The following is a 56,098-nucleotide window of genomic DNA, read 5'->3' on the forward strand; positions in this document are numbered from 1 at the left end:
CGCGCATCGGCCTACCGCAGCCTCCTTGACGACGACGCGCCCGGCTACGACGAGCTCAGCCCCCTCGACCAGGTGATGGCGCAGATGCTGTTCTTCTCGCTCTGGCCGGGCGGAGGTGGTCACCCTTCGGTCGAAGCCGGGCTCACCGAGCTGCGGCGAGAGGCAGCGGTGCGCGACGAGCTGCAATCCGTCGTCGACTTGGCCTTCGACCGTGCGCCGCACGTGACCGTCCCTGTCCGGGGTGCGCTCCACGACGTCCCGCTTCAGGTGCACGCCACTTATCAGCGCGAGGAGGTCCTTGCGGCGTTGGGCTACGCAAGCATCGATCGCAAGCCGAACTCGTTCCGCGAAGGCGTGCTCTACGTGCCCGAGATCGATACTGATGCCTTCTTTGTCACGCTGCAGAAGTCCGAGGCCGACTACTCACCGACAACTCTCTACCGGGACTACCCGATCAGCCCCACCCTCTTCCACTGGGAGTCGCAGTCGACGACGTCTGTCACCTCGACGACGGGCCAGCGGTATTTGCATGGTTCGAGCACCAAGTTGCTCTTCGTCCGCCAGCACAAGTCGGATGAGTTTGGGACAAGCGCGTACTTCTTCGCGGGTCCCGTGCACTACCTGGAGCACCGGGGCGAACGGCCGATCGCCATCACGTGGCGACTCGACCACAGCTTGCCAAGCGACTTCTACCAGCGCGCTTCAGTCGCGGCCGTCTGAGGGCTGATCGCCATTCACCGCGGCTTCCGCAGCGTCGAGGACGGTGGAGCCTAGGGGACTCGAACCCCTAACCCCCTGCTTGCAAAGCAGGTGCGCTACCAATTGCGCCAAGGCCCCGGGCCGGCTGGGCCGGACGGTCGATCGTACGTCGTAGAGGGCCTCGGCAGCGAGCGAGTGCGGTGTAGATGGCTCTGTGAGCGAGGTGGCTTCCGTTGGGTGCGGGCCCTTCGACAGGCTCAGGGATCGTGGCTGGCCTCGCGGTGAGGTGCGGCAACGTCGCCGAACCTGTACCTGAAGGTTGGAGCAAGGACGCGCTCTGCGCCCCGTGAAACTTAGAAACCCACATCCGCACGACCTACCATCGAGCCCATGTGGTCGCAGCGGGAGGTCATCGACTATGCGCTGCAGCGACGCCGCACGCTGGAGGGTCTGAAGCGGCCCGGCAAGCGGCTGGCCAAGCTCGACGCGTGCGACGCGGACCCCATGCTGCTGCGGGCGGCGAAGTACCACGGGGAGCAGGCCAAGGTGCCGTGCCCGGTGTGCGAGTCACCCGAGATGTACAACCTCAGCTACACGTTCGGCGACCAGCTCGGCCAGTTCTCCGGCCGAATCAAGCCGCCGGGCGAGCTCGAGGAGATGGCCCACCAGTACGGCGAGTTCAAGGTCGTCGTTGTGGAGGTGTGCCTGCGCTGCAGCTGGAACCACATGATCGTCTCCTACCTTCTCGGCGACGGGGTGAAGCGCAAGCCCCCGCGTCGCCAGCAGACCGTCGAGGACATCTATGGCTGACCCCAACTGGGGCCCCGTCGCCAAGCAACCGGCCGGTGCCCCTAAGCGGGGCAGCGCCCGCTGGTTCAAGCGTCTTGCCGGCGCGGTGGCGATCCTGGTCGCCCTGTGCGTCGTGGCGGGCGGGGGAGCGGTCGCGTACGGCTACGCGACGACCTCGCTGCCCAACCCCAACAAGGACTTCGAGACGGCGACGACCTTCGTCTACTGGGGCGACGGCAAGACCGAGCTCGGCAACTTCGCCATCCAGAACCGGCAGCCGCTCGACTTGGACAAGATGCCCGACTCCATCAAGGAGGCGGTCGTCGCGGCGGAGAACCGCACCTTCTGGACCGACAAGGGCGTCTCGCTGCGCGGACTGGCCCGCTCGGCCTGGGTCATCGCGCGTGGTGGCAGCCTGCAGGGCGGCTCGACGATCACCCAGCAGTACATCAAGATCCTCTACCTCAACAGCGAGCAGACGGTCAGCCGCAAGTACCGCGAGCTGTTCCTGGCGTACAAGCTGAGCCAGCAGAAGAGCAAGCAGGACATCCTGCAGGGCTACCTGAACACCATCTACTTCGGCCACGGCGCGTACGGGATCCAGGCGGCGAGCCAGGCGTACTTCGACGTCGACGCCAAGAAGCTGACGGTGCCGCAGGCGGCGGTGCTGGCCTCGGTGATCAACAACCCGACGGCCTTCGACCCCGACGACAAGGACAACCGGCCGCGGCTGCTCGACCGCTACCGCTACGTCATCTCCTCGATGGCCGAGACCGGCGACATCACCGCCGAGCAGGCGGCGAAGTACAGCAAGGCCCTGCCCAAGTTCCCCAAGATCAAGAGCTCCGAGCGCTACGGCGGGCCGAACGGCTTCCTGCTCAAGATGGTCGAGGCCGAGCTGTCCGACGCCGGCTTCAGCTCCTCCGAGATCCAGGGCGGTGGCCTGAGGATCACGACGACCTTCGACCAGGACGACCAGAAGGCCGCGATCAAGGCCGCCCAGGACACCAGCGAGCAGGCGGCGCGGGCGTCGGGCCAGAAGGAGTCGAACCTGCACGCGGCGGTGGCCTCGGTCGACGTCGACTCGGGCAACGTCCTGGCCCTCTACGGCGGCCCGGACTTCGTCGACAACTCGCGCAACTGGGCGACGACGGCGCGACCGACGGCCTCGACGTTCAAGACGTACACGCTGGCCGCGGGGCTGGAGAACGGCTTCAGCCTGCGCTCGCAGTTCCACGGCAACACCTGGAGGATCCCGGGCGACCCGATCCCGGTGCGCAACGAGTACGGCGAGAACTACGGCTACGGCGTCGACCTGGTCAAGGCCACGGCCCTGTCGATCAACACGGCCTTCGTCGACCTCATCCGGCAGCTGCCCGAGGGCAAGGACAAGACCCTCGAGGTCGCGGAGAAGGCCGGCGCGCCGAAGTCGCGCGGCTGGGACGCCGCCGAGCGCAACATCCCCATCGGCACGCCGGAGGTCAGCCCGCTCAACCAGGCCAGCGCCTACGCGACGTTCGCCAACGGGGGCGTGCACGTCGCGCCGCACGTGGTGAAGGAGGTCAAGGACCTCGACGGCAAGGTGCTCTACAAGGCCGACCCCGCCAAGGAGCGCGCGGTCAGCAGCGACGTGGCCGACGACGTCACGTACGCGCTGTCGAGCGTGGTCGAGCAGGGCACCGGCCGTGCGGCCGCCGCGCTGGGCCGACCGGTGGCGGGCAAGACCGGCACCAACGGCGTCGAGGACGGCGAGGGCCAGAACATCGTCAACTCGTCGTGGTTCGTCGGCTACACCAAGCAGGTCTCGACGGCGGTCATGTACGTGGCGGGCAAGTCGGGCAGCGCGAGCCTCGACCCCTACCGCCGGCCGGGGGACAGCACGTTCTTCGGCGCGACCTACCCGCTGCAGACGTGGTCGTCCTACATGCAGACCGCGACGAAGGGGCAGGACGTCGAGCCGTTCGACGACCCGGCGTACGTGAACTCCTACCAGCAGCCGACGTACACGCCGCCGGCCCCGCCGCAGCCGCCGACGCCGGGCAACCCGCCGAAGCCGCCGCAGCCGCCGACCCCGGCGCAGCCGCAGCAGCCGAGCGCCACCGCACCCACGCCCTCGTCGTCCTCGCGCCCGACGCCGGGCACCAGCGCCACCCCGCGGCGCTGACCGGGTGAGCGTCCAGCCGGCGCGGGAGGACCCGTTCGTCGGGGCGATGAGCCAGCGGCTCGGCGGTCCGCTCGGGCGCTACGCGGCGCTGGTCCGCGACTTCTGGAACCCGACCCGGGTCGTCCTGGTCGTCGCGACGCTGACCTACCTGGCCGGGATGGTCTTCCGGCTGCCGTGCCGGATCACCGTCGCGGGGCAGTCGCCGGACACGTTCCGTCGGCTCTGCTACTCCGACATCGGCCTGCTCTACGCCGACCGCGGGCTGCTGCAGGGCAACACCCCCTACCTCGACTCCGGCTCCTACCCGGTGCTCGAGTACCCGGTGCTGACCGGCTGGTTCCTCGAGCTCGAGCGTCGCATCACCGTGCTCACGGGCGCGCCGAGCGGGACCGGGCTGAGCGCCCAGCAGGCGGTCGACGCGACGCTCCGCTTCGTCGACGTCAACCAGGTGCTCCTCGGAGCGCTGTTCCTCGTGGCCGTGTGGGCGCAGGTCCGGACGGTCGTCGACCGGCCCTGGGACGCGATGATGCTCGCCGCGGCCCCGACGGTCGCGGCGGCCGCGCTCGTGAACTGGGACCTGCTCCCCGTCGCCCTCGCCGCCGCGGGGGTGCTGGCCTGGAGCCGGAAGCGCCCCGGGCTCGCCGGCGTCCTGCTCGGGCTGGGCATGGCGGCGAAGCTCTACCCGGCGCTGCTGCTCGGGCCGCTGCTGCTGCTCTGCCTGCGCTCCCGGCGCATGCGGGCCTACGGGCGGCTGCTCGTCGGGTTCGCGGTCAGCTGGCTCGTGGTCAACCTGCCCGCGCTCGTCCTGGCGCCGGACGCGTGGCTCGACTTCTGGACGTTCAACGCCGACCGCACGGGCGACTTCGGCTCGATCTGGTACGTGTTCTCGCTCGCCGGGCACCCGGTCCCGCACCTCAACACGGTGAGCGCCGGTCTCTTCGCGCTCGGCTGCCTGCTGATCGGGCTGCTGATCGTCCTCGCGCCCCGGCGACCGCGGTTCGGGACGGTCGCGTTCCTCGTGGTCGCGGCGTTCCTGATGACCAACAAGGTCTACTCCCCTCAGTACGTGCTGTGGCTGCTGCCGTTCGTGGTGCTCGCCCGGCCGCGCTGGCGGGACTGGTGGGTCTTCACCGTCGGCGAGCTCGTCTACTTCGTGGCGATCTGGTGGCACCTCGGCGGCGACCTCAGCCCCGGCGACGGCGGCGAGGACCGCGTCTACTGGCTGGCCGTCGTGCTGCGCCTGGCCACGCAGGCCTGGGTCGTCGCGGTGGTCGTGCGGGACGTCCTGCACCCGGAGCGCGACCGCGTGCGGCGCCCTTCGACAGGCTCAGGGAGCGTGGGCGACGACCCGACCGGCGGCGTGCTCGACGGGGCGCCCGACGCGGCGTGGCGTACGCGGCTCCTCGCCCGGCCGGCGGTGCGGACGTGACGGTGCGCGAGGCTCCGGAGACGCAGCCGACGGCGGCGGTCGACCGCACCGACAGCGGCGCCCGCCTCGTCGTCCAGGCCTGGCTGGCGAGCCGGGCGCTCATCGCCCTGGTGGCGCTGGTGCTCGCCGTGACGACGGGCCGCACGGTCACCGACATGGTGAGCAACTGGGACGTGCAGCACTTCTCGCGCCTGGCCGCGGGCGGCTACTGGGCGGACGCGGACGGGACGCTGATGGCGTTCTTCCCCGGCCTGCCGGGCCTGCTGGCGCTCGGCCTGGCCGTGGGCGTCCCGGTCGCGGTCACCGGGGTCGTGGTGTCCCTGGTCTGCTCGGCGGTCGCCGCCGGGGCCCTCTACCGCCTCGGCGGCCCGGCCGCCGCGGTCGCGTGGCTCTTCGCCCCGACGGCGGTCTTCACCGTCGTGCCGTACACCGAGTCGTTGTTCTGCGCGGCGGCCTTCTGGGCCTGGGAGCGGGCGCGCTCCGACCGGTGGGTGGCCGCCGTCCTGCTCGCCGCGGTCGCCTGCTCCGTGCGGGTGTCCGGGCTGTTCCTCATCGGCGCGCTGGTGGTGATGGTCCTGACGACGCCCAGGGTCTCCGCGGTCCCTGTCTCGGAGGGGGGACGACCCCCCACACCCCCCGCTGAGCTTCACTCGCTGGCGCTCGCGAAGCTCCGGCTGCGCCGCCTCGCCCTGCTGCTCGTCCCGTCGGCCGTCATCGCCGTGTTCGCGACCTACCTGCACGCGATCAGCGGCAGCTGGACCGCCTGGTACCGCGCGCAGTCGACCGGCTGGGTGCGCGAGCTGACCTGGCCGTGGCAGTCCTTCGCGAACACGATCCCGGCGATCGTCCCCGGCGCGTACGCCGACCACCCCTGGTGGGCCGCGGTGTTCCGCGGGGAGATGGTCTCGATGCTCGTGGGGGTGCTCGTCGTGGTCTGGGCGCTCGTCCGCAGCGTCCGGCTGCTGCGCGCGGGCGAGCGGCCGATCCTCGGGGAGGCCGCGTGGGTCGGCGTGCAGGTGCTCGCCTTCTCGCTGTCCTACTGGTTCTTCTCGGTCAACCGCGCGACGCTGCTGTGGTTCCCGCTGTGGATCATGCTCGCCGAGTGGGCCCGGCGGCGGCCGCGTACGCCGGGAAGGGTCGTCACGCACCGCACGCTCGTCGGGTTCGCGCTCGGCCTCGAGGTCGTGCTGATGATCTGGTGGTGCTGGCTCTTCTTCACCGGCCACTGGGCGAGCTGAGCGTCCGAATGCTGCCCTGCGGGCACCTGGAGGATCTTCGATCCCGTCCTTAGCGCCCTGCGCGGCCGACCACTGTGCCCAGGTTCCTGGCACTCAGCCCAGGCTGCATCCTGCGCTCAGTGAGGGAAACCTGTGCGCGCATAGGTTTCCGTCCCCTGAAGCGAGGGTGGGCGGCGAGGCCGCGTTCGGAGGGCCCGTACGCCGTCGCCAGGGCGTCGGCCGACAGGGGCGAGACCGGCGACCACCCGGGAGCACGGGCGCTGCCCTCGGTAGGTTGTCCGGTCATGGACTACCGCCAGCTGGGGGCCTCCGGGCTCCGCGTCTCCACCATCACCCTGGGCACCATGGGCTTCGCCGGGACCGGCTGGGCCAAGCCCGTCGGCAACCTCGACGTCGACGGCGCCCGCCGCCAGATCACCATGGCCCGCGACGCCGGGGTCAACCTCTTCGACACCGCGGACGTCTACTCCGCCGGCCAGTCGGAGGAGATCCTCGGGGCCGCGCTCGGCTCCGACCGCGACGAGGTGCTCATCGCCACCAAGGTGCGGATGCAGGTCGGCGACGCCGACGGGCCCAACCAGCTCGGCCTGTCGCGCTTCCACATCATCAACTCGGTGGAGGCGAGCCTGCGCCGCCTCGGCACCGACCACATCGACCTCTACCAGGTCCACGAGTGGGACGGCCAGACCCCGCTCGAGGAGACCATGGCGGCGCTCGACACGCTGGTCCGCTCGGGCAAGGTCCGCTACGTCGGCGCGTCCAACTACACCGGCTGGCAGCTGATGAAGGCGCTGTGGGCGGCCGACAAGACCGCGACGGAGAAGTTCGTCAGCCAGCAGATCTACTACTCCCTCCAGGCGCGCGACGCGGAGTTCGAGCTCGTGCCGGTCTCGATCGACCAGGGCCTCGGCATCCTCGTGTGGAGCCCGCTCGCCGGCGGCCTGCTGTCCGGCAAGTACCGCCGCGGCCAGGACGCCCCCGAGGGCAGCCGCCGCTTCCAGGGCTGGACCGAGCCGCCCGTCCGCGACGAGGACCAGCTCTACTCGATCATCGACACCCTCGTCGAGATCGGCGAGGGCCACGGCGTCTCCGCCGCGCAGGTCGCGCTCGCCTGGACGCTGGCCAAGCCCGCCGTCACCTCGCTGATCGTCGGCGCGCGTACCGAGGAGCAGCTGGCCGACAACCTCGCGGCCGCGAACCTGCAGCTGGGCGCCGAGGAGATCAGCCGCCTCGACGACGTCAGCCGGGTCGGCATGCCCTACCCGCACTGGCACCAGGCCAACACCGGCTCCGACCGCTGGGGCCCGAGCACGGCCACGCTGATGACGTCGCACGACCCGGAGTGACGTCCGGTCCCTCCACGGATGGCCCCGCCCGACCCGGCATCGGGCGGGGCCTCACCTTCCTCTTCGCCGTGGCGGCCGGCGCCGCCGTCGGCAACCTCTACTGGGCGCAGCCGCTGCTCGACGTGGTCGCGACGGACCTGCATACGTCGACGGCGTCGGCCGGCTGGCTGGTCACGACCACCCAGCTCGGCTACGCGCTCGGGATCCTGCTCGTCGTCCCGCTGGGCGACGTCACGAACCGGCGCCGCCTGGTCCCCGCGGCGCTCGTGGCCGCGGCCGTCGCGCTGGGCCTCTGCGCGGTCGCGCCGTCCTTCGGGTTCCTCGTCGCCGCGCTCTTCGTCCTCGGGCTGACCACCGTGGGCGGACAGCTGCTGACGCCCCTGGCCGGCGACCTCGCCTCCGACGCCGACCGCGGCGCGGTGGTGGGGACCGTCGTCTCGGGCATCCTCACCGGCATCCTGCTGTCGCGGACGGTCAGCGGCGTCGTCGCCGACGCGTTCGGCTGGCGCTCGATCTACGTCGGCGCGGCGGTGCTGGACCTGGTGCTGGCCGTGCTCCTGTGGCGGGCGATCCCCGACCTCGAGCCCAAGGCGCGGGTGACGTACGGGCGCCTGATCGCGTCGGTCTTCGCCGTCGTGCGCCGCGAGCGGGTGGTGCGCTGGACGCTGCTGCTGGCGGGAATCAGCTTCGCGCTGTTCACGATGTTCTGGACCTCGCTGACCTTCCTGCTCAGCGGGCCGCCCTTCGACTTCTCGGTGTCGGTCATCGGCCTGTTCGGGCTCGTGGGCCTCGTCGGGGCGATCGCCGCGCAGCGGGCCGGGCGGCTGCACGACCGCGGCTGGTCGGTGCCGGCCAGCGGGGTCGGCTGGGCGCTGGTCGTCGTCGCCTTCGTGATCGGCGCGCTCGGTGGCGGTTCGGTGGTCGGGGTCGTCGTCGCGATCCTGCTGCTCGACGTCGCCATCCAGGGCATCGGCATCCTCAACCAGACGCGGATGTTCGCGGTCTCGGCGGAGGAGCGGAGCCGGCTCAACACCGCCTTCGTCACCAACAACTTCCTCTGGGGCGCGGGCGGCTCGGTGCTGGCCACCGTGCTCTGGGCCGCCGGCGGCTGGTACGCGGTCACGCTCGTCGGCGCCGGCCTCGCCGCTGTCGCTCTCGTCGTCTGGGCGTTCGGCCGCCGCGGGCCGCTCGTGGTGCCGGTTCGCTGAGGCCGCCCCGAACTGCCCTCGCCCCGCCCTCGGCCGACCACTGGTCACTTGCGGGCGTTCCGCAGGCTCTCCACCGCCCAGAACCGACCAGTGGTCACCGGACCGGGACCAGCGCAGGCGGCAGCCGAGGGCCCGACCGCGGTGCTCGCAGCCGCCGAGACGGTCCGGCGGCCCACCTACGATGACCGCGTGCCCCGGTGGATCGACATGGACCAGCTCGTCAACCTGCGCGACGTCGGAGGGACCCCGACCACGGACGGCGGCGAGATCGTCCCCGGCCGGCTGCTGCGCTCCGACAACCTCCAGGACCTGACGCCGGCCGATGTCGACGCCCTGCTGCAGCTCGGCGTGACCGACGTCGTCGACCTCCGCAGCGACTACGAGGTCGAGATGGAGGGTCCCGGCCCGCTCTCGAGGACCGACGTCGTCCACCACCAGCACTCGTTCTTCCGCGAGTGGCGCGAGGGCGTCGGCGAGGACAAGACGAGCGAGAGCCCGGAGGCGGCGCAGGCCGTCGAGGAGCGCCCCGAGGCCGTGCCCGACGAGGCGCTGCCCTGGGTCGACCTGGAGCCGTCGGTCGAGGCGGAGAACAGGGTCACCAGCGTCTACCTCTCCTACCTCCACGACCGCCCCGACTCGGTCCTCGCCGGCCTGCGCGCCGTCGCCGACGCCGACGGGGCCGCGCTCGTGCACTGCGCGGCGGGCAAGGACCGTACGGGGACGCTGGTCGCCCTGGCCCTGACGCTGGCCGGTGCGGAACGCGAGGCGGTCGTCGCCGACTACGCCGCGAGCTCCGAGCGGGCCCAGCAGATCCTCGACCGGCTGCTCGCCTCCGACACCTACAACGCCAACCTGCGCGACCGCCCGCTCTCCTCGCACCTGTCACACCCGGAGACGATGCGGGCCTTCCTCGAGCACGTCGAGGACGCGTACGGGGGCGTCGAGCCGATGCTCGCGCGCATCGGCTGGACCCCGGAGGACACCGCACGGCTGCGGGCCAAGCTGCGCGGCTGAGCGACGCACGGCGCCCGGCTGCAACTGCGCCGCCGGGCCGGGTCGAACCCCCGGGTGCGAGCGGGACTGACGCCGCACCGATGATCTCCGAGGAGATCGTCAGCGAGCCGTCACTCCCGACGAGACGACCAGGCCGAGACCGCCGGCCGTACGACCACGAGGAGCCCCATGCCCGACGACGCCCCCGACCTCACCGCGGGAGTCTCCCTCTCCGACTTCACGAGCGACGGCCTGCTGGCCGGCAAGGTCGGCGACGCCGACGTGCTGCTGGCCACCTGGACCGACGGGCTCGGGATCCCGCAGGTCAGCGCCCTCGACGCCGCCTGCACCCACCGCGGCGCCCCGCTGGCCAACGGCCGACGGGTCGGCGACAGCGTCGTCTGCCCCTTCCACCACGCGTGCTTCGACCTGCGCACGGGCGAGGCGACGCACGCCCCGGCCATCGAGCCGCTCAAGAAGTGGGCCGTCACGGTCGACGGCGACCGGGTCACCGTGGCCGCCGAGCCGGCCCCCGAGCCGGGGACCCCGCTGCGCGTCGACGACGACCGCGGCGTCTCCCGCGTCGTGGTCGTCGGGGGCGGGGCCGCGGGGTTCGCCGCGGTCGAGCGGCTGCGGCGCATCGGCTACGCCGGCGCGATCACCGTCGTCTCCGCCGAGCCCGGCCTGCCGCTCGACCGCACCGAGCTGAGCAAGAACTACCTCTCGGGCGGCAAGCAGGCCGAGGACCTCCTGATGGAGCCGGAGTCCTGGTACGCCGAGCACGACGTCCAGACCCGCCTGGGCACGAGCGTCGCGTCCCTCGACGTGGCCGAGCGGGTCGTCGCGCTGGCCGACGGCGAGGAGCTGCCGTACGACGCCCTCGTGCTGGCGACCGGCTCCGCGCCGGTGCGACCGAACCTGCCGGGCTTCGACCGCGACGACGTCTTCGTCCTGCGCGACAAGGGGGACGCCGACGCGCTCCTCGCGGCCGCCCAGGCCGCGGAGGGGGACGTCCGCGTGGTCGTGGTCGGCAACGGCTTCATCGGGCTCGAGGTGGCCCAGTCGCTGCGGCAGCGCGAGGTCGACGTCACCGTCGTCGCCCCGGGTGCGGTGCCGATGCGCAACCAGCTCGGCGAGGACCTCGGGCGGGTGCTGCGCGACCTCCACGAGGAGAACGGGACGCGGTTCGTCGAGGGCCGCGCCACCGGCTGGGACGGCTCGGCGCTGCAGCTCGAGGAGGGCGACCCGGTGCCGGGCGACCTGCTGGTCGTCGGCGTGGGCGTCGAGCCGCGTACGGGGCTGGCCGAGGCCGCCGGGCTGGAGGTCGACGACGGCGTCCTGGTCGACGCGACCTTCGAGACGGCCGTGCGCGGGGTCTTCGCGGTCGGCGACATCGCCCGCTTCCCCGACCCGGTGACCGGGAAGCCCACGCGGGTGGAGCACTGGGCCCACGCGCAGCGCTCGGGCGCCCTGGCGGCGATGAACCTGCTCGGGGCCCAGGAGCCGTTGAGCGAGCCGTCCTTCTACTGGACGATGCACTACGGGAAAAGCTTCCGGCTCAGCGGCCACGCAGAGTCGCTCGAGGACGCCCGGGCGGACGGCTCGGCGGCCGAGAAGAGCCTGCTCGTCACCTTCCGTGAGGACGGGCAGGTCGTGGCCGCCGCGGGGATCGGGCGCGACGCCGACCTGCTGCGTGTCGAGGACGAGGAGCTCCGCCAGGCCGTCTGACCCGTCCAGGGGTGCGGGCCCGGTCGTCCCCGGACGACCGGGTCAGACCTCGGGGTCGAGCAGGTACTGGCGCATGGCCTCGTCGGCCCACACCGGGCACCAGCCGTCGCTGGTGGTGCTCAGCCGGCGGGTCGGGCGGAGCAGACCGAGGAGGCGGAGCGGTCCCTCGGGCTCCAGGGGCGGGACGAGGTGGCCGTGCAGCGAGCCGTCCTTGGCCCAGTGCAGGAGGTCCTCCTCCCACGGCCGTGCCTGCAGCCGGCGACGCTCCCTCAGCGCCCTGCGCAACGGCCTCGGCAGCCGCCGCTCGCTCCACCACTCCCTCATGCCGCCTACATCGCTGCGGCAGCAGGAGTGTTGCGGTCCGGAGCCAAAGATCAGCAGAGTCTCACCTCAAGATCAGCCTCGGGTGGGCCCCATGATCACCGCGTCCGGGGTGGCGATCGTCAGCCGCAGCTCGACGGGGACCTCGTCGCCGACCGCGGGTGGCGTGGCCCCGGCCGGGAGGAAGACCTGGCTCGACTGCATGTGCGGCGGCTCGAGGAACCAGCGCTTCCTGCCGTCCAGGGTGAAGGGGCTGAGCGCCCGCCCCGCAGCCCCCAGCGAGCCGGTGGCCAGCGCCGTCGCCCGCTGGCGCCAGGTCGAGGCCGAGGTCGGTGCCTCCAGCCCGACGCCGTGGGAGGTGCCGCCGGCGACCACGACGACCCAGCCGGCCCCGGGCACGACCCGGCCGCGGTAGCCGGCGCGTTCGCCCTTGCGCACGGGGTGGACGTCGAGGACGGTCGCGGTCACCGCGCGACCCTTCGCGTCACCGAGCCAGAGCCGGGTCCCGACGCGCGCGCGCACCGGCACCCCGAGCTCCTCGCCGAGCCGGCGGACGTGGTCGGCGGGCAGGTGGGAGAGCCAGAGCGTCCCCGGCCGGGCCCCGACGGCGGCGCGGGCCAGCCGGCCGGCCTCCTCGTCGCGGCTCTCCTGCCGCAGCGGGAGGTGGATGCTCCAGCCCTCGAACGTGACGTCGTCGAGGAGCGCGGCCGCCTGCCCCAGCTCCTCGGGCAGCAGCCCGTGGCGGCGCATGGACGTCTGCACCTCGACCAGCACCCGCGGGCGGTGGCCCTGCGCGGCGAGGCCGCGGAGGTCGTCCAGCCGGGAGACCGTGGTGAGGACGTGCGGGTCCTTCGTGAGCGTGCGGGCCAGGTTGTCGGCGGGCTCGTACGGCTGCAGGACCACGACGTCCCCGCTGAAGGGGCCGGAGACGACACCGACCTCGGAGGCCATGCCGACGGCGATCGTGTCGACCCCGATCCGGCGCGACTCGGCCGCGAGCCGGACGAGCCCGAAGCCGTACCCGTGGCCCTTGACCACCGGGACGAGCGCCGGGGTGTCGGCGAGGACCGTGGCCAGGTGCTCCTGCCACCGCGCCTCGTCGAGGTGGATGGTCACGCCGGTCATCAGCGCCGCCTCATGTAGACGTCGAAGGCCCGGTAGAGCAGCGGGTTGAGCGGGAGGTCCCACTCGCCGAGCAGCTCGACGGCCTGCCCGCCCGTGCCGACCTTGAACTGGATCAGCCCCAGGTGCGGGTCGTCGGCCTCGAGGCCCTCGGTGATGCCGCGGAGGTCGTAGACGCTCGCGCCGGCCTCGAGCGCGTCTCGCACCATCCGCCACTGGACCGCGTTGCTGCCGCGGACGTCGCGCTTGGCCGTGCTGCTCGCCCCGTAGGAGTACCAGGCGTGCTGCCCGACCCGCACCCACGTCGTCGCCGCGACGAGGTCGCCCTCGTGGTGGGCGAGGTAGAGCCGGATGCGGTCGTCGTCCTCGGCGCGCAGCGCGTCCCACATGGTCTCGAAGTACGCCAGCGGCCGCGGCGTGAACCGGTCGCGCTCGGCTGTCTCGACGTAGAGCGGGTGGAAGGCGGCCAGGTCGCCGCGGCCGCCCTCGGTGACGACCACGCCGGCCTTGTCGGCCTTCTTGATGTTGCGCCGCCACAGCTGGTTCATGCCGGCCAGCAGCGACTCGGGCGTCTCGCCGTCGAGCGGCAGCTGGAACACGAAGCGCGGCTGCCCGGCCGCGAAGCCCTCGTCCTCGCTCGGCGGGTGCCAGCCGAGGTCGCGGAGCGCCTGGCGCAGGGCGCTCGCCCGGTGCTGCACCTCGTCGGGCACGGCCTCGCTCAGCCGCGTGATCCGCTCGTCGGCGATGGCCCGCTTGACCGTGTCGGCGCCCCAGCGGCGCGAGACCACGGGCGGGCCGATGCGGATGCCGAAGGCGCCTGCCTTCTTGAGGTGGCCGGCGAGCGGAACCAGCCACGAGTGGACGTTGCCGCCCAGCCAGTCGATGTTCGGGCCCTCGGGGAGGTAGGCCAGGTACTTCTTCAGCCGCGGCAGCTGGCGGTAGAGCACGAGCCCCGCGCCGACCGGCGGGCCCTCGGGGTCGAGGTCGTCGAACCAGCCGACCGACTCGGCCTTCCACTCGCTCTTGACCTCACCCCAGGCCGGCGTCTGCAGGAAGGAGACCGAGGGCTGCGCGGCGTTGAACCGCCGGTGCTCCTCCGCCGTGATGGTCCGTACCTCCAGTGCCACCCTGCGAGGTTAGTGGTTCGTCGCCTCTGTCCAGCCACGCAGCACCGGTCACCTCGGGTGCCGGTCGGGCCGCGGACCACGCCGCCGCGCAACCATCCGCACGGGCGCGTGGTTTCCTGCTCGGGCTGTACGCGGTCGCGCCCGTGCTCCCGCCAGACCCATCCACGTTCGGCGGCGTGGTCCGCAGCCCGACCTTCGAGCTGACGGTCCTGCGCGGCAGGGGGTTGCGACGGCCCCTTTAAGGTGAGCGCACGGCTTCGGGTGAGTGACGTACGGAGGTTCGATGGGCACGCAGCTGGCGGGAGTGACGGACGCGCAGCTCCGCGAGGGGTTGATCGCCTGCCTGCACGTGCGGCGCTGGGCCGACGACGTCGTGGCGGCGGGGCCGTACGGCTCGGTCGACGCGCTCGTGGAGGCCGCGCGGGAGGCGGCGACGCCGCTGAGCGCGGCCGAGGTCGACGAGGCGATGGCGCAGCACCCGCGGATCGGGGAGCGGCCGACCGGCACAGGCCAGTCGGCGTCGTTCTCGCGGGCGGAGCAGGCGTCGAGCGCGTCCGGCGACGAGGAGCTCGCCGCCCGGCTGGCGGCCGGCAACGCGGCGTACGAGGCGCGCTTCGGCCGGGTGTTCCTGATCCGGGCGGCGGGGCGGAGCCGCGAGGAGATCCTCGGCGAGCTCGAGCGTCGGCTGGGGCTGGACCCGGAGGAGGAGATCGGCATCGTGGGCCGCGAGCTGCGCGACATCGCGCTGCTGCGGATCCCGCAGGTCTTCACCTACCTGGATGCCGTGGCGCTGGACCACTCGGCGGGACTCGACGACGCGGACGCGGCGCGCTAGGAGGTCGACCCGACCGAGGGCTTGGGGGGCACACCGGCAGGCGCGACCGAGGTCGCGCCTGATCACGGGGATCGCCGGGCCCCCGAGTCCAACCCGACGACGTCCCATCGGATGACCCGGGATAGGGGATGCGCAGGGGATGGGCCTACCCGCGCGGGGAACACGACGCAGGCCGGACGCATCGCGACCTATCCCGGGCGTCCGATGGAGTGAACTCCCGCTGACAAACGTAGCCCACTCCAGGCGGGTTTGTGGGCCGTAACCGGAGAAGTTCTGCCTGCGGACGCGTGCGCTACCTCACCCCGCTGTCGGGGCGTGTCCTGCGGACCCGTGAGGCGGTCCGGATGTCCACGTTGTCATGTCGCGATGGGGTCTCGTCGGGCGGGGTCGGAGGTGCCGGTCCTCCGGCCCCAGAGGCGCTCCGGGCGCCGGTGCGGGAGCCGTGGAGCACGCCGCAAGCACCAGCACGGGCGCGAGGTGGCGGTCGCGGGGCGGCACGCGGCCAGCGTCGGCCGCGCAGGTAGCGCGGGGCGGTGCCGAGGGGTGGCGATGGGTCCGCCACCCCTCGTTCACGCTCAGCTGCGGGTGATCTTGCCCGGGTTGAGGTGGCGCCCGGCGTCGACGGTGTCGATGACGCCCTGGACCATCACGACGCCCTGCTCGGAGATGTCGTCGGCCAGCCAGCGGCTGTGCTCGGTGCCCACCGCGTGGTGGTGCGAGAGCGTGCCGCCCTGGTCGATGAACGTCTGCTGCAGCGCCTCCTTGACCCGGTCGTACTGCGCGATCGGGTCGACGCCGTCGTGGTTGAAGGCGAAGGTGAAGTACAGGCAGGCGCCGGAGTGCTCGGAGTGCGACAGGTGGCACATCACCCACCCCGTCACACCCAGGTCGGCGTAGACCTTGCGAACGTTCTCCATCACCGCGTTGTAGAGCGGCAGCAGCCGGGACCACGGCGCCGCGGTCTCGGACACGTCCGCCGCCCCGCCGCGGTCCAGCAGGAAGTCCCGGATGTACGGGGTGTCGAACTTCTTCTGGTCGTAGAGCACGGCCGGGCCCTTGCCCAGGCCGATGCCGCCGTGCGCCTTGACGATCGAGCCGACGATCGCCTTCTCGTGCGCGACGTGCGCGCGGCCGCCCTCGAAGCCGATGAAGCTCAGGCAGGCCTGGTCGAGGTCCCACCCGCGGCGCTCGAGCAGCTTGAACAGCCCGTTGCCGACGGCGGAGGAGACCGAGAAGCCCTTCGACTCCTTGCGGGTCGAGAGCGAGAACTGCGTCTCGAAGGAGTCGCTCACCCGCGTCACCGAGGGGTGCGCGTCGGAGGTCGAGATCTCCTGCATCGCGGCCAGGCCGGCCTCCCAGCTCGGGAAGAGGTAGGCCGTGATCAGGCGGTTCTCGGGGATCCGGTGCACCTGGACGGTGACCTCGGTGATCACGCCGAGGCGGCCCTCGGAGCCGAGGACCATCTCGCGGGTGTTCGGGCCGGTGGAGGTGCTGGGCAGCGGGCGGACGACGAGCGTCCCGCCCGGCTGCACGACGCGCATGCCGCGGCTGATCTTGGCGATGTCGCCGTACTTGTCCGACTGCATGCCCGAGGAGCGGGTCGCGACCCAGCCGCCGAGCGTGGAGTGGGTGAAGCTGTCGGGGTAGTGGCCCATGGTCCAGCCGCGCCGCCCGAGCTGCTCCTCGAGGTCCGGGCCGAGGATGCCGGCCTGCACGCGGGCGAGGCCGGAGTCCTCGTCGAGGTCGAGGACCTGGTTCATCCGGCCGAGGTCGAGCGAGACGACCGTACGGGTCTCGTCGGGCTCGGGGTGGAGGCTGCCGGCGATGTTGCTGCCGCCGCCGAAGGGGATCAGCACCAGGTCGGCGTCGAGCGCGAGCTCGAGCAGCGCGCGGACGTCGTCCTCGCTGCCGGGGTAGACGACGGCGTCGGGCACGCGCGGCAGGTCGGCCGCGCGCAGTCGGAGCAGGTCGCGCAGGCTCTTGCCGTAGGTGTGGACGATCCGCTCGTGGTCGTCGTAGGCGACGTTCGTCGCGCCGACCGCGTCGGTCAGGCGGCCGCGGACGTCGTCGCTCACCTGCGGGGCGGGGACGCCGAGCTGCTCGATGGACATCGGCTGCGCCGGCGGGCTCGTGACGTCGATCCCCACGGCCCGGCTGACGAAGGCGGGGAACGCCGGCTTGTCCTCCCAGTGGAAGGACACTCCCTCCACGCCCCAGCCCCACCACTTCATGTGCTTGACCGCCGGCATGCTGCCTGCCTCCTCGCTGACGCTTCGACCCTGGAGGGTCCGACCGAGCCTAACGGCTGGACGAAGGGGTCACGCGGCCCGAGCGCGAAGGAGCGCGGCCGCCGTGGGTGGTGCGGCTCAGCCGCGCGGGAGCTCGCGCACGCCGTGGCGCTCGCGGTAGTCCTGGGCCTCGTCGTAGAGCCCGCGGACCTCCTTGGCGATCCGCTCGTTGAACCCCGCGACGGACTCGCCGTCCTCGGGACGCATCGGCTCGCCGAAGTTCACGTAGACCGGGGGCTTGCCCTTGCCGGGCCAGCTGCGTCCGGTCGGCATCGCCGCCGACGCGCCGAGCAGCGCGATCGGCAGGCAGGGCACGTCCCGGCTGATGCACAGGGCAGCGGCTCCGGGCTTGAAGTTGCCCATCTCGCCGGTGCGCGACCGGGTGCCCTCGGGGAAGAGGAGCAGCGGGACGCCGTCGTCGAGCAGGCTCGTCGCGAGGCCGCGGCGCCCGCGGAGCCCGGACCGGTCGACGGGGAAGGCGTTGAAGAACAGCGCGGTCAGGCCCTTGCGCCACCAGACGTCGAAGAAGTAGTCGGCCGCGGCGCCCGCCGCGACGTAGCGTCCGAGCTTGCCCGGCAGCGCGCCGATGATCAGCGGGGCGTCGAGGTGGCTCGAGTGGTTGGAGACCGCGACGTACGGCCCGCGCATCGCCTCGAGGCGGTCCGCGTTGAGCACGGTGACGTCGGCCTTGCGCCAGATGAACGGCTTGAGGATCCCGCGCTGCGCCACGAACCGAGCACCGGCCATGACCGGGGAGGTGTAGCGGCTGCGGCTCGACACGTCGGTCACCTTATCGTCAGTTGGGCGTTCACGCCCTGTTCACACCGGGCGACACGGAGGGGTTCGTGGCGGCGGGCGCTCCGGATGGCCGCGGTCAGTGCCGGCTCGACGACAGCCGGCGCGAGGCCGCCCGGACCGCGGAGCGCGGCGCGTGCCGGACCGCGAACATCAGCGCGCGGTAGCGCCGGCTGGGGATGGAGACGACCTTGCCGGCGTCGACGTCGGCGAGGCACTCCGCGACGAGGGCGTCGGCCTCGAGCCAGAGCGCGTCCGGGATCGAGGAGGTCGTGATGTCGGCGCGCTCGTGGAACTCCGTGCGCACCCAGCCGGGCGCCAGCGCGGTGACCGTGACGCCGGTCCCGGCGAGCTCGTTGGACAGCGACTCCGAGTAGGTCATGGCCCAGGCCTTGATCGCGGAGTACGAGCCCATGGCCAGGTAGCCGGCGGTCGAGGCGACGTTGACGATCGCGCCGTGCCCGCGCTCGCGCATCGCCCGGCCGGCGGCGCCGCCGAGCACGAGGACAGCCTCGACCATGACCGCGATCGCCCGCTCGTGCGGCGCGGGGTCGGGGTCGGTGAGCCGGTGGTGAACGCCGAAGCCGGCGTTGTTGACGAGCACGTCGACCGGCCGGGCCTGGTCGGCGAGCCGCTCGGCGACCCGGGTGACGTCATCGCGCACGGACAGGTCGGCGGGCAGCACCTCGACCTCGACCCCGTACGCGCTGCGGAGCTCGGCGGCCGTGGACTCCAGGCGGGCGGCGTCGCGGGCGACCAGGACGAGGTCGTCGCCGCGGGCGGCGAGCCGGCGGGCGAACGCGGCGCCGATCCCGGACGTCCCGCCGGTGACGAGGGCGGTGGGCATGCGCGCCACCCTACGGGCGCGACGGCCCCCGGGGTCGCGCCTGGTCGGTCCGTCCACCCTCGCTCCCGGCGTCGTGGTGGTGGTCGCGGGCACGGTGGTCGTGGCTGTGGTGGTCCTGGGTGTCGTCGTCGGGCGCCGGGTGCCCGCCGTCGGGACCGCCGCCCATCTTCAAGAGCATCGAGGCCCCGCCGGTCGTCAGGAACCGCACGACCAGCACGGCGGCCAGGGCGAGGAAGGCGATGTTCAGGACGGTCGTGTAGTTCCAGGTGATCGCCTCGTCGCCGGTGCTGGCCGAGCGCGGGCCCTGCGGCACGAGCCCCACCGCCGTGAAGGCGAGCTCGACGACGTAGCCCGCGACGACCGCGGCGGCGTAGAAGATGCCGACGAGCCGCACGGTGGTCCGCCAGCCGTAGTAGCGGCGGTAGATGAGCAGGATCGGCACGATCAGCAGGTCGGCGAAGAGGAACGCCACGACACCGCCGAAGCTGATGCCGCCGTTCCACAGCACGGCGGCGAGCGGGACGTTGCCGACCGAGCAGACGAACGTCGCGACGGCGACCAGCGGTCCGACCAGGGGACCGACGACCTGGGCGACGACGGGGTCCTGCGCCGCGAAGACCGTGCGCCAGAAGGAGTCCGGGATCCAGGCGGCGGCCGCGCCGGCGAGCAGCAGGCCGATCACGAGGTCGCGCAGCACGGCCGCCCACTCCATGACGAAGATCTGCGCGACGGAGGTGAGGCCGGCGGGGGAGAGCAGGCGCCGGAGGAGGCCGCCCTCGCCCCCGACGCTCATGTCCATCGCCGCGTGGCCCTCCATCGACCCGGCCAGGCCGCGGTCGGCCTGGCGCCGGGCCTCGACGACGAGCGGGGCGGGCAGCAGGCGCAGCAGCAGGGCGACGACCACGATCATGACCAGGCCGCCGACGAGCTCGGCGAGGGTGAACCGCCAGCCGATCAGCAGCCACAGGATGATGCCGAGCTCGACCACGAGGTTGGTCGAGGCGATCTGGAACACCATCGACGCGGTGAAGCTTGCGCCCTTGCGGAACAGGGTGCGGGCGAGGGCGGCGGCGGCGTACGAGCACGACGACGAGGCCATCCCGAAGCCGGAGGCCTTGAGCAGCGTCACCGGGCGGTCGTCGGGCAGGGCGCGGCTGATGGTGCCCTTGCCGACCACGGCCTGGATGACGGCCGCGAGGACGAAGCCGAGGACGAGCGACCACGCAATCTGCCAGGCCATGTGGCCGGACTCCGAGAGCGCGTCGCCGAGGTGGCGCAGCAGGTCCATGCGCCCTGTCTACCGCGCGGTCAGGCCTGCCGGCCGCGGAGGCCGGGCGGGGTCAGTCGACGTCGCCGGCGCGGGTGCCGTGGGCGAAGACGATGACCAGCAGCAGGAGGGTGCCCATCATGGCGACCACGCCGAAGACCGTGACCGTGTTGGGGATCGGCACCAGGTGCGGGTTGGGCGTGGTGAAGAGGCCGACCAGCCCGACGACCCAGGCGGCGAGGCCCACGGCGAGCCCGAGGCCCAGAATCACCTTGCGCACGTGTCCTCCTCGGTCAGGGGTGCCGCGGGACCGCGACGCTCGACGAGGCTCACCGTAGCCGATCCGGGCGAGCCTGCGGGTGGGCCTCAGCCGCCGTGGCGCTCCAGCAGGGCGGCCGCCTGGCGGGCGATCTCGAGCTCCTCGTTGGTCGGCACCACGGTGACCGTCACCGGCGACCCGTCGGGCGAGATCACCCGCGCCTCGCGCGAGCGGGCCTCGTTGCGCGCGGGGTCGACCGCGATGCCGAGCCGGCCGAGGTTCGCCACGACCGCGGCGCGCAGGACGGGGGAGTTCTCGCCGACCCCCGCGGTGAAGGTGAGCACGTCGAGCCCGCCCAGCACCGCCGTGTACGCGCCCACGTAGTGGCGCAGCCGGTGCACGTAGACGTCGAGCGCCAGCCGGGCGTCGGCGTCGCCGTCGTCGGCCCGGGCCAGCACCTCGCGGAAGTCGTTGGCGCCGGCCAGGCCCTTGAGGCCGGACCGCTTGTTCAGCATGGTGTCGATGTCGGCCACGCTCATCCCCGCCTGCTGGTGCAGGAAGGTGAAGACGGCCGGGTCCACGTCGCCGGACCGGGTGCCCATCACCAGGCCCTGCAGCGGCGTGAGGCCCATCGAGGTGTCGACCGCGACGCCGCCGTCTACCGCGGAGGCCGAGCAGCCGTTGCCGAGGTGCAGCACGACCTGGGTGAAGGACTCCAGCGGGCGTCCGACGAGGTCGGCCACGGCCCGGGAGACGTAGCGGTGGGAGGTCCCGTGGAAGCCGTAGCGGCGCAGCCGGTGCTCCTCGCTCACCTCCTTGGGGATCGCGTACGTCGCGGCCGCGGCCGGGAGCGAGGCGAAGAAGGCGGTGTCGAAGACCGCGACCTGCGCGACGTCGGCGAAGGCGTCGCGGGCGGCCTCGATCCCGGCGAGCGCGCCGGGGTTGTGCAGCGGGGCGAGCGGGACCAGGTCACGGATGTCGGCGACCACGGCGTCGTCGAGCAGGACCGGGTCGGAGAAGTCCGGCCCGCCGTGCACGACGCGGTGCCCGACCGCGCGCAACCCGGTGCGGGCGAGGTCGACCCCGGCCGCGTCGAGCTGATCGGTGACCGTACGGACGGCGGCGGCGTGGTCGGCGACGCCGCTGCCGTCCTCGCCGATCCGCTCCACGGTCCCGCCGGCCAGCACCTCGGCGCTCTCCGGGACGACCACCTGGTACTTCAGCGAGGAGGAGCCCGCGTTGAGGACGAGGACCGGCGCCTGCGGCGAGGAGCCGGTCACCGGCCCGCCTCCTGCGCCTGCACGGCGGTGATGGCCACGGTGTTCACGATGTCCTCCACGAGCGCTCCCCGGGACAGGTCGTTGACCGGCTTGTTGAGCCCCTGCAGCACCGGGCCGATCGCGACGGCGTGGGCGCTGCGCTGGACGGCCTTGTAGGTGTTGTTGCCCGTGTTGAGGTCGGGGAAGACGAAGACCGTCGCCCGGCCGGCCACGGTCGAGCCGGGCAGCTTGGTGCGGGCCACGTCGGGGTCGACGGCGGCGTCGTACTGGATCGGGCCCTCCAGCGCGAGGTCCGGGGCGCGCTCGGCGACCAGCGCGGTCGCCGCGCGGACCTTGTCCACGTCGGCGCCCGAGCCGGAGCTGCCGGTGGAGTAGGAGAGCATCGCCACGCGCGGGTCGATCCCGAACTGCCGCGCCGTCGCCGCCGAGGACACCGCGATGTCGGCCAGCTGCTCGGTCGTCGGCTCCGGGATGACCGCGCAGTCGCCGTAGACGAGGACGCGGTCGGCCAGGCACATGAGGAACACGCTCGACACGGTGCTGACGCCGGGGCGGGTCTTCACGAGCTCGAGGGCCGGGCGAATCGTGTGCGCGGTCGTGTTGACCGCCCCGGAGACCATCCCGTCGGCCAGGCCGAGGTGGACCATCAGCGTGCCGAAGTAGGAGATGTCGGTGACGACCTCGCGCGCCCGCTCCAGCGTCATGCCCTTGTGGGCGCGGGCCTCCGCGTAGACGGCGGCGAAGCGCTCGACGAGCCCGGGGTCGGTGGGCGACACCACCCGGGCGGCGTCGAGGTCGAGGCCGAGCGTCGACGCCCGGGCCCGGACCGCGTTCTCCTCGCCGAGGAGGGTGAGGTCGGCGACGCCGCGGCGCAGCAGCACGTCGGCCGCGGTGAGGATGCGGTCGTCGCTCGCCTCCGGCAGCACGATGTGCTTGCGGTCGGCCCGGGCCCGCTCCATCAGCTGGTAGCCGAACATCAGCGGCGTACGCACGTCGGAGGCGGACACGTCGATGGCCCGCAGCAGCGCCGCTGCGTCGACCTGCTCGGCGAAGAGCCGCCGCGCGGCCTCGATCTTGTTGGGCGAGTCCTTGCTCATCGGGCCGCGCACCCGGAGCAGCCGCTCCGCGGTGGCGAAGGTCTCGAGGCTGGTCAGCGCGATCGGCAGCTCGGAGGAGACGCCCTCGGCGAGCCGGCGGATCGAGTCGGGCAGCGCGTAGCCGCCGGTCAGCAGGATGCCGGCGAGGGTGGGGAAGGTGCCGGACTGGTGCGCGAGCAGGAGGCCGGGCACCAGGTCGGTGCGGTCGCTCGGGGCGATCACGGCCACGTCGGGGCGGAGCCGGTCCAGCACGTTCGGCAGGCTCATGGCCGCGACGATGATGCCGAGCGCCTCGCGACCGGTCCAGGCCTCGCTGCCGAGGACGAGGTGCGCGTCGGCGGCCTCGACCAGCGAGCCGAAGGTCGGCGCCGAGAGCAGCGGGCTCTCGGGGACCGCCGCGGTCAGCACCCCCGGGATGCGGGCGAGCGCGGCCATGGTCGGCTCGACCTCGCCCGGCTCGACCCGGTTGGCGATGACGGCCACGGTCGAGGCGTGGTTGGCGCGGAGCTCGGCCACCGCGCCCTCCGCGGCGGCCTCGACCTGGTCGGGCGTCCGACCCCGTCCGTGGACCACGAGAACGACCGGCGAGCCGAGGTTGGCCGCGACCTTGGCGTTGAAGGAGAGCTCGGTCCCGGTGGAGACGTCGGTGTAGTCCGAGCCCAGCACGACGACGACGTCGAAGCGCTCGGCGAGGTGGCCGAAGCGCTCGACGATCACGTGCAGCGCCTCGTCGGGGTCCTCGCGCGCGAGGTCGTAGGTCACCCCGATCGCGTCCTCGTAGGCCTGGTGGACCCCGGGCTGGGAGACGAGCAGCTCGACGATCAGGTCGCGCTCGTCGGTGCCGGGGTGGGCGCTCACCGTGGTGAGCGGGCGGAAGACGCCGACCGACCCGACCTCGCGGACGAGGGCGTCGAGCAGGCCCAGGGCCACCGCCGACTTGCCCGTCAGGCCCTCCGGCGACGCGACGTAGACGCTGCGGCTCATGGCGCACATTGTCCTTGCGGGACCAGGACGACGCCGCGCGCGTCCCGGCGGAACTGATCAACGCCGCGGCTCAGGGTTGTGCATGTTTGTGCCTCGTCCCGACGACCACGTCGTCCCGCGACCTAGGGTGAGGCGGTGGTGAGGACACCGCGGCTCGAGGGGCTCACGGACTGGCGCGCGCTGGCCCGGGGTGGTTTCGCCGTGGTCTGGGAGGCCCGCCAGGAGTCGCTGGACCGTCTCGTCGCGGTCAAGATCATCACCCGCAAGCTCGACAACCCCGAGGAGCGCGCGCGGTTCCTGCGCGAGTCGGGCGCCGCCGGCCGGATGTCCAGCCACCCCGGGATCGTCACCGTGCACGACGCCGGCCTGCTCGACGACGACCGGCCCTACCTGGTCATGGAGCTGTGCACCGGGGGTTCGCTGACGCGGCTGCTCAAGCCCGAGAACCGCCCGACGCAGGAGTGGGTCCGCGACCTCGGTGTCCGGATCGCCGACGCGCTCGACGCCGCCCACGCCCAGGGGGTGCTGCACCGCGACGTCAAGCCCGCGAACGTCCTGATCGACGCCTACGGCCACGCCGGCCTGGCCGACTTCGGGCTCGCGGTGATGACCGACCCGGGGATGGACCTCGAGGAGAGGCTCGAGGCGCTCACCCCGGCGTACGCACCGCCGGAGGCCTTCGCGCCGCACTCGCCGACCAAGAGCGGCGACGTCTACTCCCTCGCCGCGACCCTCTACGCACTGCTCTGCGGCCACGCGCCCCGCGCCGTCGACCCCGACCAGGCCGACCCGGACATGACGGCGGCGCAGGTCGTCATGGCCCACCTCGACGACCCGGTCGAGCGGCTGCCGGACGTCGACCCGCGGTTCATGGACGTGCTGATGGAGGCCCTCGACGACGAGCCCACGCGCCGGCCGTCCGCGGCCGGGTTCCGGGACGCGCTCGCGGCGCTCGAGCTCGGCGCGCCGACGCCCGCCCTGGGGCCGGAGCTCGACCAGCCGCTCCGTGCGGTCCCGGCCGGTGCGGGCGCGACGGAGGCGGCGCCGGTCGCGGAGACCCCGCCCGCCGAGGAGGGCGACGCGCGTCGGAGGCGGCGCCGCGGCGTCCTGCTCGCGGCCGCGGCCCTCGTGGTGCTGCTCGTCGTCACCGCCGTCGCCCTCACCGGGCGCGGCGCCCCCGTCGCCGCCGAGCCGGGGGCGGTCACGACCGCCGGTGCCCCCAGCGCGCCGGACGCGTCGCCCTCGCCGAGCCCGACGCCGACCCTGCTCGCCGGCTTCACCGACTGCTCCGAGACGGTCGGGCGCTCCGCCCAGTGCGGGCCCGTCCCGCCCGAGTGCTTCGGCGGCGTCGCCTCGACCTTCGACAGCCTCTACGTCGCGAGCCCCGCCCGTTGCGACCGGACGCACGTCTACCAGACCTTCGCCGCGGCGGAGCTGACCACGCCGGTCGTCCGCCAGTCCCAGCTCGACGACGACCCGGCGGCCAAGGCCGTCTGCCGCCGCGCCCTGGTCAACGACATGCTGCCCGCCGGCGAGCGCCGCAGCGACTGGGAGGTCTACGCCCTCCCGCCGCAGACGCCGGCCGAGGGCACGCTCTTCCGCTGCGTCTTCGGACGCGGGGAGCGCAGCGCGCCGCTGGAGCTCACCCGCCCGGGCTGACCACCCAGGCGCGTTCGCCGCCGGGGGAACGCTCCCTGAGCCTGTCGAAGGGCCACGCAGTGGTCGGCGTCCCCTTCCTCGCCGGGCGTCGAGCCCGGAGGGCTCAGCCGAGCCGCTCCCGCAGCCACGCGATGTCCGCCGCCTGGCCCTCGGGGCCGCCGGGCGTCTCGACCACGACCGGGGCGCCGGCCTCGCGCACCACGGCGACGAGCGCGTCGGGGTCGACCTGGCCCGCGCCGAGGTTGGTGTGGCGGTCCGCGCCCGAGCCGGCGGCGTCGCGCGAGTCGTTGGCGTGCACGAGGTCGATGCGGCCGGTGATCGCGCGCACGCGGTCGACCAGTCCGTCGAGGTCCTCGCCCGCGGCGTGCGCGTGGCAGGTGTCGAGGCAGAAGCCGACGCCCGCCCCTCCGCCGTCGCCGACCGCGTTCCACAGCTCGTCGAGCCGCTCGAGGTGGCGCGCCATGGCGTTGTCCCCGCCCGCGGTGTTCTCGATCAGCAGCGGCACCGACAGCTCGAGCCGCTCGACGCACTTGCGCCAGTTGTCGAAGCCCTGCGCCGGGTCGTCGGCCTTGAGCACGTGGCCGCCGTGGACCACGAGGCCCGCGGCGCCGACCTCCGCCGCGGCGTCGAGGTGCTGCTGGAGGAACTTGCGGCTGGGGATCCGGATCCGGTTGTTCGTCGTCGCCACGTTGAGGACGTACGGCGCGTGGACGTAGAGCGTCACGTCGGCGTCGGCCGCGGCCTTGCGGAGGGCCTCGGCGCCGCCCTCGTACGCGACCTGCGGGCCCTTCCAGGCCTGCGGGTCGCCGAGGAAGAACTGCGCCAGGCCGGCGTCGCGGGCCTCGGCCTCCGCGACCGGGTCGACGTGGTCCCCGTGCCCACCGACCAGCAGCTGCGTCATGGGCGTGAGGCTAACGCGAGGCGCTGACGGGAGGCGGGCCGACGACGGGTCGTCCGCCGGGGCGTCGAGGGCGAGAGCGTGAGACGGGGGTGGAGAGGAACGGGCGGGACGTCCGGAGCGGCGCTCGACGGGTCTCCGCGGAGGTGGTTCGGCCGGGCCGCCGGACGGGAGCACGGCGTACGCGCTCCCGTCCGGGCCCGGAGCAGGTCAGGCGTTGCCGTACATCCCCGTCATGGCGCCGCTGGCGTTGAGCACGATGCCGAGCACCATGAGCACGGCGGCGATGATGATGCCGGCCAGCGCGAGGTTGTTCTTGTAGCCCACAGCCTTCGACTTGTTGTAGGCGATGATGCTGATGATCAGACCGGCGAGGCTGCAGAGGAACGCCAGGACGAACCCGACGATCGTGAGTGTGCGGTTGGGGTCGGAGGCGGCAGGCGGCGGCGCGGCCTGGTAGTAGGCCATGAGGTTCTCCTGGGCTCGTGGGACGGCTGAGGGCAGCGAGCGTAGTGGTTGAGCGGGTCGCCGACGGGCTTTTCCCCAGCCCGGATGCATCGTGACCGAAACTTGATCGCCGGCGGGGGAACCCCGGCGCGTCCCCGTCCGTACGCAGCAGGAGGTCGTCGTGATCACGTCCCGACCGCTCGAGCAGGCCGACCTCGAGGCGGCCGTCGCGCTCGTCCACGCCGACGACCGGCGCTGGTTCGGCGAACCGGTCCTCGCGGTCGAGGACGTGCGCGCCGAGTGGAACCGTCCCGGCTTCGACCTCGCGACCGCCAGCGAGGGCTGGTTCGACGACGAGGCGCCCGCGGGCGAGCAGGCGCTGGTGGCCCTCGCCACGCTCACCCGCCGCGGCGACCTCGTGGTGGCCGTGGACCAGGCATGGGAGGGGGCGGGGCTGGAGGAGGCGCTGCTGCAGCGGTGGGAGGACGAGGCCCACCGCTGGGGGCTGCCCACGCTGCACCGCGACCTGCCCGCCGACGACGTCGAGGGGCTCGCGCGCCTGGCCGGTCGGGGGTGGCAGGTCGAGGAGGAGGGGTGGATCCTGCGGCTCGAGCCCTCCGCCCCGCTGGAGGCCACCTCGCTGCCGAGCGGGTACGCGGTGCGCCCCGTGACCGAGGCCGACCTCCCCGAGGTCCACCGGGTGGTGATGGAGGCCTTCGCCCAGTACGGCCCGAGCCGTCCCTACGAGGACTGGTGCAGCGGGATGGTCGAGCGCCCCGACGTGACCCTTCGGCACTGGCGCCTCGCCACGCACGGCGGCGAGGTGGTGGGGGCGTGCCTGATGCAGGACCCGCTGGGCGCGGGCGAGGGGGAGGCGTGGGTCTCGCAGCTGGCCGTGGTGCCGGACCACCGGCGCCGCGGCCTGGCCCGCGAGCTGCTCGTGCAGGTCGCGCTCGCGGCCCGCGAGCGGGGCGTGGCGCGGCTCGGCCTCTTCACCTACGAGGCCACCGGCGCGCTCGGCCTCTACGAGCGGGTGGGGATGCGCGTCGTCCACCGGCTGCGCACCTGCACCCTCGACCTCTGAGGGGCGCCTCCGCAGCACCTGGTGCTCGATTGGCCCCGGGTCAGCCCGAGCAGGTATCTTGGGTCGCTGGTGCGGCGCCCTGCGTCGCGCCCGGACCTGCCCCCTCGATGGGGAGCGGGTCCAGCATTCGCCCTCCTGCCACGGGGACGTCCCGTGGCCGCAGAGACCAGAGGAGGTGGAGTTAGCGATGCGTCCTTACGAGGTCATGGTCATCTTCGACCCCGACACCGACGAGCGTCAGGTCCAGCCGACGCTCGACCAGCACCTGACCGTCGTCACCAAGGGTGGCGGCAGCGTCAGCAACGTGGAGGTCTGGGGCCGGCGCCGCCTGGCCTACGAGATCCGCAAGAAGTCCGAGGGCATCTACGTCGTCCTCACGCTCACCGCGACGCCGGACGACGTCAAGGAGCTGGACCGCCAGTTCACGCTCAACGAGTCGATCATGCGGACGAAGGTCCTCCGGGCCGACGCCCGCTGAGCGATCTTCCACAGGCCGGCGGCACGGACGGGACTTGTCCACAGATCCCGTCCGTGACGTGTCGGGATGTCAGCCCCGGCTGGCACGCTGATCCCGATCCGGCCCGCAGACGACGGTCCACGACGAACACGGAGCACCCATGGCAGGCGAGACACCCATCACGCTGATCGGCAACCTGACGGCCGACCCCGAGCTGCGCTTCACCCCGTCCGGGGCGGCGGTCGCGAACTTCACGGTCGCGTCCACCCCGCGCACGTTCGACCGTCAGACCAACGAGTGGCGCGACGGCGACGCGATGTTCCTCAACTGCGCCGTCTGGCGGCAGGCCGCGGAGAACGTGGCCGAGTCCCTCCAGAAGGGCATGCGCGTCATCGTCTCCGGCCGGCTGAAGTCCCGCAGCTACGAGACCCGCGAGGGTGAGAAGCGCACGGTCTTCGAGGTCGACGTGGACGAGATCGGTCCGGCGCTGCGCTACGCCACGGCCAAGGTCACCCGCACCTCCAGCAACGGAGGCCAGGGCGGCGGCGGCGGTGGCGGGTACGGCGGCGGCGGCCAGGGTGGCGGCGGTGGCCGCTCCTCCGGCGGCGGCGGCCAGGGTGGCGGCGGGGGCTCCTTCGGGGGCGACCCGTGGGCCACCGGCGGCGGCTCCGGCGGAGGCTCGCGTGGCGGGCAGCAGTCCGGTGGCGACGACCCCTGGGCCACCCCGCAGAACGACGAGCCGCCGTTCTGACCGACCGGGGCCGCTGAGCCCCGACCCGTGCCCCGCGCCTGCCGCGGGGCCTGCACGACACCATCAGCACCACGGACCATTCCGGCTCGCGGCTCGACCGCAGCCGGGCTCGAAAGGAGAGCACCACAATGGCCAACGACCGCTCCAGCAAGCGCGAGAAGCCGATCAAGAAGAAGTCGAACCCGCTCCGCAAGGGACAGGTCATCGACTACAAGGACACCGCGACCCTGCGGAAGTTCATCTCCGAGCGCGGCAAGATCCGCGCCCGTCGCGTGACCGGGCTGTCCGTCCAGGACCAGCGCAAGGTCGCGATCGCCATCAAGAACGCCCGCGAGGTCGCGCTGCTGCCGTACGCCTCGACGGCTCGCTGAGGAAGGGGAGAGCACCGATGAAGCTCATCCTGACTGCCGCCGTCGACAACCTCGGCCTCGCCGGGGACGTCGTCGAGGTCAAGGACGGCTACGGCCGCAACTACCTCGTCCCGCGCGGCTTCGCCATCCGGTGGACCCGCGGCGGCGAGAAGCAGATCGACGGCATCAAGCGGAGCCGGGACGCGCGGGAGATCCGCGGTCTCGACCACGCCAACGAGGTCCGGACCCAGATCGAGGGTCTCGACGTCACCATCACCGAGCGCGCCGGCGAGAACGGCACCCTCTTCGGCGCCGTCACCGCCGCCGAGGTCGCCGCGGCGATCAAGAAGGCCGGCGGCCCGTCGGTCGACAAGCGCTCGGTGCGCATCGAGAAGCCGATCAAGGCGGTGGGCACCCACACCGTGGGCGTCCGCCTGCACGACGCGGTCACCGCGCACATCCGGCTCGCGGTCAACGCGGGCTGACGCAGCGCTCGAGGTCATGAGGGGCCCGGCAGCGTGATCACGCCCTCTGCGGAGGTCGTCGAGGCGCGCCGGCGAGGAATCGTCCGGCGCGTCCCGTGGGTCGTGCTGCTGGTCCTCCTCATGGCGACGAGCGTCTTCGCCCCCACGGTCGGCGTCCGCGCCGCCACCGAGTTCGGACGTTCCCTCTTCCCGGCGAGTGCCTTCTTCCTCGCCGCGCAGGCCGGTGGTCCGGCCTTCGGCCCCGTCAGCGACGTCGACTCGCTGGCGGCGGGCCTCAACCTCGCCTACTTCGGGCTCTCGTTCCAGCACGTCGGCCTGCTGCTCGGCACGGCCTTCTGCTGGGTCCTCGCCGTGCCCGACGTGGGCCGCTGGGTCCGGCGCCTCGCCCTCCTCGGCGGGTGGTGCCTGGCCGTCAGCGCCCCGGTCGTGATCATCGCCTACCAGCTGATCGTGGGCGGGGGCGTCGGCGCCTACCTGGGTGGCGCCTGGATCTTCTCCCTGCTGGCCGGTCTGGTGCTCATCGGCGGCGCGCGCCTGGCCAAGCAGCGCCTCGACAGCACCTGGTACTGGTCGAAGCCCGACTGGAACGGCTGAGCGCCGTGGCCCGCCCGGAGCTCGCGGAGCTGCTCGACCTGGCCCCGCACCCCGAGGGCGGATGGTTCCGTCGCACGTGGACGAGCGGCGTCCCCGTACGCCCGCCCGGCGCCGGGCACGAGCGGCCCACGGCGACCGCCATCCACTACCTGCTCTGCACCGGCGAGGAGTCGCGCTGGCACGTCGTGACCAGCGACGAGCTGTGGCTGCACCAGCGCGGCGGGCCGCTGGAGCTGCGGCTCGGGGGCACGGGCCCTGCGCCCGGGGAGGCGACGGTCGTCGTGCTCGGCCCCGACCTCGAGCACGGTCAGCACCTCCAGGTCCTGGTCCCCGCCGGCACCTGGCAGGCGGCCGGGCCGGCCGGGGCCGACGCGCTGGTGTCCTGCGTGGTGAGCCCGGGCTTCGACTTCGCCGACTGGCGCCTCGCCGAGCCCGGGGACCAGCCCCGGCGCTAGCGGGTCGACCTCAGCCGCGCAGCGCGACCTCGAGCACGTCCTCCAGCCGGCGGTGCACGCCTGCGTGGTCGAGGTCCGGGCGCCGGCGCACGAGCTCCGAGACGATCGGCATCGGCTCGGGCAGGAAGGCGATCGCGTCCAGGCAGACCCAGTAGCGCCGGGCGTCCGGGTCGGGGTCGAGCCGGCCGCCGTGGCCCTCGTACGCGGCCCGGAAGGCGAGCGCGTCGTCGACGGTGTGCAGCATGGCGAAGTTGGCGCAGGCGTGGGCCACGTCGAGGTCGGACGGGCCCCAGGCCGACTCCGCCCAGTCGATCAGCCCGGTGACGGCGTCGCCCTCCCACAGCACGTTGCCGGGGTGGAAGTCGCGGTGGACGAAGTGGAAGGGCGTGGCGGGCGGCGGTGCGGCGCACCGTTCGATCGCCTCGGCCCACAGCGCGGGGCGGGAGGCCCAGGCCGGGACGGCGACGTCGCGCGGGACCCAGTCGTTGAAGGGCCGGGGCCGCTCGGCCGTCCCGGCCACCTCGACCGCGTGCACGGCGACGGCGAGCGCGGCCAGGGCGTCGACCGCGGGAGGTCCGAGCCGGTCGAGCCGGACCAGCCCGGGCAGGAACGTCGTCAGGTTGGCCCACCCGCCGGTCGCGGCACCGTTCGGGTCGCTCGCGATCAGGGTGGGCGACGGGACGCGCGTCCCCTCGGTGAGCCGGCAGCCCAGCGCCTCGCGCTGCACCCAGTCGGCCGCGTCGGTGACGTGGGGGTGGTCCGGCCCCAGCCAGCGCAGGATCACGTGCCGCGTGGGGGTGCGCACCCGCCAGATCGCCCCGGTGATCCCCCGACCAGGGGCGACACGTCCAGCACCGGTTCGCCGAGGGCGTCGGTGCACCAGCGGACCACCGCCGCGGGCACCGGGGGCGGTGCCGCGGGCGCGGGACCGCTCAGTGGGAGAGCGCGCGGCGGCGCAGCAGCTCGGCCTTGGCGTAGGCGCCGATCTGGTGGGTCGCCATCCCGTCGACGACGGCCCCGACGCCGCCGCCGAGGAGCGGGACGCGGCGGGTGACGACGAGGGCGAGGTTCTTGCCCCCGATGCGGCTCATGAGGTCGGCCAGCACGGCCTCCGCGACCTGGCGGTCGAGGGCGGCGTCGAAGACGGGCGCGGTGGCCACGGCCATCGGCGACGTCGGCAGCGAACCGTCACCGATCCGCTTGGCGACCTCGTCCCCGCCGAGCAGGCACATGACCAGCGCCGTGCGCACGCGCAGGTCGTTGACGTCGTAGCCGCGCAGGTGCGCGACGGCGGCCACCATCCGCACCTGGACGACGGCCACTCCGGTGAGGTTGGCCGGGATGGCCACGGGCAGCGCAGCCAGGCCGCCGAGGTTGGTGACGAAGCCCTGGGCCGAGGCGAGGCGCACGTGGTGGGCCACCAGCGAGTCGATGGCGTCGTCGACCGAACCGCCGTGGCGCTGCAGGTGCTTGGCGGCGACGGTCCGGGCGCCGGGCAGGCGGCCGGGGCCGTCGATGGCGAGCTCGAGCACGCGGCGCAGGGCGCCGCCCGCGGCTCCCGGGCTGACGCTGCGGGCGACCGGGGCGATCCCGCGCGCGATGGCGCGTCCGACCTCTTGTGCAGTGGGCATCCCGCTCCGGCCTCTTCGATGTCTCGGCGGGGCCCAGCGTACGTGGCGGTGCTCCACGCCGGGCGCGGTCGCGACCCGGGCCCCACCCTGACCCGCCACCGGCGCCCGGCGCGGGGAAGACTGTGCGGGTGCCACGGTCGGAGGAGCGGTGACGGCGCGCCCCCGGCGCGCGGTCGGGCCCTTCGGCGCGCCCGAGAGCTGGCCCGACGACGACCTCGTCGCGGTGTCGCACGACATCGACGGCGACCTCACCCTCGCCGCGTACGCGTCCGGGGTGTTCCCGATGCCGCTGCAGACCGGGCTGATGGGCTGGTGGTCGCCCGTCGCGCGCGGCGTCCTGCCCCTCGAGGGCCTCCGGGTGACCCGGTCGCTGCGCAAGACGATGCGCCGCTACGAGATCCGGGTCGACACCGCCTTCCCGGCGGTCCTGGCCGCCTGCGCCGACCTGAGCAGGCCGCACGGCTGGATCGACGAGCAGATCGCCGAGGTCTACCTCGAGCTCCACGACCGCGGGGTCGTGCACTCCGTCGAGTCGTGGGCCGACGACGAGCTGGTCGGCGGGCTGTACGGGGTGAGCCTCGGCGGCCTCTTCGCCGGGGAGTCGATGTTCCACCACCCCGAGCGCGGGCGCGACGCGTCGAAGGCGGCGCTCGTCGGGCTCGTCGAGCTGCTGCGCGGCGGAGCGGAGGACGGCACGGCGCCCGACGCCTCCCCGCGGCTGCTCGACGTGCAGTGGCGCACCGACCACCTCGAGAGCCTCGGCGTGGTCGAGCTGGACCGCCCCGTGTACCTCCGCCGGCTGGCCGGGGCGCTCACGCTGCCGGGGCCGGACTGGGGGACCGCTCCCGCCTGGACCCCGGTGGGATGATGGCGCCGTGCCCGAGATGCCCGAGGTCGAGTCGCTCGCGCGCTTCCTCCGCGAGCGCTGCGTCGGCCACACCATCGCCGACGTCGAGCTGGCCGCGTTCAGCGCGCTGAAGACGTACGACCCGCCGCTGTCGGCCCTCCGCGGGCTCGAGATCGACGACGTCACCCGGCACGGCAAGTTCATCGACGTCTCCGCGCAGGGGCTGCACCTGGTCTTCCACCTGGCGCGCGCCGGCTGGCTGCGCTGGAGCGAGGAGCTGCCCACCGCGCCCGCCCGCCCCGGCAAGGGACCGCTCGCGCTGCGGCTGCGCCTGGACGACGGGTCGGGGTTCAACCTCACGGAGGCCGGCACCCAACGCAAGCTCGCGGTTCACGTCGTCCCCGACCCACAGTCGATCGCCATGGTCGCCACCCTCGGGCCCGAGCCGCTCGACCACGCCTTCGACCGCGCCACCCTCGACGCCCTGCTCGACCACGCCGGGCGCGCGCAGCTCAAGGGCGTGCTCAAGGACCAGCGCGTCATCGCCGGCATCGGCAACGCCTACTCCGACGAGATCCTGCACGCGGCGAGGATGAGCCCCTTCAAGCCGGCCAGCTCGCTGACCGACGAGGAGCGCGACACCCTCCTCGCCGCCATCAAGGGCGAGCTGACCGGGGCGGTCGCCCGCGCCGAGGGGCTCGCGGCCAAGGACCTCAAGGCCGAGAAGAAGTCGGGCATGCGGGTCCACGGCCGCGCCGGTGAGACCTGCCCGGTGTGCGGAGACACGGTCGCGGAGGTGTCGTTCGCCGACTCCTCGCTGCAGTACTGCCCGACCTGCCAGACCGGCGGCAAGAAGCTGGCCGACCGCCGGCTGTCCAAGCTGCTGCGCTGAACCGGTCCGGGTGGGCAGCGCCGCACGGGCCTAGGCTCGGGGCATGGCGAGCGACACCGTGAGAGACGTCCAGCCCGGCGAGGCCCAGGGCCTGATCGACCAGGGCTGGCGCCTCGTCGACGTGCGCACCGACGCCGAGTGGGCGCAGGGCCGCGTCGCCGGCGCCCACCACGTGCCGATGGACCAGGTGGTCGAGCAGATCGGTGCGCACACCGAGCACCCGCTCCTGATCATGTGCGCGTCCGGCGGACGTTCCTACCGCGTCGCGCAGTACCTGGCCGCGCAGGGCATCGAGGTGGCCAACCTCGACGGCGGCATCCACGCCTGGGAGGACGCGGGCCTGCCCGTCGAGCGCTAGGGGCGGCCGGCCCGGCGCCGACGCCTCAGACGGGGTCGCGGCTGATCGGGCAGGACATGCAGCGAGGGCCGCCGCGGCCCGAGCCGAGCTCGGAGCCGGCGATCCGGATGACCTCGATCCCGGCGGCCTCCAGGCGCTCGTTGGTCTCGAGGTTCCGCTCGTACGCGACCGCGAGCTTGGGGCCGACGGCGAGGGTGTTGTTGCCGTCGTCCCACTGCTCCCGCTCGGCGGTGACCGGGTCGAGGCCGGTGTCGATGACGCGGAGCTCGTCGATGCCCATGGCCTCCGCGGCCGCCTCGACGAAGGGGGCCATCGGGGAGATCCGCAGCTCGTCGACCGCGCCGTCCGGGCCCGGGCGCACGGCGACGGCGGAGAGCCGGTGGGCCACGTTCGGGTACATGACGACCGCGTCGACGTCGACCATCGTGCAGATGGTGTCGAGGTGCATGGTCGCCCGGTCCTGGTCGATCGGCACGGCCAGCACGGTCCGGGCCAGCCCGCGCTCGAAGACCGTGCGCGCCAGCCGCTCGACCCCGGCGGGCCGGGTGCGCTCGCCGACCCCGACGGCCAGCACGCCGTCGGCGAGGGCGAGGACGTCGCCGCCCTCGAGCAGCTCGCGCTCCGGGCCGTGCAGCCGCTCGGTCCCGGCGAAGCGCGGGTGGAACGTGTAGATGAGGTCGGTCAGCTGCGTCTCACGGAGCCGGGCCGGCATCGCCAGCGACGTGACGACCGGCCGGTCCTGGACCCACACGCTCGAGTCACGCGTGAACAGCAGGTTGGGCAGCGGGTCGATGACGAAGTCCTCGGGCGCGCTGAGCGCGGTGACGAGGCTGTTGGTGGGGCCGATCTCGGCGACGGCGAGCCCGGCCATCAGCACGTCGGCGAGGCCGGCGGCGTCGAGGTCGGCGAGGTAGCCCTCGAGGTAGGTGCGCAGGCTGTCGCCGAGACGGATCCCGGTCAGCGTCTTGTCCAAGGCGACCGCGCGACCCTCCGGCCGCTCGAGGGTCTGGGCCAGCAGCTCGCTGAGGTAGAGCACCTCGACGCCGTGCGTGCGCAGCGCCTCGGCGAAGGCGTCGTGCTCCTCCTGCGCCCGGTCCACCCAGGGCAGGCCGTCGAAGAGCAGGGCGTCGTTGTTGCGCGGGGTGAGCCGCCGCAGCTCGTTTCCCGGTCGGTGCAGCATCACCGTCCGGAGGCGTCCGACCTCGGTCGCGACCCCGGGGCGGGGCGCCGTCTGCGTCTGGTCCTGGGTCACGAGCGCGACCCTAGCGAACCGTGCCGCGGCCGTCGGCCCCCTGCGCCGCGAACTCCTCGTACGCGTCCCGCACCCGGGTGAGGTAGCCCAGGACGACCGCGCGGTCGTGCTCGTCGAGGTCCGCGGCGACGGCGTCGAGGGCACCCAGCAGCGGCGCGAGCTCGCCGGCGACCTGACCGAGCGTCTCGGTGCTGGCGTGCAGCTGCACACGGCGGCGGTCCACGGTGTCGCGGCGGCGCTCGAGGTGGCCGGCGCGCTCCAGGCGGTCGACGAGCTCGGTGGTCGCGCCGGGGGTGATGCCCAGCCGCCCGCTGAGCTCCCGGGGTCCGATCGGCTCGCGCGCGAAGGTGAGGTGCGTCATCGCCGCCAGGTCGGTGGGTCCGACGGCCATCCGCGCCGCCAGCGCGGACTCGGCGTCGCCCATCGCCGTCTGCAGCCGGCGGAGCATGGACGTCGTCGGGTCCGTGGCCCAGCCACCGACGCGACCTCGACCCTCGCCCCCGGCGGCCCCGCTGTGCCCGTGCCCACCGTTCCCGGCCTCGCCCTGGGTCTGCGCTTCCTCGTCCTGCCCCGCCATGATCTCCACCCTAACCGAACCTTAGGCAGCCAGATCGTATGGTTTCCTCAACACCTGCTACCGTGGAACCCATGAGCACCAGCACGGAGCAGGGGAGCGCCACCACCACGGCCGCCCGTCGCGGCACCACCCCGGCCGGGGTGGCCCTCGTCGTCCTGGCCGTCGGCCAGGTCGTCAGCGGCGGGCTCGTCAGCGTCCTCGCCGACAGCCCGATCATGCAGTCGGACCGTCCGGGCGAGCCCGCGATCACCCCGCTGGGCTACGCCTTCTCCATCTGGGGGCTGATCGAGGTCTTCAGCCTGGCGCTGGCCCTGTGGCTGCCGTGGTTCCGTCGCCGCACCGACGCGCCCGGGGTGGCCGTGGTCGACGCGCTGACCCGCGCCCTGCTGATCGTGTTCGCCGGCTTCAGCGTCTGGCTCGTCGCCTCGGTCGTCGAGCCGGCCTGGGCGACGCTCGCCGTCTTCCTCGTCATGGCCGTCGGCCTCGCCGCCGGGCTCCGCGTCGCGGTGGGCGCGCGCAGCGAGATCGCCGGCTGGTCCACGCTCGGGCGGACCCTGGTCTGGGGCACGCTCGGCTTCTACGCCGGCTGGAGCACCGTCGCCATCTGGCTCAACCTCACGACCGGCCTCGCCTTCAGCGGCGCGCCGGTCACGGGCACCGCCGGCGTCCTCGGGCAGCTGGCGGTCCTCGCGGGTGCCACGGCCACCGCGGTCGTCGTGCTGCGGTTCACCGGCGGACTGCTCCCGTACGCGGCTGCCGTGGTCTGGGCCCTCGTCGGGGCCTCGCTCGGGGCCGCGGGGGCGGGCGAGCCCCTGCTCGTGGGCGCGGCCGTCGTCGGCCTGCTCGTGGTCGTGGCCGCGACCGCGGTGCTCCGGCTGCGGCGGGGGCCGCGTCGGGCGCGGGCCTGAGGGGCAGGTGCCGCTCGCTTCCTGAGAGGCCGGTCGGCGACACCCCGGGGCTGAGCACGGCATTTCGATCGCGCTCAGACACAATAGTCGGACTATGACGGACGCCCCGACGCCCCTCAGGACCGACGAGACCCCCTGCCTGCTGTTCCCCGAGCTGCTCGAGCGCGGCGGCGGGCTGCAGAAGGCGGTGCAGGAGCGGGCCAGCCTCTACGCCCGGCAGTGGCAGGAGGTGCGGCTGCTCACGACCGGTTTCTCCCGGGACTGGTACCGCGTCCCGGTCGCGCTCAAGGAGCGCGGCAGCCTGCACAGCCGCGTCCGCGTCCGGAACTTCTTCGCGCACAGCGACTGGGTCTCCCGTCTCGGGGTCCCGCCCGAGGAGGCGCAGCAGACCGGGGAGAGCGGCGTGGTCTCCCGCCCGCAGCGGCTGCGCGGCCGGGAGCCCTTCCGCCTCGCCGACACGCGCGACGGCCAGCGGTTCCCGTTCCGGTACCGCTACTTCGGCACCGACGGCCGCCTCCTGCTCACCACCTGGAGCGGCCCGGAGAGCAAGTTCGAGCAGCGGGCGGAGGGCCCGGACGGCTCGCCGGTGGACTGGCACGCGATCGTCGCCGAGTGGGTCGACGCCGAGATCGGTGACCAGCCGCGGCCCGTCCTGTTCTCCCTGCAGCGCGGCTTCAACGATCCGGTGCTGCTGGCGTCGACGAGGGCGTACCGCAAGGTCGCGTCCCTGCACAACTGCCACTACGTGGACCCGGAGGACCGCCTGAGCGGCACCCGGCCCAGCTTCCGCACGCTGTTCACCCAGGCCTCCAAGGTCGACACCATCGTCTGCCTGACCGAGCAGCAGCGCGGCGAGCTGCGGCGCGACGTGCCCGGCGCCCACCTCGTGAGCATCCCGTACCCGGGCCGGCGGCCGGCGGTGGCGGAGGACGTCGAGAAGGAGCCGGGCCTGGTGGTGCTGGTGGGCCAGCTCATCGACCGCAAGCGGGTCGACCACGCGGTCCGGGCCATGGTCGACGTCGTGGCCGCGGTGCCCGGGGCCAGGCTCGAGGTGTACGGCGAGGGACCCGCGCACGAGTCGCTGCAGCGGCTGGTGTCCGAGCTCGGGCTCACCGAGGTCGTCTCGCTCATGGGCTACTCGACCGAGGTCGGACGGGCGCAGGCCCGGGCCTGCTGCACCCTGATGACCTCGACCTTCGAGGGCTTCGCCCGGGTGATCGGGGAGAGCATGGTCCGGGGCACGCCGGTCGTGTCCTACGACGTCCGGTACGGGCCCCGGGACGTGATCCGCGACGGGGTCGACGGCCTGCTCGTCAGCGAGCACCACCCCGAGGCGCTGGCCAGCGCCATCGTGTCCCTGCTGCGCGAGCCTGAGCGTGCGTACGCCATGGGTCGCCGCGCGCTCGAGGTCGCCGACCGCTTCCCGGTCGAGGACTTCGAGCGGGCCTGGACCGCGGTGCTCACCGACCCGGCGCGCCGGGCCGGGCTCCGGGCGCGGGCCTCCGACCTGCGCGTGCGGGCCCGGCGCTCGCCGACGGTGCGCCGGCTGCGTCGGCTGGGGGCCGTCCTTCCCCGGCGCGGCGCCCGTCCGGGTCGTGGTGCCGCAGCTCGCGCCCGCGTCGACTGACGCGCCCTGCGCCCAGGTCCGGGCACTACCCTGGGCGCCGTGAGTGCTGGCCCCGCGCGCGTCGCGTGCATCGTCCCGGCCAAGGACGAGCAGGACCGGATCGCGGCGACGGTCACGGCGGCTCGCGGGCTGCCGGGGGTCGAGACCGTGCTGGTCTGCGACGACGGCAGCTCCGACGCCACCGCGCAGCACGCGGCGGCCGCCGGTGCCGTGGTGGTCTCGCACGAGCGCAACCGGGGCAAGGCGGCCGCCGTGGAGTCGGCGGTGAACGGGCTCGGCGTCCTCGAGCAGCGTGACCGCCGTCCCGAGGCCGACGTCCTGCTGCTGCTCGACGCCGACCTGGGCGAGACCGCGAGCCGTTGCGCACCCCTGGTCGAGGCGGTCGTGTGCGGCCGGGCCGCGCTCGCGATCGCGGTGCTCCCGCCGCAGCGCACCGCCGAGGGCCAGCAGGCCGGCGGGATGGGCCTGGTCACCGGCACCGCCCGGCGGGGGATCGAGGAGCTGACCGGCTGGTCGCCGCGTGCCCCGCTGTCGGGCCAGCGCTGCCTCACGCGCCGGGCCTTCGAGCTGGCGAGCCCCCTCGCCCCCGGCTGGGGCATGGAGGTCGGCATGAGCGTCGACGTGCTGCGGGCCGGCCTGGTCGTCGAGGAGATCGACGTCGACCTCACGCACCGCGCGACAGGCTCCGACCTCGCCTCGCAGCTGCACCGGGCCAGCCAGCTCAAGGACGTCACCCGCGCCCTCGCGGCCCGGGGCCTCGTGCGCAACCAGCTCCGCGACCTGTCCGCCGACGGCGTGTCCGGGTTGCTCAAGCGGTTCGGCCGCGGCTCCCGGTGAGCGCCACCCCTGCCGTCCGGCGCGGCGCCGCGACGCACCGGCCGGGCCACCGCGCCGGTTCGCGGCGGCACGCGGGCAGCGGCGGCAACCCCGCCCGCCCGCAGCGCAAGGTCTACGCCCCGAGGCTCTGGCACCGCGACCACCGCTGGGGCCTCGCCGGCATCGTCGGCGCGACGGTCATCACCGTCGTCGTCGGTTTCCTCGGCCCGTCGGCGGTGGCGCTGACGCTCGGCCCCCGGCGGAACCTGCTGCCGCCGTGGTACCTGCCGACCTCGGTCATGCCCACGCCGCCGGACGAGTGGCTGGTCTCCGCCCTGATCTGGTTCGCGATCGTCCTCGGCGCGGCCGGCCTGCTGGTCGCGCTGCGCGCGCTGTCCGACGGCTGGCGGCCCCGGCCCAAGCGCCTCTTCCTGCTCGGCACCGGCCTCAGCCTGGCGACGATCACGGTGCCGCCGCTGACCTCGGCCGACGTGCTGATGTACGCCGCGTACGGCCGGCTGCAGGCGATCGGGCGCGACCCGTACGAGATCACCCCGGCCGAGGTGTTCCGGGGGCAGTTCGACCCGGTGCTGCGCTGGACCGAGCGGCCCTGGCAGGACACGCCGAGCGTCTACGGACCCATCAACTCGTGGCTGCAGCTGCTGGCGAACCGGCTGGGCGGCGAGAACATGCACGACATCGTCTTCTGGCTCCAGGTCTTCTCCGTGGTGCCGTTCGTCGTCGCCGGCGGTCTGATCATCCTGATGGCCCACGGGGACCGGCAGCGCCAGGCGCGGGCCGCGCTGATGGGGATCTGCAACCCGCTGCTGATCTGGGCGGTCGTCGCCGGGGCGCACAACGAGGCCATCTCGGTGATGTTCGCGGTGGCCGGGCTGCTCTTCATGCGCCGCAACGCCTTTGTCGCCGGGCTCGGGATCGGGCTCGCCGGCTGCGGCAAGGTCAGCATCGGCATCTGGGGCCTCGCCATGCTCTGGGCCTACCGCCGCGAGCCCAAGAAGGCGCTGCTGCTCTGCCTCGGCACCGCCATCCCGATGGGGTGGGCGTACGTCGTGTGGCAGCCGACCGCCTTCTTCCAGGCGCTCCGCAACGGCGGCTACGTCTCGGTCGGCTCGTGGGCCGCGCCCTTCTACACGCTCTTCGCGCAGTTCATGTCGAGCACGCACGCCAAGGTCGTCGTCGGCGTCATCTCCTACGTCGGGCTCTTCGTGATCGGCTGGATGCTGTCGCGCGTCGTGCCCTGGGTCGCCGCGCCCGGCCTGGCCAAGGGCGCCGACGTGACCCGCGACCCGCTCACCATCGCGCTGCGCACGTCGCTGGTGCTCTCGGTGGCCTGGCTGGTGACCTCGATGTACACGCTGTCCTGGTACGACCTCATCGCCTGGATGCCGCTGGCGGTGATCGGGCCGAGCAAGCTCGACCCGCTGATGATCATCCGCGGGGCGCCGCTCTCCCTGGCCTACGTCCCCGGCCGCGCCATCGACGTGGGCCACGCCCTCGACGTGACCGCCCACCGCATCCGCGACACGCTGTCCCCGACGGTCCAGATCCTCGTGCTGATCGCCATCGTGCTGTGGTGGAAGAAGCCCCGGCGTCCCGAGCTCTTCCCGCTGCGCACCGCCCGGCGTGCGGCGTCACCGCCGGGCACCTCGCCGATCACCGAACCGGCCGGGCCGGCCCGCGCCTCCGCTGACCTCGCCCCCTCCTGAGGCTCACAGGCTCCACAGGGCCAGCGCCAGCACGAGGACGGTGCCGCTCGCGGTCAGGGCGGCCCTTCTCCCCGTGAGCGGAGCACCGGTGCGCGTGCTGCGCGCCGCGAGGACCCCGAGCGCGAGCGTCGCCAGGGCCAGCCCGCCCCAGACGGCGACGGGCACCACCAGCCACGGGCCGTGCGCCAGCAGGACGAGGAGCCCCGCCGCGGCCGATGCGGCACCGTCGGGCAGGGCCCACCGGTCGGAGCGGCGCCAACGCCCCACCGCGGTCGCGACCAGCAGGAGGCCCAGGACGCCCCAGCTGGCGGTGCCGGCCCAGTCGAGGCCCGGTCCGTCGACCGCCAGCGGCGGCGCGCCGGGCTCGGCCGCCGCGAGCCGGAGCCCGGTCGTGTCGAGGTCGCGCGCCGAGCTCTGCAGCAGCACCACGGCCCGGCCGCGCTCGCGGTCGAGGGCGAGGATCGTCCGTGTGCCGCCCGTGCCGCCGTTGTGCCAGGTGATCGTGCGGCCGTCGACCTCGCGGACGTGCCACAGCAGGCCGATCCGCCCGCCGGGGATGTCGGCGACCGGGTCCGTCGCCGAGGCGCCCGGCGCCGTGCCGTCGAGCAGGGCGCCGGCGAACCGGGCGAGGTCGGAGGCGGTGGTCGTCGTCGACGAGCCTGCGGGCGCGAAGGCCTCCCCACTCCAGAAGGGCGCGCGCCAGCCGTTGTCGTGGTGCGGCGGGGCGGCGTCCGCCGGCACCTCGTCGGGTCCGGCCGCCACCACCGTCCGGCTCATCCCGAGCGGATCGAGGAGGCGCTGCTGCACCAGCGTCGGCCAGTCCGGCACGCCCGCGGCGCGGGCCAGGGCGTGCCCGAGCAGGGCGACGCCGAGGTTGGAGTAGGCGTACGTCCCGCGCCCGCCGACCTCGGTGGTCCGGGTGACCGCGAGCAGCTCGGCGACGCCACCGCCGTACGGGTTGTCGTTGCCGAGCAGGCGCAGCAGGACGAGCGGGACCGACGAGGACGGGAAGGCCGGCAGGCCCGCGGTGTGCGTCGCCAGCTCGCGGTAGGTGCTGGCGCCCGCGTCGCTGCCGACGAGCTCGGTCAGCTCGCCGGAGACCGGGTCGTCGAGGCGGACCTCGCCGCGCTCGAGCGCCTCGGCGAGCAGCGCCGCGGTGAAGGTCTTGGTGATCGACCCGAGCTCGAAGGCGGTGTCCGGCCCGGGGGGCGTCCCGCGGGTCTCGCCGAGCCCGGCGAACGTGGCCCGTCCGTCCTCGACCCGCGCGGCCGAGATCGCCTCCAGGCCGCGCTCCCCGTCGAACGCGCCGCGCACGTCGGCGGCCAGCGCCGCGTCCCCGGCCGTCGACGGGCCCAGGGTCGGGCCGGAGAAGCCCAGCAGCAGGGCGAGCACCGTCCCGAGCACGAGGGCCGCGGCGGCGACCCCCGCCCGGCGCGGGCCACTCACCGGGCCAGCCCGGCGGACAGGACGACCAGCAGGGGCACCACGCGGGGCGCCGGGACCGCCCAGGTGCCGCGGCCCACGGACTGGAGCCAGCCGGCGGCCACGAGGGCGCGCAGGTGGTGGTGGAGCTGGCCGGTCGTGCCGAGCGCCTCGTCGAGGGCCAGGTCGTGGGTGGTGACGGTCCCGTTCAGCACGCGCTGCAGCAGCCGCAGCCGGACGGGGTGGCCCAGGGCGTCGAAGACTCCGGCCGCGCCCGACCAGTCCGCCTCGCGCAGGGTCTCGGTGTCGCTGCCCCACTGCCAGACGACCTCGCCCTTGCCGACGGCCGCCGTGCCGCCGAACACCACGGCGCCGCCCGGGTGCCGCTCCCGGACGCCGTCGACCACCCACAGGTCGGGCGAGCCGGCCTCGTCCTGCGCCGCCCGCACCCGGGTGAGGCGGTCGACCGCCTGTTCGAGCGCGGCGAGCCTGTCCTCGACGTCCGTCATGCGTCGATAGTACGTAGCTACGTACGAGCGTCCTCACCCGAGGTGCCGGACCACGCGGCGACGTAGGCGTCGATCTCCCCGCGCAGGGCAGTCTTGGTCGTCTCGTCGACGAACGCGCCGTCCACGCCCGCCCTGGCCAGCCCGGCGAGTCCGGCCTCGTCGAGGCCCAGGAGGTCCGCCGCGACCGCGTACTCGCGGTTCAGGGTCGTGCCGAACATCGGCGGGTCGTCGGTGTTGATGCTGACCGGCACCCCGGCCGCGACGAGCGTCGGGAGCGGGTGGGAGGCGAGGTCGTCGACGACCTTGAGCGCGACGTTCGAGCTGGGGCAGACGTCGAGGGTGATGTCGTTCTCGGCCAGGTAGGCCATCAGGTCCTCGTCCTGCGCGGCGCTGATGCCGTGCTCGATCCGCTGCGCCCCCAGGGTCTCGATCGCGTCCCACACCGTCGCCGGCCCCGTGGTCTCCCCGGCGTGCGGCACCGAGCCCAGCCCGACGGCCCGAGCCCGGTCGAACTGGTCGCGGAACATCGAGCGCGGGAAGCCCTCCTCCGAGCCGCCGATGCCGAAGCCGACCAGCCCGGGGACGTCGTGGTCCATGGCGATGGAGGCCGTCGCCTCCGCGGCCGGGATCCCGAAGTCGGCCGGGATGTCGAAGATCCAGCGCAGCTGCACGCCGTGGTCGCGGGCGGCGCCGACCCGGGCGTCCTCGATCGCCTCGAGGAACGCCTCGGCCGGCAGGTCGGGCCCCACGCTCAGGTAGGGCGTGATCGTCAGCTCGGCGTAGCGGATCTGCTGCTCGGCCATCTCGCGCCCGATCTCGTACGTCAGCAGGCGCACGTCCTCGGCCGTCTCGACGAGCTTCACGACCGAGAGGTAGATCGAGATGAAGTGGGCGAAGTCGTCGAAGCGGAAGTAGTCGGCCAGCGCGTCCGGATCGGTCGGCACCGTGCCGGGGTGCCGCTCGGCGAGCTGGGCCACGATCCGCGGCGACGCCGAGCCCACCTGGTGCACGTGCAGCTCGGCCTTGGGCAGCCCCGCGACGAAGGCGTCGAGGGAGCGGGGGCGGGAGGAGGGGTCACGTGTCCAGTCTGTCGAGGTCCGCGGGTGCCGCGGCGTCCGGCCCGTGCTCCTGCGCGTCCCCCTCGGCGACCTGCCGCCACGCGGCGGCCTGCTCGGCGAGGCGGCGCATGGCCAGCAGCACCGGTTCGTTGAGCACGACGCCGAGGACGACGTAGCGCACGGCGGCGGCCAGCGACTCGTCGGGCACGTGGGCGAGCTCGACCCCGGCGACCTCGTCCATCGCGGCGGCGTAGCGGTCGAGCACGCCGGGCGGGGACTCGAAGCCGGCGGCGCGCAGCCCCTCGAGCGCGTCGGCGAGCACCTGGTGCTCGGGGCAGGAGTCCTCCCCGACCGGCCAGCCCCAGCGCTCGACGAGGGCGTGCACCTCGGGGTGCGGGCGCACCTCGACCGGGTGGCGCACCGCGGTGGCCGCGACCCCGAGCAGCGCGTACGGGCTCTCCGGCGGGTCGTCGATCGCCCGCAGCACCTCGCGGGCCCGCGCGACGCTCAGGCCTCCCGGCCCGAGGAGCGAGCGCACCAGCCGCAGCCGGGCGACGTGGCTGTCGTCGTAGCGGGCCTGCGTCGGCGAGGTCAGCTCGCCGGCGTGCAGCAGCCCCTCGCGCAGGTAGTACTTCACGGTCGCGACCGGCACGGCGGCCTGCCGGGACAGCTCCGAGATCCGCACCTCGCACCTCCTTGACATCGGACACTAGCACTCTCCAATATTGGAGAGCAGCACTTCCCAAATTGCCCAGGGGCAGGAGCCCGAGATGGCCGAGATCCACGCCGGACGCATGACCCACGCCCACGAGGGCCCGCTCGTCGTCTTCCTCATCGGCATGCGGGTGAACAAGCCGTGGCGCCCCGACCTCTGGCTGCCGACCTTCGCGGCCATGCCGCCGATGCTGCGCGAGCTGGCGAGCGACCCGGACTCGGGGATGCTCGGCTTCCGCACCGTCGTCGGCGCCGGCGGCCCGACGGTCATCCAGTGGTGGGACTCGAAGGACGAGCTGTACGCGTACGCCAGCGACCGCGACGCCGAGCACCGCTCGGCCTGGACGGCGTTCAACCGGCGCGCCCGCAAGGCGCCGGGTGCGGTGGGGATCTGGCACGAGACCTACGAGGTGGCCCGGGCGGAGTCGATCTACGTCGGCATGCCGGCGTCCGGGCTGGGCCGGGCGACCTCGCTGGTGCCGGTCGGACGGAACGCCGATCGCGCGGCCGCGCGTCTGGACGCGGGGTCGACCACGCGCTGACGGCTCACGAACCGCCGCCGGCGAGCCGGGCGTTCCCTATCCTGAGCGCGTGAGCGAGACGGCGACGGAACCGGGCGTACGCCTGCCCGTCGCGGTCCTCGCGGTCGTGGCCACCGTGGTCGTCGCGCTCCTCGTCGTCGCGCTCGTCGTGCGGCTGGACGCCGACCGGCTGCCGTCCGGCCCGCCCCGGGATCCGCCGGCGGCGCCGGCGGCCGCCACGCGGTTCGAGGTGAGCGGGCGGCAGGTGAGCCTGGATGAGTTCTCCGCGACGCTGGCCGGTCCGCCGTTCACGTGCGACACCGCCGTGCAGCCGACCCCCACCGGCATCGCCCAGCTCGCGCAGTGCACGACGCTGGTGCACCAGGACTACGACGGGAAGGGCAGCGACTGGGGCGCGGCCACCGGGGTCGCGCTGATCGACTCCTCGACGCTGTCGCCGGACCTGCGCACGGCGACCTCGGACGTCTTCGACCTCTTCACCTCGGCCCTCTACACGCGCGAGGACCGGGCCACGTTCGCCAAGCAGAGCGACGGCCCGGCGCAGGTCGCGGCGCCGTCCGGGTCGGCCTGGAGCCGGCAGGCCGACGTCCGCGTGAAGCGCGAGGGCCTGCCCACCCCGTACGACCGTCTCGTCGTCATCGTGGTCCGCCTGGAGGGCGGGCAGCACGTGGCCTTCTTCTCCGACTTCCCCCACGACGGCAGCAAGCAGGCGCTGCAGGCGGTCGTCGACTCGGTCGGGACGCTGGAGGCGCAGCGCTGACCCGGTCGGCCCGGTCGTGCACGGGCCGGACGGCAGCCCCGGGCACGGGTCCCCTCGCTAGGGTGAGCGGATGCCCGGCACCCCGGCCTCGTACGGCTACCTCGGTCCCGTCGGCACCTTCACCCACCAGGCGCTCCTGACGCTCGTCGGCGACGAGCGGGCCGAGCTCGCCCCGTACGCGACCGTCGGCCAGGCGCTCCAGGCCGTGCGCGACGGCGTGGTCGGCTCCGCGCTGGTGCCGATCGAGAACTCCGTCGAGGGCGGGGTCAGCGCGACGCTCGACAACCTCACCTACGGCGACCCGCTCGTGATCGTGCGCGAGGTGCTGCTGCCGGTGCAGTTCGGGCTGTACGCCCGCCCGGGCACCACGCTCGGCGAGGTCCGCGTCGTCCTCACCCACCCGCACGCGGCGGCGCAGTGCCGCGAGTGGCTGGCCGCGCACCTCCCGGCCGCCCAGGTCGTCGAGCGCGGGTCGACCGCCGGCGCGGCCGCCGAGGTCGCGCAGCCCGGGTCCTCCGTCGACGCCGCCGTCTGCGCGCAGGTGGCCGGCGAGCTCTACGGGCTGGAGGCGCTGGCGTCGGCCATCGCCGACAACGCCGACGCGGTCACCCGCTTCGTGCTCGTGGCCCGGCCCGGGCCCGTCGGGGCGCCGACCGGCGCGGACAAGACGTCGGTGGTGCTGTTCATGCGCGACAACCACCCGGGCGCGCTGCTGCAGATCCTCGAGCAGTTCGCCAGCCGCGGGGTCGACCTGAGCCGCATCGAGTCGCGCCCGACGCGGAGGACGCTCGGCGACTACTGCTTCGCCATCGACGCCGAGGGCCACGTGAGCGACGCCCGCCTCGCCGAGGCGATGATGGGCCTCTACCGGACCTGCGCCGAGGTCGTCTTCCTCGGCAGCTATCCCCGGGCCGACCGCACCGCGGTCGACGTCCGGCCGGGCACGGCGAACGCCGACTACGACGCCGCCGCGACCTGGCTGGAGCGCCTCAAGGGCCGGGCCGTCCCGACCTAGGCCCGCTCACCCGCCCCTGAGCGGGAGGTCAGACGTCGTCGCGCTCGGAGTTCGGGACGTTCTCGCTCGGGGCCGAGCTGGAGATGTTCTCGGAGCGGACGTCCTCGTGCTTCGGCTTGTCCTCGCCGCCCTCGTCGAGACGCACGCTCGGGGTGGCGTCCGGGGTCGCGGGGACCGCGTCGGCGCCGCCGAAGGCGGCCTGCGGGTTCTCGCGGCTCGAGCCGCCCGACGACGCCTCGCCCGGCTGGCCCTGCGGGGCCGACCCCACGGACCCGCCGGCAGCGGCGGCCGGGGAGCCCTTCGCGGGCCCCTCGTCGTCGGACCCCGTGATCTTCTCGGCGACGTCACGGACCTTGTCGAAGACACCCATGCGGCAACGCTACCCGGCGGTGCCCGCCGGGCCCCGCCCGTCGCCCGCCCGGAGGTCGGCAGCCCCCGAGCCGGTCAGCTCCGCCCCGACCTCGGCCAGCTCGGTGCTGGTGGCCCGCGGGGTCGCCGCGTCGCGGGGCACCCGGACGACGAGCGCTCCCGGCTGCACCTCGGCGGTCATCGTGCGGCACTCGCCGACCGTGTCGCCGTCGAGCTGGAAGGCGTCGCGCCGGTCGACGGTGATCGTGACCTTGCGGCCCGTGTAGCGGTCGAGCTGGGCGTCGTCGCGCCGTTGCCGGGTGACGACGCGGGTGACCACGCGGGCCCAGTCGCGGAAGGTCACCGGTGAGGCGATCAGCACGTCGAGCAGCCCGTCGTCGGGGCGGGCGTCGGGGATGAGGGGCAGGTTGCCCTGGAGGAAGCCGACGTTGCCGATGACGATCACGTGCGCCAGCCGCTCCACCGGGTCCGCGTCGTCGACGCGGATCCGGGTCCGTAGCGCCTCGTGGTTGGCGTGCTGGGCGGCGGAGACGAAGTAGGCCGCCGACCCGACGGCCTTCTTGAGGTCGGCGTTGGTGCCGTCCATGATCGCCGCGTCGATGCCGATGCCGGCCATGACCGCGAAGTGGTGGCGGGTGTGGGAGTCGACCGTCACCGCGACGAGGTCGATCGGCTTGTCGACGCCGTCGAGCGCGACGTCCAGGGCGAGCGCCGCGTCGAGCGGGATGCCGATGTTCTTGGCCAGCAGGTTCCCGGTGCCGGCCGGGATCAGCCCGAAGGGGATGCCCGTGCCCGCCAGGCCGGAGCAGATCACCCGGATCGTGCCGTCGCCGCCGGCGCCGAGGACGAGGTCGACGCCCTCGCGGACGGCCTGCGCGGTCATGGCGTGGCCCGGGTCCTCCGGGGTCGTCTCGAGGAAGATCGTCCGCTGCCAGCCGCGTGAGCGCAGCTCGTAGTCGACCTGCCGTCGGAACGTCACCCAGTCGACGACCTTGACCGGGTTGTAGATCACCGCCGCGCGGCGGACGACCTGGTCCTCGGGGACCGGCGCGCGGGCGCGGACGATCTCGGTGACGAAGTCGTGGGGGAGCGGGACGTGCACGCCGGCGACGATCAGCGAGACCGTCGCGACGAGGCCGCCGTAGAGCACGCCCCCGACGACGTCGCTCACCCAGTGCGCGCTCGTCACCCAGCGGTCGAGGGCGACGGCCGCGACGATCGCGATCGCCCCGACCTGCCAGGCGAAGCGCTTGCGCACGGGCTGGCGCGTGACCGCCATCGCCGCACCGACGGCGATCGTCGCGCACACGACCGCGGTCATGTGGCCCGACGGGTACGCGTACCCCTGCGCCGTGAGCACGTCCAGGGCCCGCTCCGGCCGCGCGCGCCGGACGACGAGCTTGAGGAGTCCGTAGCCGCCCCAGCCGAGCACGATCATCAGCACGAGGGCGGCGGTGAGCTGGCGCAGGCGGCGCTGCCACGCCCAGACCGCCAGGCCCGCGACCGCGGCGAAGACGAGGCCGGGGTAGGTGAGCAGCGCGAAGGCGGCGCTGATCTGCGACAGCGCCGAGCCGGGGGTCAGGGCCGGCGCGAGGAGGGCGCGGTCGACCCGCGGCAGGGCGGGCAGCGCCAGGACGACGCCGGTCCACACGACGAAGGCCACCCCGAGCAGGACGGCGACGGAGAGCGCCGACAGGGCGGGGGTGCGACGGAGCATGGTGGGTCCAGTATCGCGGCCCGCCCTGTGCGGACCCGTCCTCGTGGTGGCGCCGGCTCAGCCCCGCTCGGCCTCGACGAGGCGGTCCAGCGTCGCGTCGAGCTCGTGGTCCACGACCTGGAGCTCGGGGTGCGCGTCGTGGAAGGCGACGACCTCGCGGGCACCCTCCGCCCAGGTCGTCGTGGCGGTGAAGTCGGGGACCAGTGCCTTGACCTTCGCGTTGTCGAAGACCAGCGAGTGCGCCTTGTCGCCGAGCAGGCCCTGCTCCCACGCCGGCACCGCGCGCCCGAGGCGGGCCGAGGAGACGTGCACGACGTCGGCCTCCACCTCCGCGGCGCGGGCCAGGGCGTGGGCGACCGCGTCCCAGGTGATGGTCTCGTCGCTGGTGATGTGGACGCTGTCGCCGACCACCCTCGGGTCGCCGAGCAGGGGGACGAAGCCGCGGGCGAAGTCGCGGGCGTGGGTGAGCACCCACAGCGAGGTGCCGTCACCGTGCACGACGACCGGGAGCCCGCGCCGCATCCGGTCGATCATGGTCCAGCCCGCGTCGAAGGGGATCAGCGTGGCGTCGTAGGTGTGCGACGGCCGCACGATCGTCGCCGGGAAGCCGTCGCGCCGGTACGCCGTCACGAGCAGCTCCTCGCAGGCGATCTTGTCGCGGGAGTACTGCCAGTACGGGTTGCGCAGTGGCGTCGACTCGGTGATCGGGCGGCGCAGCACCGGCTTCTGGTAGGCCGAGGCCGAGCTGATGAACACGTACTGGCCGGTGCGCCCGGAGAAGAGGTCGACGTCGGCCCGCACCTGGTCGGGGGTGAAGGCGCGGAAGTTGACCACCACGTCGAAGGTCTCGTCGCCGACCGCGGCCCGGACCGACGCCGGGTCGGTCGCGTCGCCGACGAGGACGCGGGCGCCCTCGATCGCGGGTCGGGTGCTCTGCTTCCCGCGGTTCAGCAGGGTGAGGTCCCAGCCGCGCTCGACCGCCAGCCGGCTGGAGTCGGAGCTGATGATCCCGGTGCCCCCGATGAACAGAGCCTTCACGTGCGTCTCCTTCGTCCCGCGTCCGCGCCCGCGGCGGCCGCCTCCCCGATCATGGCCGCCGCCCGTACGCGTCCGCGGTGGGGTGACAACCGTCTGTCGCGGCCGGCAGGACGGGGGCTTCCGAGCAGAGGGGCTCCGATGGCCGAGGCGATGCCGTTCCTGACCTTCCAGCCGAGCCGCGGCCACGGTGCCGCGGAGGCCATCGCGCTCTGGACGTGAGACGCCGAAGCGGTCCTGCACCCGGGCGAGAGGTCCGAAGCCGTGGTCGTCGAGGGGCATGAAGGTCTGACCGCCCTCGGCGAGGCCGTCGACCAGCAGCTCGACGGTCCCGCCTGAGGGCCGTCCGGTCGGGCGGGCTCCGTGAGGACCGTTCCCCGGCCGCGTGGAAACGGGGCCGGGCCCGAGGTGCCCTCTCGCTAGGCTGAACCGCGTGATCGACGTCCAGGTGCTGCGCACCGACCCTGACCGCGTCCGAGCCTCCCAGGCCGCCCGCGGGGAGTCGGTGGAGCTCGTCGACGACCTGCTGGCCGCCGACGAGGCCCGCCGCGGGGCGATCGCGCGCTTCGAGCAGCTGCGCGCCGAGCAGAAGGACCTCGGCCGCCAGATCCCCAAGGCCTCCGGCGAGGAGCGCGCCGCGCTGCTGGCCCGCACCAAGGAGCTGGCCGAGCTCGTCAAGAAGGCCGAGGCCATGGCCGGCGAGCTGGGGGCCGCGTTCACCGGGCTCGTCGAGCAGGTCGGCAACCTCGTCGCCGACGGCGTCCCCGAGGGCGGCGAGGACGACTACGTCGTGCTCGAGACCCACGGCGCGCCGCGCGACTTCGCCGCCGAGGGCTTCGAGCCGCGCGACCACCTCGAGCTCGGCCAGATCCTCGGCGCCATCGACGTCGAGCGCGGCGCGAAGGTCTCCGGCTCCCGCTTCTACTTCCTGACCGGCCAGGGCGCCGAGCTCGAGCTCGCCCTGCTGAACCTCGCCATGAGCACCGCCCTGCGCAACGGCTTCACGGCGATGATCCCGCCCGCGCTGGTCAAGCCGTCGGCGATGGCCGGCACCGGCTTCCTCGGCCAGGCGGCCCAGGACGTCTACCACCTCGAGGCCGACGACCTCTACCTCGTGGGGACCGCGGAGGTGCCGCTCGCGGCGTACCACTCCGACGAGGTCCTCGACGCGGGGAGCCTGCCGCTGCGCTACGCCGGCTACAGCCCGAGCTACCGCCGCGAGGCCGGCTCGTACGGCAAGGACACCCGCGGGATCTTCCGCGTGCACTGGTTCGACAAGGTCGAGATGTTCGTCTACTGCGCGCCGGAGGACGCCGAGGCCGAGCACCAGCGGCTGCTGGCCTGGGAGAAGGAGTTCATCGACGCGCTCGAGATCCCCTACCAGGTGCTCGAGCTGGCCGGTGGCGACCTCGGGCTGAGCGCCGCGCGCAAGTACGACTGCTACGCCTGGCTGCCGACGCAGAGCCGCTACCGCGAGATCACCTCGACCTCGAACTGCACCCAGTTCCAGGCGCGGCGGCTCAACATCCGCTCTCGCTTCGAGACGGGCACGGCGCCGGTCGCGACCCTGAACGGGACGCTGTGCGCCATGACGCGGACGATCATCATGATCCTGGAGAACCACCAGCAGGCCGACGGCTCCGTACGCGTCCCGGTCGCGCTCCGGCCGTTCCTCGGCGGTCGGGAGCTCCTCGTCCCCACGCGTACGGCCTGAACCGCGTGACCGCGTTCGTGCCCGAGACCCGGGCCGGCTGGCGGCCGCGCATGGTCGCCCTCGACGTCGACGGCACGGTCGTCGACCGCGACGGCGTCCTGGCGCCGGAGATGGCCGACGCCATCGGCCGGGTGCTCGCCGCCGGGGTGCCGGTCGTGCTCGCCACCGGCCGCGCGTGGCACAGCACCCGCGAGGTCGTGGAGCTGCTCGGTCTGCCGACCGGGCCCACCGTCTGCTCCAACGGCGCGGTGATCGTCTCCTACCCTCCGCAGGAGATCCTCCAGGCGGTGACGTTCGACCCGCGCGAGGTGATCGAGCGGGTCGAGTCCTTCGCGCCGGGGACGCTCATCGCGGTGGAGGAGATCGGGCGCGGGTTCCGGCTCAACGAGCACTTCCCCGAGGGCGACCTGACGGGCGAGCTGGTGGTCCAGAGCGCCGAGGAGCTGGGGGCGGAGCCGGTGACGCGCGTCATCCTGCGCGACCCGCGCCGCTCGATGGACGACTTCGTCGCCCTCGCCGAGCACCTGGGACTGCAGGGCGTGACCTACTTCGTGGGCTGGAGCGCCTGGCTCGACATCGCGCCGGAGGGCGTGAACAAGGCCACGGCGCTCGCGCAGGTGGCCGCCGACCTCGGGGTCAGGGCCGAGGACGTGCTGGCGGCCGGGGACGGCCGCAACGACATCGAGATGCTGCGCTGGGCGGGTCGCGGGGTCGCGCTGGCCGAGGCGCCGCCCGAGGTCCAGGAGGCCGCCGACGCGGTCAGCGTCCCCTTCGCCGACGGCGGTATCGTGCCCGAGCTGCTGCGCTGGTTCGGCTGACCCCGCGCGGCTAGTGGTAGCGCTGCCGACGACCGAGGTGGCCGAGGACGAGCAGCCAGATGATCGGGCCGAAGAAGATCGGCCCGTGCAGGGCGATCGAGGCGACGACGGCGAGCACGAGCACCGGCACCAGCAGCAGCAGCGTCGCCGACACCCCGGCGCGGGCCACGGCGGCACCGTTCGCCTGCGGACGACGCGCCACCTCGGCCTCGGGCGGCTTGGGCAGGTCACGGAACAGCGGCGCCAGGTCGCTGTCGAAGCGTGCCCCCATGGCCGTCTCGCTGCGCTCGTCGAACTCCTCGCGCGTCAGCCGGCCGGCGACGAAGTGGTCACCGAGGCGGTTCAGCGCCTCGTCGCGCTCGGCGTCGCCGATGCGGACGGGTTCGGAGGCCGGCTGGGGCTGCGGGCGCAGGGGTTGGACCCACATCCCCATCGCCCACGGGGGTGTACGGCCGGGCAGCTGATCAGTCATCCCTGTCCTTCGTGGAGGCGTCGCTCCTCTTCGACGGTAGCGCGGCGTCCGCGTCGAACGGGTGCTCGCGGCCCGGCTCTCAGGCGGACCACAGCGGAGCGCCGGGTGGGACGTCCCGAGGGTCCTGGAAGCCGCTCACGACGCGCGGAACCAGCCATCCGGGCGCGTTTCCATCGTTGTAACGTGACCGCCGTGACACGCGCGCGCATCGTCGTCGACCGGGACTTCACGCTGGGGGAGGTGCCGCGCCGCATCTTCGGCTCCTTCGTGGAGCACATGGGGCGCTGCGTCTACACGGGCGTCTTCGAGCCGGGGCACCCGGCCGCGGACGAGGAGGGGTTCCGCACCGACGTCCTCGACCTGACCCGCGAGATGGGGGTCAGCGTGGTCCGCTACCCCGGGGGCAACTTCGTCTCCGGCTACCGCTGGGAGGACGGCGTCGGGCCGGTCGCCGACCGGCCGCGGCGCCTCGACGGGGCCTGGCACACCGTCGAGACGAACGCCTTCGGGCTGCACGAGTTCATGCGCTGGGCGGGCAAGGCCGGCGTCGAGCCCATGGAGGCCGTCAACCTCGGCACCCGAGGGGTCGAGGCGGCGCGGGAGCTCGTCGAGTACGCGAACCACCCCGGCGGCACCGCCCTGTCCGACCGGCGCATCGCCAACGGCGCCAAGGACCCCTTCGGGATCAAGCTGTGGTGCCTCGGCAACGAGATGGACGGGCCCTGGCAGATCGGGCACAAGACGGCCGACGAGTACGGCCGGCTGGCGCAGGAGGCCGCCAAGGCGATGCGCTACGTGGACCGCGACCTCGAGCTGGTGGTGTGCGGGAGCTCCGGGTCCTTGATGCCGACCTTCGGGGCGTGGGAGCAGACGGTGCTCGGCCACGCGTACGACGAGGTCGACTACGTCTCGATGCACGCCTACTACGAGGAGAGCGACGGCGACCACGCCAGCTTCCTCGCCTCGGCGGTGGACATGGACCACTTCATCGAGTCGGTCGTCGCGACGATCGACGCCGTCGGCGCGGCCCGCAAGAGCCGCAAGCGGATCAACATCTCCTTCGACGAGTGGAACGTCTGGTACCAGAAGCGCGAGGGCGAGGACAGCCCGTCGCAGGTGGGCACCTCGGGGTGGGTGGAGCACCCTCGGCTGATCGAGGACGTCTACACGGTGACGGACGCGGTGGTGGTCGGGACCTTCCTCAACTCGCTGCTGCGCCACGGGGACCGGGTGACGATCGCCAACCAGGCCCAGCTCGTGAACATCATCGCGCCGATCCTCACCGAGCCGGGCGGGCCGGCCTGGCGCCAGTCGATCTTCTGGCCGTTCGCGCGGACGTCCGCCCTCGCCCGGGGCGAGATCCTCCGTCTCCACGTGGAGTCGGACCTCGCACCGACGCAGCGCTACGGGGACGCGCCCCTGGTGGACGTCAGCGGGACGTACGACGCGGAGTCGGGCCGGGTCGCGCTCTTCCTCGCCAACCGCTCCCTCGAGGGCCCGGCCGACGTCGAGGTCGACCTCCGTGGCCTCCGGGTCGGCGAGCTCATCGGGGCGGAGGTCCTGACGATCCCCGAGGGCGGCGACCGCCACAGCGTGAGCACCGCAGCCGACCAGCGGGTGGGGCTCCGCGGTCTGGAGAACGTGACGGTGGAGGGGGAGCGTAGGGACGTCGTACGCCTGCGCCTCCCGGCCCTCTCCTGGTCGGCCGTGCAGCTGGGCGTCATGGTCGCCTAGATCTGGGTCCGAGGCGACCGGTGGCGGTCGGTGTCCCTCCGTCGGGAGGGGCCCCGGGTCGGACGGCGCGCGTCGTGCCTGCGTGCGTGCCGTTATCACCGGTGCCGGCCGGTCTTGTACGGATGGACGGCGTGGGCCCCTGTGACAACAGCCACCGCCCAGGAGTTGCCCTGCGTGTCATCTGGGCGTAATGTTCTTTCTCGCCCCCCGGGGCAGCGAACGAGCAAGGCAGGGACTTTCGGGTCTTGGCTGGGACTCGGTCGGAACCGGGTGGGACCCACTGGGCAGGTCTGGTCCGGATTGGTGTGCGCTCTTGTCGAGCCCATCGTGTCCGGTGCTGGGGTGTGTCTGGTGGGGGTCGGTGGGGGCGGATTTGATTCGCTGAGGCTGATCGGGTAATGTTTTCCGAGTTGCCCCAAGCAGATCTGGAAGGGTCTGTGCGGTGTGCGAGCGAAGTTTGAGAACTCAACAGCGTGCTTAAAAGTCAATGCCAAATAGCACTATCGAACCCGTGCCCTGGCTTGCTTCTCCACTGATGTGGGGTGGTTTGGTTGGGGGCGGTTCCTTTGAGATTGATTGTTGATTGAC

54 protein-coding genes, 1 tRNA gene and 1 pseudogene (1 of these 56 cut by a window edge) are annotated in these 56,098 nt (G+C 73.6%); 31 read left to right on the forward strand and 25 right to left on the reverse strand.

Annotated elements, in window-relative coordinates:
• Positions 1-720: the final stretch of a DUF3427 domain-containing protein gene (locus tag BLU42_RS17885; RefSeq protein ID WP_197680836.1), read on the forward strand. The gene continues 2,370 nt to the left of window position 1, outside the view; only the last 720 of its 3,090 coding nucleotides appear in the window; the start codon falls outside the window, past its left edge; it ends in the stop codon at positions 718-720.
• A 44-nt stretch (positions 721-764) separates the two neighbouring features.
• Here BLU42_RS17885 and BLU42_RS17890 read toward each other — a convergent pair.
• Positions 765-837 (reverse strand) — tRNA-Ala (locus BLU42_RS17890).
• A gap of 252 nt (positions 838-1,089) precedes the next feature.
• Between BLU42_RS17890 and BLU42_RS17895 the strand changes: the two genes are divergently transcribed.
• The 8 genes from BLU42_RS17895 to BLU42_RS17930 all read left to right on the forward strand — a co-directional run bounded on the left by BLU42_RS17895 (position 1,090) and on the right by BLU42_RS17930 (position 11,594).
• Entirely contained in the window at positions 1,090-1,509 is a 420-nt protein-coding gene (locus tag BLU42_RS17895) for a DUF5318 family protein (RefSeq protein ID WP_091077612.1), read from the forward strand.
• Positions 1,502-3,652 (forward strand): transglycosylase domain-containing protein, encoded by a 2,151-nt coding sequence (locus BLU42_RS17900; RefSeq protein WP_091077615.1) that lies wholly within the window; start codon positions 1,502-1,504, stop codon positions 3,650-3,652. Before BLU42_RS17895 ends, BLU42_RS17900 begins: the two co-directional genes overlap by 8 nt.
• A gap of 4 nt (positions 3,653-3,656) precedes the next feature.
• The gene (locus BLU42_RS17905) at positions 3,657-5,081 is read left to right on the forward strand and encodes a glycosyltransferase family 87 protein (RefSeq protein WP_231918273.1); all 1,425 of its coding nucleotides are present in this window, start codon (positions 3,657-3,659) and stop codon (positions 5,079-5,081) included.
• 2 nt (positions 5,082-5,083) lie between these two features.
• On the forward strand, positions 5,084-6,319 hold the full coding sequence (locus BLU42_RS17910) for a hypothetical protein (RefSeq protein WP_091080904.1): 1,236 nt from the start codon (positions 5,084-5,086) through the stop codon (positions 6,317-6,319).
• 284 nt (positions 6,320-6,603) lie between these two features.
• The gene (locus BLU42_RS17915) at positions 6,604-7,665 is read left to right on the forward strand and encodes an aldo/keto reductase (protein WP_091077617.1); all 1,062 of its coding nucleotides are present in this window, start codon (positions 6,604-6,606) and stop codon (positions 7,663-7,665) included.
• Positions 7,662-8,873, forward strand: a complete 1,212-nt coding sequence (locus BLU42_RS17920) for an MFS transporter (RefSeq protein WP_091077620.1) — start codon at positions 7,662-7,664, stop codon at positions 8,871-8,873. The genes BLU42_RS17915 and BLU42_RS17920 overlap by 4 nt, the downstream gene beginning before the upstream one ends.
• Positions 8,874-9,062: 189 nt before the next feature.
• Positions 9,063-9,887 (forward strand): tyrosine-protein phosphatase, encoded by an 825-nt coding sequence (locus BLU42_RS17925; RefSeq protein ID WP_197680498.1) that lies wholly within the window; start codon positions 9,063-9,065, stop codon positions 9,885-9,887.
• A gap of 168 nt (positions 9,888-10,055) precedes the next feature.
• Positions 10,056-11,594: an FAD-dependent oxidoreductase gene (locus BLU42_RS17930; RefSeq protein ID WP_091077622.1), complete on the forward strand. Its 1,539-nt coding sequence runs from the start codon at positions 10,056-10,058 to the stop codon at positions 11,592-11,594.
• Positions 11,595-11,636: 42 nt separating this feature from the next.
• Here the strand turns inward: BLU42_RS17930 and BLU42_RS17935 are convergent, their stop codons facing one another.
• From BLU42_RS17935 to BLU42_RS17945, 3 genes are all read right to left on the reverse strand, one after another.
• The gene (locus tag BLU42_RS17935; protein WP_157720079.1) at positions 11,637-11,918 is read right to left on the reverse strand and encodes a hypothetical protein; all 282 of its coding nucleotides are present in this window, start codon (positions 11,916-11,918) and stop codon (positions 11,637-11,639) included.
• A gap of 72 nt (positions 11,919-11,990) precedes the next feature.
• Complete coding sequence (locus BLU42_RS17940) at positions 11,991-13,040, reverse strand: alanine racemase (protein WP_091077628.1); 1,050 nt, start codon at positions 13,038-13,040, stop codon at positions 11,991-11,993.
• The gene (locus tag BLU42_RS17945; RefSeq protein ID WP_091077632.1) at positions 13,040-14,164 is read right to left on the reverse strand and encodes a lipid II:glycine glycyltransferase FemX; all 1,125 of its coding nucleotides are present in this window, start codon (positions 14,162-14,164) and stop codon (positions 13,040-13,042) included. The genes BLU42_RS17940 and BLU42_RS17945 overlap by 1 nt, the downstream gene beginning before the upstream one ends.
• A gap of 283 nt (positions 14,165-14,447) precedes the next feature.
• Here BLU42_RS17945 and uraD point away from each other — a divergent pair, with 283 nt between their 5' ends.
• A complete protein-coding gene (uraD, locus tag BLU42_RS17950) occupies positions 14,448-14,999 on the forward strand; it encodes a 2-oxo-4-hydroxy-4-carboxy-5-ureidoimidazoline decarboxylase (RefSeq protein WP_091077635.1) in 552 nt (183 codons plus the stop codon).
• A gap of 575 nt (positions 15,000-15,574) precedes the next feature.
• Here the strand turns inward: uraD and BLU42_RS17955 are convergent.
• From BLU42_RS17955 to pta, 7 genes are all read right to left on the reverse strand, one after another.
• Positions 15,575-17,248, reverse strand: coding sequence for an FAD-binding oxidoreductase (locus BLU42_RS17955; RefSeq protein WP_091077639.1), 1,674 nt, complete (start codon positions 17,246-17,248; stop codon positions 15,575-15,577).
• Between the two features lie 117 nt (positions 17,249-17,365).
• On the reverse strand, positions 17,366-18,067 hold the full coding sequence (locus BLU42_RS17960; RefSeq protein ID WP_091080911.1) for a lysophospholipid acyltransferase family protein: 702 nt from the start codon (positions 18,065-18,067) through the stop codon (positions 17,366-17,368).
• 94 nt (positions 18,068-18,161) lie between these two features.
• Positions 18,162-18,929 carry an SDR family NAD(P)-dependent oxidoreductase gene (locus BLU42_RS17965; protein ID WP_091080914.1) on the reverse strand — a complete coding sequence of 256 codons (768 nt, stop codon included), beginning with the start codon at positions 18,927-18,929 and terminating at the stop codon, positions 18,162-18,164.
• A 10-nt stretch (positions 18,930-18,939) separates the two neighbouring features.
• A complete protein-coding gene (locus tag BLU42_RS17970; RefSeq protein WP_091077642.1) occupies positions 18,940-20,217 on the reverse strand; it encodes a permease in 1,278 nt (425 codons plus the stop codon).
• Positions 20,218-20,269: 52 nt separating this feature from the next.
• Positions 20,270-20,476 carry a hypothetical protein gene (locus BLU42_RS17975; RefSeq protein WP_091077645.1) on the reverse strand — a complete coding sequence of 69 codons (207 nt, stop codon included), beginning with the start codon at positions 20,474-20,476 and terminating at the stop codon, positions 20,270-20,272.
• A gap of 86 nt (positions 20,477-20,562) precedes the next feature.
• Positions 20,563-21,735: an acetate kinase gene (locus BLU42_RS17980; protein WP_091077647.1), complete on the reverse strand. Its 1,173-nt coding sequence runs from the start codon at positions 21,733-21,735 to the stop codon at positions 20,563-20,565.
• A complete protein-coding gene (pta, locus tag BLU42_RS17985) occupies positions 21,732-23,816 on the reverse strand; it encodes a phosphate acetyltransferase (RefSeq protein ID WP_091077651.1) in 2,085 nt (694 codons plus the stop codon). The genes BLU42_RS17980 and pta overlap by 4 nt, the downstream gene beginning before the upstream one ends.
• 135 nt (positions 23,817-23,951) lie before the next feature.
• On the opposite strand from pta, the gene BLU42_RS17990 reads away from it, so the two are divergent.
• Positions 23,952-25,475: a serine/threonine-protein kinase gene (locus BLU42_RS17990; protein ID WP_091077654.1), complete on the forward strand. Its 1,524-nt coding sequence runs from the start codon at positions 23,952-23,954 to the stop codon at positions 25,473-25,475.
• Positions 25,476-25,578: 103 nt separating this feature from the next.
• Here the strand turns inward: BLU42_RS17990 and BLU42_RS17995 are convergent, their stop codons facing one another.
• Both BLU42_RS17995 and BLU42_RS18000 read right to left on the reverse strand, forming a co-directional pair.
• Entirely contained in the window at positions 25,579-26,376 is a 798-nt protein-coding gene (locus BLU42_RS17995) for a deoxyribonuclease IV (RefSeq protein ID WP_091077656.1), read from the reverse strand.
• 207 nt (positions 26,377-26,583) lie between these two features.
• Entirely contained in the window at positions 26,584-26,841 is a 258-nt protein-coding gene (locus BLU42_RS18000; protein ID WP_091077658.1) for a hypothetical protein, read from the reverse strand.
• Between the two features lie 160 nt (positions 26,842-27,001).
• On the opposite strand from BLU42_RS18000, the gene BLU42_RS18005 reads away from it, so the two are divergent.
• The 7 genes from BLU42_RS18005 to BLU42_RS18030 all read left to right on the forward strand — a co-directional run bounded on the left by BLU42_RS18005 (position 27,002) and on the right by BLU42_RS18030 (position 30,996).
• Positions 27,002-27,904 carry a GNAT family N-acetyltransferase gene (locus BLU42_RS18005; RefSeq protein WP_091077661.1) on the forward strand — a complete coding sequence of 301 codons (903 nt, stop codon included), beginning with the start codon at positions 27,002-27,004 and terminating at the stop codon, positions 27,902-27,904.
• A gap of 187 nt (positions 27,905-28,091) precedes the next feature.
• Positions 28,092-28,382 (forward strand): 30S ribosomal protein S6, encoded by a 291-nt coding sequence (gene rpsF / locus BLU42_RS18010; protein ID WP_091077664.1) that lies wholly within the window; start codon positions 28,092-28,094, stop codon positions 28,380-28,382.
• Between the two features lie 139 nt (positions 28,383-28,521).
• The gene (locus tag BLU42_RS18015; RefSeq protein WP_091077668.1) at positions 28,522-29,112 is read left to right on the forward strand and encodes a single-stranded DNA-binding protein; all 591 of its coding nucleotides are present in this window, start codon (positions 28,522-28,524) and stop codon (positions 29,110-29,112) included.
• A gap of 128 nt (positions 29,113-29,240) precedes the next feature.
• Positions 29,241-29,483 carry a 30S ribosomal protein S18 gene (gene rpsR / locus BLU42_RS18020; protein WP_091077672.1) on the forward strand — a complete coding sequence of 81 codons (243 nt, stop codon included), beginning with the start codon at positions 29,241-29,243 and terminating at the stop codon, positions 29,481-29,483.
• A 17-nt stretch (positions 29,484-29,500) separates the two neighbouring features.
• Positions 29,501-29,947, forward strand: a complete 447-nt coding sequence (rplI, locus tag BLU42_RS18025; RefSeq protein ID WP_091077676.1) for a 50S ribosomal protein L9 — start codon at positions 29,501-29,503, stop codon at positions 29,945-29,947.
• A gap of 33 nt (positions 29,948-29,980) precedes the next feature.
• Positions 29,981-30,541 (forward strand): hypothetical protein, encoded by a 561-nt coding sequence (locus BLU42_RS20765; protein WP_157720080.1) that lies wholly within the window; start codon positions 29,981-29,983, stop codon positions 30,539-30,541.
• A gap of 5 nt (positions 30,542-30,546) precedes the next feature.
• Positions 30,547-30,996 carry a cupin domain-containing protein gene (locus BLU42_RS18030; protein ID WP_197680499.1) on the forward strand — a complete coding sequence of 150 codons (450 nt, stop codon included), beginning with the start codon at positions 30,547-30,549 and terminating at the stop codon, positions 30,994-30,996.
• Positions 30,997-31,006: 10 nt separating this feature from the next.
• On the opposite strand, the gene BLU42_RS18035 is transcribed toward BLU42_RS18030, so the two are convergent.
• Positions 31,007-31,801, reverse strand: coding sequence for an aminoglycoside phosphotransferase family protein (locus BLU42_RS18035; protein WP_157720081.1), 795 nt, complete (start codon positions 31,799-31,801; stop codon positions 31,007-31,009).
• A 127-nt stretch (positions 31,802-31,928) separates the two neighbouring features.
• Positions 31,929-32,627, reverse strand: a complete 699-nt coding sequence (locus tag BLU42_RS18040) for an EcsC family protein (RefSeq protein ID WP_091077683.1) — start codon at positions 32,625-32,627, stop codon at positions 31,929-31,931.
• A gap of 148 nt (positions 32,628-32,775) precedes the next feature.
• On the opposite strand from BLU42_RS18040, the gene aat reads away from it, so the two are divergent.
• From aat to BLU42_RS18055, 3 genes are read left to right on the forward strand one after another with little or no spacing between them, the layout of a single operon-like run.
• Positions 32,776-33,495, forward strand: coding sequence for a leucyl/phenylalanyl-tRNA--protein transferase (aat, locus tag BLU42_RS18045; RefSeq protein WP_091077685.1), 720 nt, complete (start codon positions 32,776-32,778; stop codon positions 33,493-33,495).
• 7 nt (positions 33,496-33,502) lie between these two features.
• Positions 33,503-34,366, forward strand: coding sequence for an Fpg/Nei family DNA glycosylase (locus BLU42_RS18050; RefSeq protein WP_091077688.1), 864 nt, complete (start codon positions 33,503-33,505; stop codon positions 34,364-34,366).
• Between the two features lie 43 nt (positions 34,367-34,409).
• The gene (locus BLU42_RS18055) at positions 34,410-34,724 is read left to right on the forward strand and encodes a rhodanese-like domain-containing protein (RefSeq protein WP_091077691.1); all 315 of its coding nucleotides are present in this window, start codon (positions 34,410-34,412) and stop codon (positions 34,722-34,724) included.
• Positions 34,725-34,749: 25 nt separating this feature from the next.
• On the opposite strand, the gene BLU42_RS18060 is transcribed toward BLU42_RS18055, so the two are convergent.
• Both BLU42_RS18060 and BLU42_RS18065 read right to left on the reverse strand, forming a co-directional pair.
• Complete coding sequence (locus tag BLU42_RS18060; protein ID WP_269457997.1) at positions 34,750-35,976, reverse strand: arginine deiminase; 1,227 nt, start codon at positions 35,974-35,976, stop codon at positions 34,750-34,752.
• A gap of 10 nt (positions 35,977-35,986) precedes the next feature.
• A complete protein-coding gene (locus tag BLU42_RS18065; RefSeq protein ID WP_197680500.1) occupies positions 35,987-36,553 on the reverse strand; it encodes a MarR family winged helix-turn-helix transcriptional regulator in 567 nt (188 codons plus the stop codon).
• Positions 36,554-36,624: 71 nt separating this feature from the next.
• On the opposite strand from BLU42_RS18065, the gene BLU42_RS18070 reads away from it, so the two are divergent.
• The 4 genes from BLU42_RS18070 to mptB all read left to right on the forward strand — a co-directional run bounded on the left by BLU42_RS18070 (position 36,625) and on the right by mptB (position 41,631).
• Positions 36,625-37,461 (forward strand): hypothetical protein, encoded by an 837-nt coding sequence (locus BLU42_RS18070; protein WP_197680501.1) that lies wholly within the window; start codon positions 36,625-36,627, stop codon positions 37,459-37,461.
• A gap of 94 nt (positions 37,462-37,555) precedes the next feature.
• The gene (locus BLU42_RS18075) at positions 37,556-39,088 is read left to right on the forward strand and encodes a glycosyltransferase (RefSeq protein ID WP_091077694.1); all 1,533 of its coding nucleotides are present in this window, start codon (positions 37,556-37,558) and stop codon (positions 39,086-39,088) included.
• A gap of 39 nt (positions 39,089-39,127) precedes the next feature.
• Complete coding sequence (locus BLU42_RS18080) at positions 39,128-39,925, forward strand: glycosyltransferase (RefSeq protein ID WP_231918275.1); 798 nt, start codon at positions 39,128-39,130, stop codon at positions 39,923-39,925.
• Entirely contained in the window at positions 39,922-41,631 is a 1,710-nt protein-coding gene (mptB, locus tag BLU42_RS18085) for a polyprenol phosphomannose-dependent alpha 1,6 mannosyltransferase MptB (RefSeq protein ID WP_172825822.1), read from the forward strand. The genes BLU42_RS18080 and mptB overlap by 4 nt, the downstream gene beginning before the upstream one ends.
• A 3-nt stretch (positions 41,632-41,634) precedes the next feature.
• Here the strand turns inward: mptB and BLU42_RS18090 are convergent, their stop codons facing one another.
• The 4 genes and pseudogenes from BLU42_RS18090 to BLU42_RS18105 all read right to left on the reverse strand — a co-directional run bounded on the left by BLU42_RS18090 (position 41,635) and on the right by BLU42_RS18105 (position 45,305).
• A complete protein-coding gene (locus BLU42_RS18090) occupies positions 41,635-43,077 on the reverse strand; it encodes a serine hydrolase domain-containing protein (protein WP_157720082.1) in 1,443 nt (480 codons plus the stop codon).
• Entirely contained in the window at positions 43,074-43,562 is a 489-nt protein-coding gene (locus tag BLU42_RS18095) for an ArsR/SmtB family transcription factor (RefSeq protein WP_091077701.1), read from the reverse strand. The genes BLU42_RS18090 and BLU42_RS18095 overlap by 4 nt, the downstream gene beginning before the upstream one ends.
• A gap of 17 nt (positions 43,563-43,579) precedes the next feature.
• Positions 43,580-44,611, reverse strand: a pseudogene (locus tag BLU42_RS18100) (adenosine deaminase); the annotation flags it as partial.
• Between the two features lie 25 nt (positions 44,612-44,636).
• Positions 44,637-45,305, reverse strand: coding sequence for a MerR family transcriptional regulator (locus tag BLU42_RS18105; protein ID WP_091077707.1), 669 nt, complete (start codon positions 45,303-45,305; stop codon positions 44,637-44,639).
• A gap of 85 nt (positions 45,306-45,390) precedes the next feature.
• Between BLU42_RS18105 and BLU42_RS18110 the strand changes: the two genes are divergently transcribed.
• The 3 genes from BLU42_RS18110 to pheA all read left to right on the forward strand — a co-directional run bounded on the left by BLU42_RS18110 (position 45,391) and on the right by pheA (position 47,651).
• A complete protein-coding gene (locus BLU42_RS18110) occupies positions 45,391-45,876 on the forward strand; it encodes a DUF4188 domain-containing protein (protein WP_091077711.1) in 486 nt (161 codons plus the stop codon).
• Between the two features lie 49 nt (positions 45,877-45,925).
• Positions 45,926-46,636, forward strand: coding sequence for a hypothetical protein (locus BLU42_RS18115; RefSeq protein WP_091077715.1), 711 nt, complete (start codon positions 45,926-45,928; stop codon positions 46,634-46,636).
• Positions 46,637-46,706: 70 nt separating this feature from the next.
• Positions 46,707-47,651, forward strand: coding sequence for a prephenate dehydratase (gene pheA / locus BLU42_RS18120; RefSeq protein WP_091077718.1), 945 nt, complete (start codon positions 46,707-46,709; stop codon positions 47,649-47,651).
• A 28-nt stretch (positions 47,652-47,679) separates the two neighbouring features.
• On the opposite strand, the gene BLU42_RS18125 is transcribed toward pheA, so the two are convergent.
• The 3 genes from BLU42_RS18125 to BLU42_RS18135 are packed head-to-tail and all read right to left on the reverse strand — an operon-like array spanning position 47,680 to position 50,775.
• Positions 47,680-48,021: a hypothetical protein gene (locus BLU42_RS18125; protein WP_091077723.1), complete on the reverse strand. Its 342-nt coding sequence runs from the start codon at positions 48,019-48,021 to the stop codon at positions 47,680-47,682.
• Positions 48,022-48,030: 9 nt separating this feature from the next.
• On the reverse strand, positions 48,031-49,737 hold the full coding sequence (locus BLU42_RS18130; RefSeq protein WP_091077726.1) for a diacylglycerol kinase family protein: 1,707 nt from the start codon (positions 49,735-49,737) through the stop codon (positions 48,031-48,033).
• A 57-nt stretch (positions 49,738-49,794) separates the two neighbouring features.
• Positions 49,795-50,775: an NAD-dependent epimerase/dehydratase family protein gene (locus tag BLU42_RS18135; RefSeq protein ID WP_231918278.1), complete on the reverse strand. Its 981-nt coding sequence runs from the start codon at positions 50,773-50,775 to the stop codon at positions 49,795-49,797.
• A gap of 430 nt (positions 50,776-51,205) precedes the next feature.
• On the opposite strand from BLU42_RS18135, the gene serS reads away from it, so the two are divergent.
• Complete coding sequence (gene serS / locus BLU42_RS18140) at positions 51,206-52,486, forward strand: serine--tRNA ligase (RefSeq protein WP_091077732.1); 1,281 nt, start codon at positions 51,206-51,208, stop codon at positions 52,484-52,486.
• Between the two features lie 50 nt (positions 52,487-52,536).
• Positions 52,537-53,304, forward strand: coding sequence for an HAD family hydrolase (locus tag BLU42_RS18145; protein WP_091080933.1), 768 nt, complete (start codon positions 52,537-52,539; stop codon positions 53,302-53,304).
• Between the two features lie 10 nt (positions 53,305-53,314).
• Here the strand turns inward: BLU42_RS18145 and BLU42_RS18150 are convergent, their stop codons facing one another.
• A complete protein-coding gene (locus BLU42_RS18150; RefSeq protein ID WP_091077736.1) occupies positions 53,315-53,776 on the reverse strand; it encodes a DUF1707 SHOCT-like domain-containing protein in 462 nt (153 codons plus the stop codon).
• A 192-nt stretch (positions 53,777-53,968) separates the two neighbouring features.
• Between BLU42_RS18150 and arfA the strand changes: the two genes are divergently transcribed.
• Positions 53,969-55,510, forward strand: a complete 1,542-nt coding sequence (gene arfA, locus BLU42_RS18155; protein ID WP_091077740.1) for an arabinosylfuranosidase ArfA — start codon at positions 53,969-53,971, stop codon at positions 55,508-55,510.
• Positions 55,511-56,098: the final 588 nt, after the last annotated feature.

Source organism: Microlunatus sagamiharensis (assembly GCF_900105785.1).
In the GTDB taxonomy this organism is placed as follows: domain Bacteria; phylum Actinomycetota; class Actinomycetes; order Propionibacteriales; family Propionibacteriaceae; genus Microlunatus; species Microlunatus sagamiharensis.

Bases quoted from the DNA above. Each gene is read 5' to 3' on its own strand.
- BLU42_RS18095 (WP_091077701.1), bottom strand. From the start codon at position 43,562: ATGACGGACGTCGAGGACAGGCTCGCCGCGCTCGAACAGGCGGTCGAC.
- BLU42_RS17900 (WP_091077615.1), top strand. From the start codon at position 1,502: ATGGCTGACCCCAACTGGGGCCCCGTCGCCAAGCAACCGGCCGGTGCC.
- BLU42_RS18070 (WP_197680501.1), top strand. From the start codon at position 36,625: ATGAGCACCAGCACGGAGCAGGGGAGCGCCACCACCACGGCCGCCCGT.
- BLU42_RS17940 (WP_091077628.1), bottom strand. From the start codon at position 13,040: ATGACCGGCGTGACCATCCACCTCGACGAGGCGCGGTGGCAGGAGCAC.
- BLU42_RS18075 (WP_091077694.1), top strand. From the start codon at position 37,556: ATGACGGACGCCCCGACGCCCCTCAGGACCGACGAGACCCCCTGCCTG.
- BLU42_RS18145 (WP_091080933.1), top strand. From the start codon at position 52,537: ATGGTCGCCCTCGACGTCGACGGCACGGTCGTCGACCGCGACGGCGTC.
- rpsF (WP_091077664.1), top strand. From the start codon at position 28,092: ATGCGTCCTTACGAGGTCATGGTCATCTTCGACCCCGACACCGACGAG.
- BLU42_RS18150 (WP_091077736.1), bottom strand. From the start codon at position 53,776: ATGACTGATCAGCTGCCCGGCCGTACACCCCCGTGGGCGATGGGGATG.
- BLU42_RS18055 (WP_091077691.1), top strand. From the start codon at position 34,410: ATGGCGAGCGACACCGTGAGAGACGTCCAGCCCGGCGAGGCCCAGGGC.
- BLU42_RS17970 (WP_091077642.1), bottom strand. From the start codon at position 20,217: ATGGACCTGCTGCGCCACCTCGGCGACGCGCTCTCGGAGTCCGGCCAC.
- BLU42_RS17915 (WP_091077617.1), top strand. From the start codon at position 6,604: ATGGACTACCGCCAGCTGGGGGCCTCCGGGCTCCGCGTCTCCACCATC.
- BLU42_RS17895 (WP_091077612.1), top strand. From the start codon at position 1,090: ATGTGGTCGCAGCGGGAGGTCATCGACTATGCGCTGCAGCGACGCCGC.
- pta (WP_091077651.1), bottom strand. From the start codon at position 23,816: ATGAGCCGCAGCGTCTACGTCGCGTCGCCGGAGGGCCTGACGGGCAAG.
- BLU42_RS18065 (WP_197680500.1), bottom strand. From the start codon at position 36,553: ATGGCGGGGCAGGACGAGGAAGCGCAGACCCAGGGCGAGGCCGGGAAC.
- BLU42_RS17965 (WP_091080914.1), bottom strand. From the start codon at position 18,929: ATGCCCACCGCCCTCGTCACCGGCGGGACGTCCGGGATCGGCGCCGCG.
- BLU42_RS18000 (WP_091077658.1), bottom strand. From the start codon at position 26,841: ATGGCCTACTACCAGGCCGCGCCGCCGCCTGCCGCCTCCGACCCCAAC.
- BLU42_RS18130 (WP_091077726.1), bottom strand. From the start codon at position 49,737: ATGCTCCGTCGCACCCCCGCCCTGTCGGCGCTCTCCGTCGCCGTCCTG.
- BLU42_RS17955 (WP_091077639.1), bottom strand. From the start codon at position 17,248: ATGCCGGCGGTCAAGCACATGAAGTGGTGGGGCTGGGGCGTGGAGGGA.
- BLU42_RS17995 (WP_091077656.1), bottom strand. From the start codon at position 26,376: ATGACGCAGCTGCTGGTCGGTGGGCACGGGGACCACGTCGACCCGGTC.
- uraD (WP_091077635.1), top strand. From the start codon at position 14,448: ATGGGCACGCAGCTGGCGGGAGTGACGGACGCGCAGCTCCGCGAGGGG.
- rpsR (WP_091077672.1), top strand. From the start codon at position 29,241: ATGGCCAACGACCGCTCCAGCAAGCGCGAGAAGCCGATCAAGAAGAAG.
- rplI (WP_091077676.1), top strand. From the start codon at position 29,501: ATGAAGCTCATCCTGACTGCCGCCGTCGACAACCTCGGCCTCGCCGGG.
- BLU42_RS18110 (WP_091077711.1), top strand. From the start codon at position 45,391: ATGGCCGAGATCCACGCCGGACGCATGACCCACGCCCACGAGGGCCCG.
- BLU42_RS17930 (WP_091077622.1), top strand. From the start codon at position 10,056: ATGCCCGACGACGCCCCCGACCTCACCGCGGGAGTCTCCCTCTCCGAC.
- BLU42_RS17935 (WP_157720079.1), bottom strand. From the start codon at position 11,918: ATGAGGGAGTGGTGGAGCGAGCGGCGGCTGCCGAGGCCGTTGCGCAGG.
- pheA (WP_091077718.1), top strand. From the start codon at position 46,707: ATGCCCGGCACCCCGGCCTCGTACGGCTACCTCGGTCCCGTCGGCACC.
- BLU42_RS18015 (WP_091077668.1), top strand. From the start codon at position 28,522: ATGGCAGGCGAGACACCCATCACGCTGATCGGCAACCTGACGGCCGAC.
- BLU42_RS18125 (WP_091077723.1), bottom strand. From the start codon at position 48,021: ATGGGTGTCTTCGACAAGGTCCGTGACGTCGCCGAGAAGATCACGGGG.
- BLU42_RS18040 (WP_091077683.1), bottom strand. From the start codon at position 32,627: ATGCCCACTGCACAAGAGGTCGGACGCGCCATCGCGCGCGGGATCGCC.